Origin of the sequence: Haloplanus rubicundus (assembly GCF_003342675.1) — an archaeon.
GTDB classification, from domain to species: Archaea; Halobacteriota; Halobacteria; order Halobacteriales; family Haloferacaceae; genus Haloplanus; species Haloplanus rubicundus.
This window is the reverse complement of sequence record NZ_CP031148.1, coordinates 442,336-500,006: the sequence shown is the minus strand read 5'-3', so window position 1 is coordinate 500,006 and position 57,671 is coordinate 442,336. Positions and strand designations below refer to the sequence as shown.

The 57,671-nt window shown below is 67.3% G+C and carries 43 protein-coding genes, 2 tRNA genes, 3 rRNA genes and 2 pseudogenes (2 of these 50 only partly in view); 27 read left to right on the top strand and 23 right to left on the bottom strand.

The features are described from left to right. Positions 1-765 (top strand): annotated as a pseudogene (locus tag DU484_RS03345) (succinylglutamate desuccinylase/aspartoacylase family protein) (it extends 302 nt beyond the left edge of the window). A 170-nt stretch (positions 766-935) separates the two neighbouring features. Here DU484_RS03345 and DU484_RS03340 read toward each other — a convergent pair. From DU484_RS03340 to DU484_RS03315, 6 genes are all read right to left on the bottom strand, one after another. Further along, positions 936-1,011 (bottom strand) — tRNA-Cys (locus tag DU484_RS03340). 125 nt (positions 1,012-1,136) lie between these two features. Beyond that, positions 1,137-1,258: ribosomal RNA gene (gene rrf / locus DU484_RS03335) — 5S ribosomal RNA — on the bottom strand. Positions 1,259-1,376: 118 nt separating this feature from the next. Further along, a 23S ribosomal RNA gene (locus DU484_RS03330) occupies positions 1,377-4,290 on the bottom strand. A 207-nt stretch (positions 4,291-4,497) separates the two neighbouring features. After that, positions 4,498-4,569 (bottom strand) — tRNA-Ala (locus DU484_RS03325). Positions 4,570-4,714: 145 nt separating this feature from the next. Beyond that, positions 4,715-6,184 (bottom strand): 16S ribosomal RNA (locus DU484_RS03320). Together the 16S, 23S and 5S rRNA genes with 2 tRNA genes alongside form the textbook arrangement of a ribosomal RNA operon. A gap of 755 nt (positions 6,185-6,939) precedes the next feature. Beyond that, entirely contained in the window at positions 6,940-7,251 is a 312-nt protein-coding gene (locus tag DU484_RS03315; RefSeq protein WP_114605105.1) for a non-histone chromosomal MC1 family protein, read from the bottom strand. A gap of 186 nt (positions 7,252-7,437) precedes the next feature. On the opposite strand from DU484_RS03315, the gene DU484_RS03310 reads away from it, so the two are divergent. Continuing rightward, the gene (locus DU484_RS03310) at positions 7,438-7,635 is read left to right on the top strand and encodes a hypothetical protein (protein WP_114584771.1); all 198 of its coding nucleotides are present in this window, start codon (positions 7,438-7,440) and stop codon (positions 7,633-7,635) included. A 67-nt stretch (positions 7,636-7,702) separates the two neighbouring features. Continuing rightward, positions 7,703-8,758 carry a quinone-dependent dihydroorotate dehydrogenase gene (locus tag DU484_RS03305; protein WP_114605104.1) on the top strand — a complete coding sequence of 352 codons (1,056 nt, stop codon included), beginning with the start codon at positions 7,703-7,705 and terminating at the stop codon, positions 8,756-8,758. Here the strand turns inward: DU484_RS03305 and DU484_RS03300 are convergent, their stop codons facing one another. From DU484_RS03300 to DU484_RS03290, 3 genes are read right to left on the bottom strand one after another with little or no spacing between them, the layout of a single operon-like run. Then, positions 8,759-9,187: a universal stress protein gene (locus DU484_RS03300; RefSeq protein ID WP_114584769.1), complete on the bottom strand. Its 429-nt coding sequence runs from the start codon at positions 9,185-9,187 to the stop codon at positions 8,759-8,761. It lies immediately after the preceding gene. A gap of 2 nt (positions 9,188-9,189) precedes the next feature. Continuing rightward, entirely contained in the window at positions 9,190-9,624 is a 435-nt protein-coding gene (locus DU484_RS03295; protein ID WP_114605103.1) for a universal stress protein, read from the bottom strand. Positions 9,625-9,664: 40 nt separating this feature from the next. Further along, on the bottom strand, positions 9,665-12,277 hold the full coding sequence (locus DU484_RS03290; protein ID WP_114605102.1) for a valine--tRNA ligase: 2,613 nt from the start codon (positions 12,275-12,277) through the stop codon (positions 9,665-9,667). A gap of 138 nt (positions 12,278-12,415) precedes the next feature. Here DU484_RS03290 and DU484_RS03285 point away from each other — a divergent pair, with 138 nt between their 5' ends. Next, positions 12,416-12,652: an antitoxin VapB family protein gene (locus DU484_RS03285; RefSeq protein WP_114584766.1), complete on the top strand. Its 237-nt coding sequence runs from the start codon at positions 12,416-12,418 to the stop codon at positions 12,650-12,652. Further along, positions 12,652-13,041: a type II toxin-antitoxin system VapC family toxin gene (locus tag DU484_RS03280; protein ID WP_114584765.1), complete on the top strand. Its 390-nt coding sequence runs from the start codon at positions 12,652-12,654 to the stop codon at positions 13,039-13,041. Before DU484_RS03285 ends, DU484_RS03280 begins: the two co-directional genes overlap by 1 nt. Before the next feature lie 8 nt (positions 13,042-13,049). On the opposite strand, the gene pheT is transcribed toward DU484_RS03280, so the two are convergent. The 4 genes from pheT to DU484_RS03260 form a co-directional block, all read right to left on the bottom strand. Continuing rightward, a complete protein-coding gene (gene pheT / locus DU484_RS03275; RefSeq protein WP_114584764.1) occupies positions 13,050-14,768 on the bottom strand; it encodes a phenylalanine--tRNA ligase subunit beta in 1,719 nt (572 codons plus the stop codon). Then, positions 14,768-16,273 (bottom strand): phenylalanine--tRNA ligase subunit alpha, encoded by a 1,506-nt coding sequence (gene pheS, locus DU484_RS03270; RefSeq protein ID WP_114605101.1) that lies wholly within the window; start codon positions 16,271-16,273, stop codon positions 14,768-14,770. Before pheS ends, pheT begins: the two co-directional genes overlap by 1 nt. Before the next feature lie 246 nt (positions 16,274-16,519). Beyond that, positions 16,520-18,115 carry a tryptophan--tRNA ligase gene (locus tag DU484_RS03265; protein WP_114605100.1) on the bottom strand — a complete coding sequence of 532 codons (1,596 nt, stop codon included), beginning with the start codon at positions 18,113-18,115 and terminating at the stop codon, positions 16,520-16,522. A gap of 1 nt (position 18,116) precedes the next feature. Next, positions 18,117-19,160: a tRNA-intron lyase gene (locus tag DU484_RS03260; protein WP_114605099.1), complete on the bottom strand. Its 1,044-nt coding sequence runs from the start codon at positions 19,158-19,160 to the stop codon at positions 18,117-18,119. Between the two features lie 379 nt (positions 19,161-19,539). Here DU484_RS03260 and DU484_RS03255 point away from each other — a divergent pair, with 379 nt between their 5' ends. Beyond that, entirely contained in the window at positions 19,540-22,398 is a 2,859-nt protein-coding gene (locus tag DU484_RS03255) for a hypothetical protein (protein ID WP_114584760.1), read from the top strand. A gap of 184 nt (positions 22,399-22,582) precedes the next feature. Here the strand turns inward: DU484_RS03255 and DU484_RS03250 are convergent, their stop codons facing one another. Then, complete coding sequence (locus DU484_RS03250) at positions 22,583-23,299, bottom strand: endonuclease NucS domain-containing protein (RefSeq protein WP_114584759.1); 717 nt, start codon at positions 23,297-23,299, stop codon at positions 22,583-22,585. 75 nt (positions 23,300-23,374) lie between these two features. Between DU484_RS03250 and DU484_RS03245 the strand changes: the two genes are divergently transcribed. Next, positions 23,375-24,013 (top strand): HAD family hydrolase, encoded by a 639-nt coding sequence (locus DU484_RS03245; RefSeq protein ID WP_114584758.1) that lies wholly within the window; start codon positions 23,375-23,377, stop codon positions 24,011-24,013. Between the two features lie 92 nt (positions 24,014-24,105). Continuing rightward, a complete protein-coding gene (locus tag DU484_RS03240; protein ID WP_114605098.1) occupies positions 24,106-27,069 on the top strand; it encodes a PAS domain S-box protein in 2,964 nt (987 codons plus the stop codon). Positions 27,070-27,212: 143 nt separating this feature from the next. Here the strand turns inward: DU484_RS03240 and DU484_RS03235 are convergent, their stop codons facing one another. From DU484_RS03235 to DU484_RS03220, 4 genes and pseudogenes are all read right to left on the bottom strand, one after another. Beyond that, on the bottom strand, positions 27,213-28,640 hold the full coding sequence (locus DU484_RS03235; RefSeq protein ID WP_114605097.1) for a DUF7827 domain-containing protein: 1,428 nt from the start codon (positions 28,638-28,640) through the stop codon (positions 27,213-27,215). A 47-nt stretch (positions 28,641-28,687) separates the two neighbouring features. Further along, positions 28,688-28,771: pseudogene (locus DU484_RS03230) on the bottom strand (IS6 family transposase); the annotation flags it as partial. A 113-nt stretch (positions 28,772-28,884) separates the two neighbouring features. Further along, a complete protein-coding gene (locus DU484_RS03225; RefSeq protein WP_114584755.1) occupies positions 28,885-31,224 on the bottom strand; it encodes a DEAD/DEAH box helicase in 2,340 nt (779 codons plus the stop codon). Between the two features lie 121 nt (positions 31,225-31,345). Continuing rightward, a complete protein-coding gene (locus DU484_RS03220) occupies positions 31,346-32,806 on the bottom strand; it encodes an MATE family efflux transporter (RefSeq protein ID WP_114584754.1) in 1,461 nt (486 codons plus the stop codon). A 171-nt stretch (positions 32,807-32,977) separates the two neighbouring features. Between DU484_RS03220 and DU484_RS03215 the strand changes: the two genes are divergently transcribed. Continuing rightward, positions 32,978-33,979 (top strand): DUF5784 family protein, encoded by a 1,002-nt coding sequence (locus tag DU484_RS03215; protein ID WP_114584753.1) that lies wholly within the window; start codon positions 32,978-32,980, stop codon positions 33,977-33,979. Here the strand turns inward: DU484_RS03215 and DU484_RS03210 are convergent. Next, positions 33,976-34,260 (bottom strand): DUF5789 family protein, encoded by a 285-nt coding sequence (locus DU484_RS03210; protein ID WP_114584752.1) that lies wholly within the window; start codon positions 34,258-34,260, stop codon positions 33,976-33,978. The two genes, DU484_RS03215 and DU484_RS03210, sit on opposite strands and share 4 nt — an antisense overlap. A gap of 137 nt (positions 34,261-34,397) precedes the next feature. On the opposite strand from DU484_RS03210, the gene DU484_RS03205 reads away from it, so the two are divergent. Continuing rightward, the gene (locus tag DU484_RS03205) at positions 34,398-35,189 is read left to right on the top strand and encodes a PHP domain-containing protein (RefSeq protein ID WP_114605096.1); all 792 of its coding nucleotides are present in this window, start codon (positions 34,398-34,400) and stop codon (positions 35,187-35,189) included. 25 nt (positions 35,190-35,214) lie between these two features. Continuing rightward, positions 35,215-35,379, top strand: coding sequence for a DUF6757 family protein (locus DU484_RS19900; RefSeq protein WP_187347755.1), 165 nt, complete (start codon positions 35,215-35,217; stop codon positions 35,377-35,379). A 60-nt stretch (positions 35,380-35,439) separates the two neighbouring features. Here DU484_RS19900 and DU484_RS03200 read toward each other — a convergent pair whose 3' ends face one another. Then, positions 35,440-35,961: a DedA family protein gene (locus DU484_RS03200; protein ID WP_262342838.1), complete on the bottom strand. Its 522-nt coding sequence runs from the start codon at positions 35,959-35,961 to the stop codon at positions 35,440-35,442. A gap of 86 nt (positions 35,962-36,047) precedes the next feature. On the opposite strand from DU484_RS03200, the gene hemB reads away from it, so the two are divergent. The 14 genes from hemB (at position 36,048) to DU484_RS03130 (ending at position 54,342) form a co-directional block, all read left to right on the top strand. After that, positions 36,048-37,025, top strand: coding sequence for a porphobilinogen synthase (gene hemB, locus DU484_RS03195; protein ID WP_114605095.1), 978 nt, complete (start codon positions 36,048-36,050; stop codon positions 37,023-37,025). Between the two features lie 307 nt (positions 37,026-37,332). Next, on the top strand, positions 37,333-38,979 hold the full coding sequence (locus tag DU484_RS03190) for an ammonium transporter (RefSeq protein WP_114605094.1): 1,647 nt from the start codon (positions 37,333-37,335) through the stop codon (positions 38,977-38,979). Positions 38,980-39,069: 90 nt separating this feature from the next. Continuing rightward, positions 39,070-40,404 (top strand): glutamate-1-semialdehyde 2,1-aminomutase, encoded by a 1,335-nt coding sequence (gene hemL / locus DU484_RS03185; RefSeq protein WP_114605093.1) that lies wholly within the window; start codon positions 39,070-39,072, stop codon positions 40,402-40,404. 34 nt (positions 40,405-40,438) lie between these two features. Beyond that, complete coding sequence (gene hemC / locus DU484_RS03180) at positions 40,439-41,524, top strand: hydroxymethylbilane synthase (RefSeq protein ID WP_114605092.1); 1,086 nt, start codon at positions 40,439-40,441, stop codon at positions 41,522-41,524. Then, positions 41,521-42,261: a uroporphyrinogen-III synthase gene (locus DU484_RS03175; protein ID WP_114605091.1), complete on the top strand. Its 741-nt coding sequence runs from the start codon at positions 41,521-41,523 to the stop codon at positions 42,259-42,261. The genes hemC and DU484_RS03175 overlap by 4 nt, the downstream gene beginning before the upstream one ends. 31 nt (positions 42,262-42,292) lie before the next feature. Then, a complete protein-coding gene (locus DU484_RS03170; RefSeq protein ID WP_114606702.1) occupies positions 42,293-43,714 on the top strand; it encodes a single-stranded-DNA-specific exonuclease RecJ in 1,422 nt (473 codons plus the stop codon). 51 nt (positions 43,715-43,765) lie between these two features. Continuing rightward, positions 43,766-44,683 (top strand): cysteine synthase A, encoded by a 918-nt coding sequence (cysK, locus tag DU484_RS03165; RefSeq protein WP_114605090.1) that lies wholly within the window; start codon positions 43,766-43,768, stop codon positions 44,681-44,683. A 37-nt stretch (positions 44,684-44,720) separates the two neighbouring features. Next, positions 44,721-45,056, top strand: coding sequence for a DUF5783 family protein (locus DU484_RS03160; protein ID WP_114584743.1), 336 nt, complete (start codon positions 44,721-44,723; stop codon positions 45,054-45,056). 25 nt (positions 45,057-45,081) lie between these two features. After that, positions 45,082-45,468: a NifU family protein gene (locus DU484_RS03155; RefSeq protein WP_114584742.1), complete on the top strand. Its 387-nt coding sequence runs from the start codon at positions 45,082-45,084 to the stop codon at positions 45,466-45,468. A gap of 116 nt (positions 45,469-45,584) precedes the next feature. After that, positions 45,585-45,983 carry a PPC domain-containing DNA-binding protein gene (locus DU484_RS03150; RefSeq protein ID WP_114584741.1) on the top strand — a complete coding sequence of 133 codons (399 nt, stop codon included), beginning with the start codon at positions 45,585-45,587 and terminating at the stop codon, positions 45,981-45,983. Beyond that, positions 45,980-51,079 carry a DNA polymerase II large subunit gene (gene polC / locus DU484_RS03145; protein WP_114605089.1) on the top strand — a complete coding sequence of 1,700 codons (5,100 nt, stop codon included), beginning with the start codon at positions 45,980-45,982 and terminating at the stop codon, positions 51,077-51,079. The genes DU484_RS03150 and polC overlap by 4 nt, the downstream gene beginning before the upstream one ends. Positions 51,080-51,126: 47 nt before the next feature. Further along, on the top strand, positions 51,127-52,500 hold the full coding sequence (locus tag DU484_RS03140; protein WP_114605088.1) for a PQQ-binding-like beta-propeller repeat protein: 1,374 nt from the start codon (positions 51,127-51,129) through the stop codon (positions 52,498-52,500). A 42-nt stretch (positions 52,501-52,542) separates the two neighbouring features. After that, complete coding sequence (locus tag DU484_RS03135) at positions 52,543-52,827, top strand: DUF7130 family rubredoxin-like protein (protein ID WP_114584738.1); 285 nt, start codon at positions 52,543-52,545, stop codon at positions 52,825-52,827. A 42-nt stretch (positions 52,828-52,869) separates the two neighbouring features. Next, on the top strand, positions 52,870-54,342 hold the full coding sequence (locus DU484_RS03130) for a hypothetical protein (protein ID WP_114605087.1): 1,473 nt from the start codon (positions 52,870-52,872) through the stop codon (positions 54,340-54,342). Between the two features lie 4 nt (positions 54,343-54,346). Here the strand turns inward: DU484_RS03130 and DU484_RS03125 are convergent, their stop codons facing one another. From DU484_RS03125 to DU484_RS19895, 3 genes are all read right to left on the bottom strand, one after another. Then, complete coding sequence (locus tag DU484_RS03125; RefSeq protein ID WP_114584736.1) at positions 54,347-54,580, bottom strand: YgaP family membrane protein; 234 nt, start codon at positions 54,578-54,580, stop codon at positions 54,347-54,349. Between the two features lie 116 nt (positions 54,581-54,696). Further along, complete coding sequence (locus DU484_RS03120) at positions 54,697-56,244, bottom strand: sulfatase (RefSeq protein WP_114605086.1); 1,548 nt, start codon at positions 56,242-56,244, stop codon at positions 54,697-54,699. Positions 56,245-56,355: 111 nt separating this feature from the next. After that, positions 56,356-56,520 carry a DUF7556 family protein gene (locus DU484_RS19895; RefSeq protein WP_187347754.1) on the bottom strand — a complete coding sequence of 55 codons (165 nt, stop codon included), beginning with the start codon at positions 56,518-56,520 and terminating at the stop codon, positions 56,356-56,358. A gap of 110 nt (positions 56,521-56,630) precedes the next feature. On the opposite strand from DU484_RS19895, the gene DU484_RS03115 reads away from it, so the two are divergent. Then, positions 56,631-57,476 carry a CBS domain-containing protein gene (locus tag DU484_RS03115; protein ID WP_114605085.1) on the top strand — a complete coding sequence of 282 codons (846 nt, stop codon included), beginning with the start codon at positions 56,631-56,633 and terminating at the stop codon, positions 57,474-57,476. After that, a protein-coding gene (gene glyS, locus DU484_RS03110; RefSeq protein ID WP_114605084.1) for a glycine--tRNA ligase crosses the window boundary here: on the top strand, positions 57,473-57,671 show its start. Its footprint extends 1,619 nt past the window's final position; the window shows 199 of its 1,818 coding nt (coding positions 1-199); the start codon lies at positions 57,473-57,475; its stop codon lies beyond the right edge, outside the window. The genes DU484_RS03115 and glyS overlap by 4 nt, the downstream gene beginning before the upstream one ends.

Sequence of the window (57,671 nt, the reverse complement as noted above, 5' to 3'; positions counted from 1 at the left end):
CCCATCTACGATCAGGACCTCAACCGCTCGTTCCCGGGCAAAGAGCGGTCGAACACGGCCGAGCGGATGGCCCACGCGGTGTATCAGCGGTTCGTGAGTCAGTGCGATCTCGGCCTCGATTTCCACACGTCGACCCGAAACCGGACGACGATGTATCACGCCCGCGCCGACATCGGCAATCCCGAAACCGAACGCCTCGCCGAGACGTTCGGGACGAACGTCATCCTCTCCGGCGAGGGCGACGCCGGATCGCTCCGCACCGTCGCCTCCCGAAATGGCGTCCCGACCATCACCGTCGAGATGGGGAAGGCCCACCGGTTCCAGCCCGGACTGATCGAGAAGGCACTGGTCGGCGTCGAGAGCGTCCTCGCCGAGTACGGCGTCTACCCCGAGGGGACGGTCACCGAGCCGTCGTGGCGGACGGTGATGGGACCGAACGAGGAGAAACGCTGGCTCCGCGCCGACACCGGTGGCCTCGTCGAGATGCAGTGGGGGCCCAATCCGCTCGTCCACGAGGGGGAAGCGATCTGTACGATCACGGACCACTTCAAAGACGAGGCACACACCGTCGACGCACCGTTCACCGGTCTCATCGTCGGCGTCCTCGAGAACCCCGTTGCCCTCCCCGGACATCCGATCTGTCATCTCGTCAGGATCAGCAGCGAGACGCGCGAAGAGATCGAGCGGGAGATCTCTCGGGGCGAGTTCGACGGCTATCGCTCCTACGGGCAGCGGTGGATGGCGGACGAGGAGGACGCGGAGTGAAGTCGCGAGCGTGGTCCGGGCAGTCGTCGCATTTCGGGACGAAGATGGAGATATCTCTCGGCTCGAATCGTCTTGACGAAACGATGGCCGGATTTGAACGACGGTCGCTTCGCTCCCTAGTTCAAATCACGGCCGTCCGGCTCTTCGTCCTCGCTTCGCTCGGACAGAAGAGCCAAGGGCCGGATTTGAACCGGCGATGGGCGGCTCTGCAGGCCGCTGCGTTAGGCCGGACTCTGCCACCTTGGCGCACCGAATAGTATCGGCGTCCCGCGCTTAAGCCTAGCGGTCGGCGCTGACGCCGCCGCTCGCGGCGATAAAATCCCGACGAGCGGGGATGGCCGTCGCTCGCGGGTGTGAATGAAGTATGAATGGTGAGGCGGCGAATCGGGTCTCCCAGAGGCTCGCGCACTCCAGTACTGGCCGATACGCAGGCGGGCTTAACGTCCGTGTTCGGGATGGGTACGGGTGTGTCCCCGCCGCTCTGGCCGCCTTCATGCCGACCGATGGAATCGAACCATCGTAACGCCAGCGTCGGTGGGTCGATACCGTATGTACGTGCGATCCAGTTTGCGCCTGGACCCGACAGTCGATCGGGTCACAGTGCGAATCAATGAATGTGGCTTGGACTGTTAGTGCTCGCGGGCTGAACGTCTCGTTGCCTCGACGCGTACACCCCGAGTCTATCGAACTCGTCTTCTACGAGTGTCCTCGGTGGTACTTCTTTTCCAGGTGGGTTTCGAGCTTAGATGCGTTCAGCTCTTACCCCGTGGTGCGTGGCTGCCCAGCAACTGCCTTCTCAGACAACTGGTACACCAGTGGCACCCAAGCGGAGTTCCTCTCGTACTATACGCTTGTTCCCGTCAAGTACCGTAACACCCCCAATAGATAGCAGCCGACCTGTCTCACGACGGTCTAAACCCAGCTCACGACCTCCTTTAATAGGCGAACAACCTCACCCTTGCCCGCTTCTGCACGGGCAGGATGGAGGGAACCGACATCGAGGTAGCAAGCCACTCGGTCGATATGTGCTCTTGCGAGTGACGACTCTGTTATCCCTAAGGTAGCTTTTCTGTCATTTACGGCCCGCAACAAGCAGGCTCGTAAGTTCGCTAGACCACGCTTTCGCGTCAGCGATCCTCGTTGGGAAGATCACTGTCAGGCTTCCTTGTGCTCTTGCGCTCTCTTCCGGGTTCCCGACCCGGATGAGGAAACCATCGGGCGCGCTCGATATCTTTTCGAGCGCGTACCGCCCCAGTCAAACTGCCCGGCTACCGGTGTCCTCCGCCAGGAGTGAGAGTCGCAGTCACTACCGGGTAGTATTTCAATGATGCCTCGGTGGCCCGCTAGCGCGGGTACCTGTGTAATGGCTCCTACCTATGCTGCACAGTAGCGACCACGTCTCAGCGACAGCCTGCAGTAAAGCTCTATAGGGTCTTCGCTTCCCCTTGGGGGTCTCCAGACTCCGCACTGGAACGTACAGTTCACCGGGCCCAGCGTTGGGACAGTGGCGCTCTCGTTGATCCATTCATGCAAGCCGCTACTGAAGCGGCAAGGTACTACGCTACCTTAAGAGGGTCATAGTTACCCCCGCCGTTGACAGGTCCTTCGTCCTCTTGTACGAGGTGTTCAGATACCTGCACTGGGCAGGATTCAGTGACCGTACGAGTCCTTGCGGATTTGCGGTCACCTATGTTGTTACTAGACAGTCGGAGCGCCCGAGTCACTGCGACCTGCTCCTCTCCGGAGCAGGCATCCCTTATTGCGAACGTACGGGACTAACTTGCCGAATTCCCTAACGCCGGTTGCTCCCGACGGGCCTTGCCTTTCGCCGGCAGAGCACCTGTGTCGGATCTCGGTACGATCACTACTCTCGTCTTTTCACGGGCTCTAGGTACGACCGACTTGCGCTATCTCGGAATTTGACCGCTTCCTGCCATTACGGCTTCCACGGTGGTATCCGATTCGACCGGGCGAGGGCCCGGTTCGGTTGTCCCCAAAGCGTCGACTTTCAGTGAGTAGTGGTGCTGGAATATTAACCAGCTTCCCTGTTGTCTCGGTCGAATTACGGCGAGACTTAGGATCGACTAACCCTCGGCTGATTGACAGTGCCGAGGAACCCTTGCTCGTAAGGCCGTCGGGGGTCACACCCGACTCTCGCTGCTACTATGACCAGGATTTTCGTTACTACTCGGTCCACGCGAACTCTCGCCCGCGCTTCCGTCCGAGCAGAATGCCAGCCTACGCGATTGTCCTGTGACGGACACGGGTAGGTCTCGGTGGTGGATTTGAGCCCCGATCATTTTGGGCGCCCCGAACCTCGGCCGGTAAGCTGTTACGCTTTTCTTAGAGGGTAGCTGCTTCTAAGCTCACCTCCCGGCTGTCTAGGGCTCGGGACCACCTTCGATCGCACTTAATCCACACTTGGGGACCTTAACCTACCGCTGGGTTGTCTCCCTTACGGTGCACAGGCTTACCCCGCACACCGGACTCCCTGCGTCTGTGGCGTCCGCAAGTTCGGAGTTCGACAGGATGGCCGACTCCTCTCGGAGGCGGGTCATCCAATCGGTCGCTCTACCTCGCGGACTACCTCAGCAGAGGTCATGCTTCGACATGTTTCGGCTGGAACCAGCTGTTGCCAGGTTCGATGGGCCTTTCACCCCTACGCATAGGTCACGGGAGGGTATTGTAGGACACCACCCCTAACGGGCCTCCACGTGCCTTTCGGCACGCTTCACCCTGCCCACGCGTAGATCACCTGGTTTCGGGTCGCACCCGCTTGACTCCCCGCGCTTGAACACGGTGGCCCTGGTCGTAAGACTGCGGCCGTATCGGTTTCCCTGTGCCTTCCCCGATTGTCGGGTTAGACTCGCCAAGCAAGTGCACTCCCTGGTTCGTTTTTCAAAACGCACGACGGAACATCGGCTTCCCTCGAGTCCTACTAGTAGATCGCTCTACGGTCGTTCGTCGAAGGACCTTGTATGCCCCGTCGCTCGATCGCCAACTGAGTTCAGGCTCTATTTCAGTTCCCTTCTCGGGATACTTTTCAGCGTTCGCTCACGCTACTTGTTCGCTATCGGTCTCGAGGAGTGTTTAGCCTTCCCGGTTGATGCCCGGGACGTTCACGAGGAATATCCAATCCCCGCTACTCGTGGACTGACTCACGTCGTACTGCATCCCGATACGGGGCTGTCACCCTGTATCGCGCTCCGTTTCAGGAGACTTCTCGGGACGGGTCGGACGCTGATGGTCAGCCGACACCACATGTCCTTGCGGATTCGGTTTGGGCTGACCCGCGTTCACTCGCGGTTACTAACGGGATCGCGGTTTGCGTTCTCTTCCTGCTCCTACTGAGATGTTTCAATTCGGAGCGTTCCCCATTGCGCGAGGCAATTGCGAGGGGATTCCCATTCGGAGATCCTCAGTTCTTTCCTTCCATGCAGGTCCCTGAGGCTTATCGCAGCTTGGCACGTCCGTCTTCGGCTCTCGAGCCGAGCCATTCACCAGCTGGCACAGTAGCCAGTTTGATGGATGTCACACTAGTGACCCGGATAACTGTCGGGTCCAGTGGACGCCTGGATCGCACGTACATACGGTGTCATTACGCTCTCGTGGATGCGACAGCGTTCGACCCTTCCCATCCGCGCTTACGCGGGATGGTGCATCGGTCTTGCGTAACCCAACCGAGCGCCGTCTTGCACTTAAGGCGTGCGGTTCGGCGTCGGTGGGCTGGCATGGACCCGCTGGGATTCGAACCCAGGGCATCCTCCTTGCAAAGGAGGTGCTCTACCGCTGAGCTACGGGCCCGGTCCCTTGGTGGGACGTGGGGCGAGTGTGTGTGAGTGTGAGCCTCGGTGGATCGTAGGTGCCCGGTCGCGCGGGCGGTTGAACCGATACCTTGGAGTCGTGGTCGCTACGTGGTGGGCCTCCCGTGTGGGAGGTCCCGGTCAGTAGGAGGTGATCCAGCCGCAGATTCCCCTACGGCTACCTTGTTACGACTTAAGCCCCCTTGCGGAGCCCAGATTCGACTTGGGAACCAAGCCTCATCCGGACCCCACTCGGGTGCTTTGACGGGCGGTGTGTGCAAGGAGCAGGGACGTATTCACCGCGCGCTGCTGACACGCGATTACTACCGAATCCAGCTTCATGAGGGCGGGTTTCAGCCCTCAATCCGAACTACGACCAAGTTTAGGAGATTACCGCCCTCTCTCGAGGTGGGAACCCATTGTCTTGGCCATTGTAGCCCGCGTGTAGCCCAGCACATTCGGGGCATACTGACCTACCGTTGCCCGTTCCTTCCTCCGTGTTAGCCACGGCAGTCCTCCTAATGTACCCACCCGGCCGAAGCCGGTGCTGGCAATTAGGAGTGCGGGTCTCGCTCGTTGCCTGACTTAACAGGACGCCTCACGGTACGAGCTGACGGCGGCCATGCACCTCCTCTCAACAGCTCTGACAAGGTCATCAACCTGATCGTCATTGCTGTTGTCGATGCTGGTGAGATGTCCGGCGTTGAGTCCAATTAAACCGCAGGCTCCTCCGGTTGTAGTGCTCCCCCGCCAATTCCTTTAAGTTTCATCCTTGCGGACGTACTTCCCAGGCGGTCTGCTTAGCGGCTTCCCTACGGCACAGCACCCACTCGTAGTGGGAGCCACACCTAGCAGACATCGTTTACGGCCAGGACTACCCGGGTATCTAATCCGGTTCGAGACCCTGGCTTTCGTCCCTCACCGTCGGATTCGTCTTCCCAACGTGCTTTCGCTATCGGTGGTCCGTCCAGGATTACAGGATTTCACTCCTACCCAAGACGTACCCGTTGGGTCTTCCGATCCCAAGCCACACAGTTTCCACCGGACGCCCGCCAGTTAGGCTGGCGGATTTCCCGATGGACTTGTGTGGCCGGCTACGGACGCTTTAGGCCCAATAAGATCGGCCATCACTCGAGCTGCCGGTATTACCGCGGCGGCTGGCACCGGTCTTGCCCAGCTCTTATTCCACCACCACCTTACGGTGGTGAAAAGCGAGGACTGTATGCCCTCGCACTCGGGGTCCCCTTATCGCACTTGCGTGCAGTGTAAAGGTTTCGCGCCTGCTGCGCCCCGTAGGGCCCGGAATCTTGTCTCAGATTCCGTCTCCGGGTTCTTGCTCTCACAACCCGTACCGATTATCGGCACGGTGGGCCGTTACCCCACCGTCTACCTAATCGGCCGCAGCCACGTCCTACAGCGTCGGAACGTTTGCACGTCCCTGTATTCCAACATGGGACGGGTATGAACTATTAGCCTCAGTTTCCCGAGGTTATCGTTCTCTGTAGGGTAGTTTGGCCACGTGTTACGGAGCTATTTGCTACGAGTGTGAACTCGTACAACTAGCATGGCTAAATCGGACCCCGATAGCAATGGCCTCCGGCAGGATCAACCGGAATGGGCTCACTCCATGTGGAGTGAGGGGTGGCGGGAAACGTAATGTTTCCGCGTCGTAAAGACCACTGAGGTCCAAGGTGGTGGTTCGGGCCGCCCGATCGACCGGGTGTCACCGAACCACCGAGGCTCACATCAGATTCCGTCTTACGGCGGACCGCAGGGGGGGAATCCTCATCTCTCGTCCGGACCTGAACCGACGCGGGCGACCCATATAAGCCCGTTGATCGGGCGTGGGTCGCGCCGGGTCGGCGTTCCAGTCCGGGGGTCGAGGGCATCGTCGCCCTCGCCGCCTTCGCATTACCACCGAACGCCCTTAATTACTTAAGGGCGTCGGAAGCGTCCCGCCGCCGGCCGTCGATTATGTGACCACCGAAACAGGTCCGGCGGACGAATCGACGCCGACGACGCGTGTACTACGACAGAGACCGGTGTCATAAATAAGGCCGTCGAAGTAGCCGTCCCCACGTCAATAGATTCCATGGGAGAGAGGGACCAACACGCCGTTGAGCGTCTACACACGGGTGTGCACACTGCGAGTACGGAGAGAACGGTATCGCGCGGCTGGAGGCCGGTCGGTCATCCCTCGCTCGTACGGTCGGTCCCGCCGGGGAGCGGCCACGCGGACGGACGTGGTAGACGGACGGACAAAGCCCTGTCGGCACTCGCGGTCGCGGGGTCGACCGCGGATGCGCGGTCACCCGGGCTCGCGGACGAGCGCACCGTCGCTATCCGCGCCGCGACCCGACGCGCGTGAGGCTCACTCCTCGATGTGTTCGATACCTTTCTTCGAGACGTTCCCTTTCGTGATTCGGTCGCCCATCCAGTCCGGTTTGTCGTCCGGGGCGTTCTCCTCCCACGCCCACGCGTCGAAGATGTGAACCTTGTCGGTCCCCTTCTCCCGGAGGCGGATTTCCGTCGGGTTGGCCTCGGCGTCGCTCTCCGAACTCGCCGGATCCAGCCGGCGGGCCGCCTTGAGCGCAGCCTGACGGGGCATGTTCCCCGAGAACACGCTGTCCTCCTGTCCGTCCTCGCGCATCACGAAGTTCCGCTTACCGTCCTCGCGTACCATGATTTTGCACCTCTATGAGGGTCGAACACATGGCACAACATAAATATATCGGCAAAGTGAGGCCTCCGGCGGCCGGTCGTATATAAACGCGGGGCGGCACCGGGACCGAGCGCCGTCCTCGACGGGGCGTGCGACAGTAGACAGCCTTATGTGTATCCTCGGGCGAAACAGGGCTAGACACCCCCGATGGTCCGGAAAAAGAAGCTCAGTCCAAGCGGCGCGAAGGACGAAAACGGCGAGTACCACAACGTCCACGTCAACCTGCACGAGGACGAACTCGCCGTGGCTGGTATGGAGATTGGCGACGAGGTGTTCGTCCGGGTACGCGACGGCAAGATCATCATCCAGAAGGCCGACCCGGACGACGTGGAACACGACTTCTGAGTTCGATGACCACCCGCGATTCCGACGGGAGCGACCGGGCGCGTCATCGGCCGCGGTGGAGCGACCGATGAAGGCCTACGACCTGGTGAAACCGGCGCTGTTCGCGCTCCCCGCCGAGACGGCCCATCGGGCCACCCATCGACTCCTCCGGAGCGTCCAGCACACCCCCATCGAGGACGTACTGCGCGCTCGCTACACCGTCGACGACGACCGACTCCGAACCGAGGCGTTCGGCCTCGAGTTCGACAGCCCCGTCGGCGTCGCCGCCGGCTTCGACAAGAACGCCGAACTGCCGAGCGTCCTCACCGCCCTCGGCTTCTCGCACGTCGAAGTCGGCGGCGTCACCGCCGAACGACAGCCCGGCAATCCCCGTCCCCGGCTCTTTCGCCTCCCCGAGGACGGCGCGCTCATCAACCGGATGGGATTCAACAACGAGGGCGCCGACCGGATCGGCGCCCGTCTCGACGACGCCGACCTGCCCGACGCCCCCGTCGGCATCAACATCGGCAAGTCGAAGTCGACGCCACTCGACGAGGCCGTCGACGACTACCGCTACACCTACGACAGGGTCGCCGACGCCGGCGACTACTTCGTCGTCAACGTCTCCAGCCCGAACACGCCCGGCCTGCGCGAACTCCAGAACCGCGAATCGCTCGAACGCATCCTCGGCGGCCTCGTCGACGCCGGTGCCGACCCCCTCCTGGTCAAGCTCTCGCCCGACCTCGCGGCCCCGGCCATCGAGGAGGCACTCGCGGTCGTCGACGAGCTGGATCTCGCGGGCGTCGTCGCGACCAACACGACGATCGAGCGACCGCCCGGCCTGCGGAACCCGAACAAGGCCGAGCGGGGTGGTCTCTCCGGGAAGCCCATCGAGGAGCGCGCCACGGGCACGATCGAGTTCATCGCCGAGCGCACCGACGTCCCCGTCGTCGGCGTCGGGGGCATCACGGACGCGGCAGGCGCCTACCGCAAGATTCGGGCGGGCGCGAGCGTCGTCCAGTTGTACACGGGGCTGGTGTACGAGGGACCGAGCCTCGCGCGCGACATCAACCGCGGCCTCCGCGACCTGTTGGAACGGGACGGCTTCGACTCGGTCGAAGAGGCGGTCGGTGCCGACCTGTAGTCAGACGACGACGACCGGAACCGGCGCGGTGTTGGCGATCCGAGTCACGTCGTCGGCGACGACGTAGGAACTGAACGCGTCGCGGTCGGCAGTGCCGACGATGACGGTAGTGATCGAGTGCTGAGTGCAGTACTGCCGGATAACGTCGGTCAGCTTCCCGAACGCGGCGACGGTCTCCAGCGTAACCCCGTACTTGTCAGCGACCGCCTGGGCGTCGTCGAAGTGACGGCGGGCCTCCTCGCGGTGACCGTCGATCCAATCCGTCGCCGGCGTCGCGGAGTCGTCCCAGCGAATCGACCGAGGCCCATCGTCCGCCGTGTCGACGTAGAGCCCGACGATGGTGTCGTCGGGGAACGTCTCGCAGGTGTAGTCGAGCGCGCTGTGCAGGTTGTGGCCGTCGTTGACGACGACGAGATGTGTGCGTGGCATGATTATTTGACGAGGGCGACGGGGAGGTCGGAGGAGCGAATGACGCGGTCGGAGAACTCGCCGGCGAGATACGCGGAGAGTCGCGAACGGGGATGAAAACCCATCACGACCAGGTCCACATCGTGGTCGGCGGCGTAGTCGACGATGGCGTCGCGGACACGTCCGATGGCGACGACGGTGTCGAGTGTGACGCCGTGCTCGTCGGCGATGGCCTCCGCGTGGTGGAGAAGTTCGTCCGCGAACTCGCGACGGGACGCGACCCATCGCTCGTACTGGTCGGTCGTGTTCCCCCACCCGGCTGCCGCCGTCTCGTCGGAACGAGCGTCGATGACGTACATGACCGTGATGCGGTCCTCGGGAAAGGCCGAACAGGCGAACGTCAGCGCTCGGTCGGAGAGCTCGGAGTCGTCGAACGAAACGAGGAGGTGTCGTGTCACGAGACACCTACGCTCGCTGAAATGATAACCCTATCTCCGCTCAGTTCCGCACGATCACGACCGTATCGCCGGCTTCTACCATCTCACCCGCACCCGCGTACTGCCGTTCCTCCTCGATGTCGAACATCTCGGCGTCGAGTTCGACGCCCGCGACGTGGAGGCGGCCGTCCGTGACCTCGTAGTCACCCTGCGCGATGGCGGACTCGATGTCCGACACCTGATTGCCGAACTCGGGACCGACGAGGGAGTAATCGAGGTCGATGCCCGTCACGACGGATTCGACCGGCGGTTCCTCGTCGACCGACTCCAGTTCGGCGACGTGCATCACGCGCCGGATGTCGTCGGCGAAGGCGGAGACGTCGCCGTACACCCGCACGGCGTCGACATCGGCGTTCATCGACAGCTGGTTGTCGGTCTTGTACTTCCGGAGCGCGGCGACGACGGCCATCGCCCGCTCCCCGGCGGGCAGGTCCGCCTCGACGCCCAGCGGTTCGGGCCAGTCGGCCGTGTGGACGCTCCCGTCGCCGTACATGTCCCGCCAGAGCTCCTCGGTGACGTGGGCGAGAATCGGGGCGAACAGCGTACAGAACCGCCGGTGGGCGGTCTGGAGCGTGTACGCCGCAGACGGGTCCTCGCCGTCGCGGAGGCGCTGTTTCGCGATTTCGAGGTAGTCGTCACAGAACGTATGCCAGAAGAAGGATCGAAGCTCGTCGCGGGCCTTCGAGAACTCGCGGCGCTCGAAGTGGTCGGTGACGGTTTCGATCCGGTCGTCGAGTTCGGCGAGCAGCCAGCGGTCGATTTCGCGGAGGTCGGGGCGCGAGAGCCGCTCCGCGGGCGTGAGGTCGTCGACGAGTTTCGACGCGTTCCAGAGCTTCCGCATCAGGCGCTCGCCCGCCCGGAGCCCCTTCTCCTTGTACGGCAGGTCGTCGCCGACGGCGCTGCCGGCGGCCCAGTAGCGCGCGGCGTCGACGGGGTACTGCTCCAGCACCTCGTCCGGCGAGACGATGTTGCCGAGCGACTTCGACATCTTCACCCGGTTCTCGTCGAGGACCATCCCGTTGATCATCACGCTGTCGAAGGGCACCTCGCCCGTGTGCTCGTAGCACTTGACGACGGTGTGGAACAGCCAGAAGGAGATGATGTCGTGGCCCTGCGGGCGCATGTTCATCGGGTAGAGTTCGGGGCGCTCGATCACCATCTCCGCACGCTCGTCGTCCCAGTCCCAGCCGGCGTTGATCAGCGGCGTCAACGAGGAGGTGGCCCAGGTGTCGAAGACGTCGTCCTCGGGGACGAACTCGTCGTGGCCGCAGGCCGGGCAGGCGTCGACCGGCGGGGCGTCCGAGAGCGGGTCGACGGGCAGCTGGTCGCGCTCGGCGACGACTTCCGCGTCGCACTCCGCGCAGTACCAGACCGGGAAGGGGATGCCCGAGGATCGCTGACGGGAGATGGCCCAGTCCCACTGGAGCCCCTCGATCCAGTTTTTGTACCGCGTGAACATCTTCTCCGGGTACCAGTCCATCTGGCGGCCCGCTTCGAGGTACTCCTCGGTCTTGTCGAGGAGTTTGACGTACCACTGCTCGGTGACGAGGAACTCGATGCTCGTCCCACAGCGCTCGTGGACGTTGACGGTGTGGGTGATGGCCCGCCGGTCGAGGAGGGCGCCGGCGTCGTCGAGGTCGGCGACGATGGCCTCGCTGGCCTCGTCGCGGTCGAGTCCCGCGTACTCGCCCGCAACGTCGGTCAGCGTCCCCGACTCGTCGATGGCGATGCGCAAGTCGAGGTCGTGGGCCTGGTACCACTCGATGTCCGTCTGGTCGCCGAAGGTACAGCACATCACGACGCCCGACCCCGTCTCCATGTCGACGCGTTCGTCCTCGATGATGGGCACCTCCTGGCCGAACAGGGGGATCCGCGCGTGGTTGCCGACGAGGTCCTCGTTGGCCTCGTCGTCGGGGTGGACGAACACCGAGACGCAGGCGGGGAGCAGTTCGGGCCGGGTCGTCGAGATGGTGAACGTCTCCGGAAGGTCCTCGTCCTCTTCGACCACCTCGAAGGAGATGTCGTGGAAGTGGCTGTCCTGTTCGTCGTCCTCGGTTTCGACCTGCGAGATGGCCGTCTCACACTCCGGACACCAGATGGCGGGCGCGCGCTGGCGGTACTCCCGGCCCTGTTCGTAGAGGTCGACGAAGGAGAGCTGGGAGGTCCGCTGCACCTCGGGCGAGATGGTCTGGTACGTCTCCGACCAGTCGATGGAGATGCCGAGGTTCTGCATCTTCTCGGTGAACTCCGCCTCGTACTGGGCACAGACCTCGCGACATTTCTCCTGGAACTCCCGGCGGCCGAAGTCCTGATGCCGGATCCCGAGTTCGTCCTCGGTGAGCCGTTCGGAGGCGATGCCGTTGTCGTCGTAACCGAACGGGAAGAACACGTCCTTGCCCTGCATCCGGTTGTAGCGGGCGACGAAGTCCTGCAGGGTGAAGCCGTAGACGTGGCCCCAGTGGAGGCTCCCCGAGACGGTCGGCGGCGGCGAGTCGATGGAGAAGACGGTGTCGGGGTTTACCGCGCCGTCACCGTAGACGTACAGATCCTCCTCGACCCACCGCTCCTGCCACTGTCGTTCGACCGTCTCCGGGTCGTATTCTCCGCTCGGCATTGCTCGCGTGACGCTACCGGAGGATTGGTGTTAAACGACTCGGTTAGGCGGCCTCCGCGGGAGCGACTCCCCGGCGTCGGCGAACACGCCGGCGCTCCGGCGAAAGCGTTTTTCACCGCTGCATACAACCGTATGCACATGTCGAAGAGCATCCGCCTCTCCGAGGAGGCCTACGAACGCCTCGCCGCGCACAAACGCGACGACGAGACGTTCTCCGACGTGGTCCTCCGACTCGCCGGCGAGCGTTCCCTGCTCGACATCGCGGGCATCCTCGACGACGACGAAGCGGAGGCGCTCCGGGACGCGGTCGAGGAGCGACGGGAACGACGGGGAGGGGAGTTGGAGACGGTCGCAGACGACATGCGAGGCGCGTAGTGCTCCTCGACACGTCGTTTCTGATCGACCTGATGAACGGTGAGGAGGGTGCCGTGGCGACGGCACGCGAGTTGGAAGCGAACCTCGTACAACAGCGCCTCTCGGCGATGACGCTCTTCGAACTACAGTACGGCGTCGCGCGCTCGACCCAGTCGGCGGCCGAGCGCGACCGGGTGGAGAACGTTCTCGCGTCGAAACCCATCCATCCGGCCGATACGGCGGTCATGCGGAAGGCGGGACGCCTCGCCGGACAGCTGGCGAACGAGGGCAACGCCGTCGCCGACGGCGACGTGATCATCGGCGCGACCGCCGAAATCGTCGACGAACCGGTGCTCACGCGAAACGTCACGGATTTCGAGCGGCTCGGCGTCGATATCGAAACGTACTGACCGGGCGCTTACGCCAGCGCGTCCAGCCGGAACTCGAACGCCGCCACCGGCAGTTCGAGGTCGTGTTCCACCAGCACCTGCGGGTGGACCTCGCCGATGACGCCGACGGTGTCGCCGTCGATCACCACCTCGGCCGCCCGGCCGTCGATGAAGGTCGGATGCTCGGTCGCCGGGGTTTCGAGGTCGACGTCGAAGTCGCCACACAGCGACGCCAGCCGCGACTTGGCGTCCTCGTAGGTGGCGTCGTGGCGGGCGAGAACGGCCGCGACGGTGCGGTGTTCCGCGACGCCCGTGTTCTCGTCGTCGTCCGCGCCCGCGGCCAACCCGATTTCGGCGAGGTCCTGGGGATACGCCCGGTGGGTGTTGTTCTCCAGCACCATCAGCAGGGAGGGCAGCGCCCACGTCCGGAGCATGGTGTAGTCCTCGCTGTAGGGTTCGGTGATCGTCACCGGGTCCGCGCCGCCGACGACGGGCGTGCCGGGGGCGACGCCCATCCGCTCGTAGTTCTCTCTCTCGGAGATCATGTGGAAGTTGAGCAGGTCCTCGAAGCCGAGGCCGACGAGCGACGTGCGCGCGGCGGCCTCCAGTTTCGAGCGGTCGTGTCGCCCGCCGACGGTCGCCACGTCCGGGTACCGCGGGTCGAGTTCGTTGAAGCCGTACGCCCGCCCCACGTCGTCGATCAGGTCGAGAGGGTGGAGGACGTCGGTCCGATAGGGGGGGATCGACACCTCGTAGGCGGTCGGACCGTCGCCGTCCTCGATGTCGGCGTCCAGTCCCGACCGCTCGAACAGGTCGACCGTCTCCTCGACCTCCAGGTCGACGCCGAGCATCCCCTCGATGCGCTCGTGGGCGACGGTTTTCGTCTCCACCTCGAAGTCGGGACGCGGAAGCGTCCCGTCGGGGTAGGCCACCTCGACCGCCTCTATCGTCGCGCCGCGGGCGTCGAGGGCGTAGCAGATGACGTTGCACATCCGGTCGATGGTCCACTGGTCGGTCCCCGTCAACTCGACGAACAGGTCGCGCGAGTCGGTCGACACCTCGGTCCGGCGGCCGTTGATGACCGGCGGGAACGAGAACAGACCGATCTCGTCGTAGATGGCCGGGTAGCGCTCGTACTCCTCGACGATGGGGGCGTACGTCTCGCCGGTCGGGTGGTCCGTGAGCACCTGTGCGGGCGTCATCTCCGCGTCCGAGTCGAGAGGGACGAACCGGTCGCCCTCGGGGTCGACGCCGCGGTAGGTGATGGTGTGACCGTCCCGCCCGTCGTCGCTCAGCACTTCCCCTTTCAGCATCGTGAGGTCGTGGATGCCGATGGCGCCTTTCGCCCGCTTGCGCCCCATCGTCGCGTGGAGTTTCTCCTGCAGTTGGATCAGGGAGTCGAGGGCGGCGTCGTCCAGGTCGACCCCGCGGATCACCGCGCCGGTGACGTACGGCCGCTCGTCGGGCACCGACTCGTCGACCTCGATGGTCCAGTCGGGATCGTTCGTGTTGGGGACGTAGACGCCGCGGTCGTCGCCGTACTGGTAGCGAAGGGAGCGGGCGACGCCCTCGACCGAGAGGCGGTCCAGCCGGTCGGGGCCGAACTCCAGTTGGAGTTCGCCCTCCTCGGTCTCGCCCTCGTACTCCAGGCCGAGCGCGAACAGGTCGTCGATCAACTCGTCGTCGCTCTTCTCCTCGTGGCCCGTCAGCCGCCGTAGTTCGTCGGCGTCGACGTCGACGACGGGCATCAGTGAAGCACCTCCGTTTCCCGCAGGAGGTCCAGATCACAGAGCGTCCCGTGCACGTCGCGGATGTCGTCGAAGCCGTACATGAGCATCAGAAGTCGTTCGAGCGCCAGCCCCCACGCCATCACGTCACACTCGACGCCGAGGGGGCGGAGGACTTCCTCGCGAAACATACCGCTGTTGCCGATTTCGATCAACTCGCCCGTCTCGGGATGGGTGCCGAACAGCTCGAAGCTCGGTTCGGTGTAGGGGTTGTAGTGGGGCTTGAACTGCAGGTCGGTGATGCCGAACTGCTCGTAGAACTCCTCGAAGGTGCCCATCAGGTCACGCACCGAGAGGTCCTCGGCCATCACCCAGCCCTCGATCTGGAAGAATTCGAGGAGATGCGTCGGGTCGAGCGTGTCGTTTCGGTACACCTTCTCGACGCTGAAGAAGCGTTCCGGGGGTTCGAGGTCGCCGATTTCGTGCCCCGAGAGGTAGCGCATCGAGAGCGAGGTGGTGTGGCCCCGGAGGTCGATTTCGCGGGCAACCTCCTCGGTCCACGGGGAGTGGTAGCCGTCGCCGTCATCGCCGACCCCGTCCAGATGGGCCGAGCGGACGCGTTCCAGCAGATCCTCGGGGATGTCCGCCATCGGCGCCACGTCGAGGGCGAACTGGTCCCAGTGGGTGCGCGCCGGGTGGTCTTGGGGCATGAACAGGCAGTCGTTGATCCAGAACTCCGAGTCGGCGTGGGGGCCGTCCATCTCCCGGAAGCCCATGCCGACGAGCGTGTCTTTCACGCGCTCGGCGGTCTGTCGGAGGATGTGGACCTTGCCGCCCTGCCGCTCCGGGGCGTCCGCCTCGACGTTGTACGGCGTGAACTCCACGTCCCGCCACTCGCCGGAGGTCAGCATCTCGGGAGTGAGGCGGTCGACCGTCTCCGCCGCCTCGACGCCCTCCATCAGCGCCGTCACGCCCTCGTCGGTGAGGGTGACCGAGCGGACGGTCCGCTCGTTCCGGTCGGCGAGACCACGGCGAACGAGCTGATCGAGTGCGTCGTCGTCGGCAACGGCCTCGTCGGCCACGAGCGCGGCGAGCGCCGCCACCTCGCTATCGGCCTCGGGGTCGGCTTCGGGGTCGGCCCGAATCTCCCCCGACGCCACCTCGCCGTACCCCTTGCGGGCGTAGTTGGCGAGGGCGATGTCCACCTTGGGACCGTCGAGAGCCGCCGCGCCGATGACCTCACCCATCGGGACGGGGTCGGCGTCGGCGCCGGCGTCGACGGCGGCCCGATAGAGGCGCACCTCGGGCAACCCCGCGTCGGCGTACGTCTCGCCTTCGGCCGTGAGGGCGTGAGACACCGCCTCCGCGGTGGCGACCGTCACCAGCCCCGCGTCTTCGAGGTCGAAGGCGGCGCCGGTCACCGTCTCCGGTTTCAGCCCCGTCGCCTCGCTCAACTGTTCGATGGTCCGTTCGTCCGTCGCGCTCGCGGCTTCCAACACCGCGACCTGTGATTCCGGGAGTCGCATGTTCTCTTGTCCACGTTCACCCAAGCCGGTCAGTTAGCAGTTCCGAAGGCCACACGGCCGCCGCGTGGCCGGCCGAACGGGTCGATTTCGTCCGCCCACCGCGGGCGGAGTCCGCCGACCGCGATCAGACCGCGAAAAAGAACCCGAACCCGACGGCGGTCGCTTCGCGAGCGAACGACTCGGTCGTGGCGGGATCGGGCGCCATACTTCGACGATGCGGAGCGCGAGGCAAAAGCGTTCCCCACCCTAATGTCCGTCGCCGGGGACGCCCCGCCGATCCGAATCCAGATCGATGTCCAGATCGTCGAGGACGGCCTCCATCTCCGCGCGCTTCTCCTGGTGGTCTTCCAGAAAGTCGCGCATGAGTTCGGCCGCCTGTTCCTTACAGCCGCCACAGAGCCGTTCGCCGCCGACACACTCCTCGTACACCTCGGTCGCGAACTCGTCGTCGTCGCCGGCGAGGAGGTAGGCGTAGAGTTCGTAGACTGGACACTCGTCGGCCTTTCCCCCCAACTCCCGCTGTTTCTCGGCCGTCTCGCGCCCGCCCGTCGTCGCCGACTTCACCTTGTCGTAGCCGTCCTCGGGGTCGTCGAGCAGGGAGATGTGAGAGGCCGGAATCGACGACGACATCTTCCCGCCCGTCAGCCCGGTCATGAACCGGTGGTAGATGGAAGAGGGCGGGAGGAAGCCGTAGCCGCCGTGGTCGACTTCTACCTCGCGGGCCAACTCCTCCGCAGCCTCGCGGTCCATCTCGAAGGCGTCGATGTGCTCGTCGTAGCGACGCTTCTCGCCCGGCACGGCGTCGATCAGGGCGTCGAAGGCCTCGTCGGTGGCGTTGCGGTCGAGGAACCGAACGCGGGGGCGGAGCGGCTCCTTCCCCGCGGCGCGGAGCTTCTCGATGGCGGCGTCGCGGACGGCGTCGGGCGCCATCTCGGCGTCGAGCCAGTCGGCGGCGTCCTCGCAACGCACGGTGTCCGAATCGTCCTCCAGCGCCGCGTAGGCGGCCGCGAGGTGGTCGCGCTCCGCGGCGTCGGCCTCGAAGCTCGCGTACGCCTCGGTGACCTTGAAGTAGCGCATCCGTGCGGCCACGTCGCGCGCGAGACGCATGTGCGGGTCCTGATCCGGCCCGACGGGGATGACCGTCGGCTTCGGTTCCTCCAGCTGGGGGTAGAGGATGTCCGCCATCTGGGTGACGACGGACTGCATGTGGGAGACGGAGGTTTCGCCGTCGAAGCCGTAGATGCCCTCGAACTCCGCGAAGCGAGCGTTCGATCCCAGCTCGAACGCGAGGTCCTGTACCTCGCGGTTGGTCGACTGCCGGTAGAGTTCGCCCTCCTCGGGGTCGAATCCCAGCGCGAGCAGGGAGAGCAGGTAGTCGCGGGCGTGTTCGTCGATTTCGTCCCACGAGAGGCCGCGGGCGCTGTGGGCCTCCAGATCGGCGATCAACCCGTAGGCGTCGGCGCCCTCCTGCTGGTGCCAGATGATCTCGTCGAAGACGAGTTTGTGGCCGATGTGGGGGTCGCCGGTGGGCATGAATCCGGAGAGGACGGCGGCGTCCTCGCCCTCGCGGAGCGCCCGGGCCACGGGACGGTAGTCGCGGTGGCCGAAGATGACGCCCCGGCGCATCAGGTAGTGTGGGTTCGGCACTTCGTCGAGCGCCTCGTCGAAGGCCTCGATGCCGAACTCGTCGAACAGCTTGCGGTAGTCGGAGACGGTCGAGGAGCCCCACGGATCGAGCGCCACGTCGTCGGCGCCGGCGGCGGTGTCGGCGTCGCTTCCGCCGTCGGCGACGGGGTGGTCGTCCTGCGTGTCCTCGGCGTCCTCGGGAGTGTCTCGTGTCATGTTAGGGCGTGAGTCGGGCGACCGAGAGCCAGTCTATCCCCTCGTTCACGTCGGTCAGCGCAAAAACCATTCGTTTCCGGACCCCGCCCGCCAGCCGCACGTCGAGCGAGAGGTCGCGGGGGAGGAACGTATGCGCGGGCGAGACGACGCGGATCAGGCGGGTGGAGTGGTCCATCTCCGAGACCGTCGTGAAGCCGTCGTAGGTGCGGAAGTCGGCGCCGAATTTGAACCCGCTCTTGGGGACGCTCCCCGCCGCCCGGAGCGCCGCGTAGGCGCGCAGCCGGCGGTCGAAGCGCTCCCCCTCCACCTGCCGGCCGCGCTCGACCACGCGGGGTTCGGGCAGGCCGAGCGCGCCGCGGCGAGCGAGATACGCCGCCTCCACGAGCGAGAGCTGGAGCGGCCCGGACTCGGCGTTTCGGCCGTGGAGGCGCTGACCGTAGAACCCGCGGTCGTGGAGGTCGGCCGGGGGGTCCCACACGACCGCCCGGTCGGCGAGGAGAGCGGCGTCGAGGTCGGTGGGGGGATCGTACCGGTCGATCTCGGCGTCGGCGTCGCCCGCCGCCCCGATCCGTTCCGTCTCGAAGTACGTGAGTTCCCCCTCCTCGTCGACGACGGCGAGGACCACGTCCCCGAGGTCGGCGGCGGGAATCTCCTCGCGTTCGCCGGCGACGCGGACCCGATGGGCCACCTCGTCGTCGGCCGGCCCCTTCCCGCGGGGGTAGACCACGAGGTCCGCGCCCGCGGGGTCGTCGACCCATCCCTCGCGGGTGGGCGAGAGGTAGAAGCCCCGGTCGCGGAGGTCCTTGTAGACGACGAAGGTGAGGACGGCGTCGGCGGCGGTGAGGAAGGCCCGGAAGGCCATCGTCTCGCCGTCGGGACCGACGACGCCGTCGAGGTCACCCCGAAAGAGGAGGTGGGCGGCCTCGACGGGCGCGAGTTCGATCCGGTTGCCGTCGAGTGGCCGGCCGTACCCCCGCGCGTCGTAGAAGCGCTGGCGGGCGTCGCCGCCGACCCGAACGGTGCCGCCCTCGAACGTCCCTTGCATACCCGAGTGGGGGCGGGGCGGCGGTAAAGGGTCTGCGGTGGCTTCGTCGAAACCCGCAAGTAGTGATAGGTTTCGACGGTGCTACCGAACTGTGCCACGACGGGATGGCCCGTCCCCACGTCCACGATGAATTCGTCGGGAGACGGTCCGTGTGCGTGACTCTCGTCCGCCGATCAGAGGACGTTCGAGTGAGACGAGCGCTCGTACGAGAGCGGCCGTTTCGTACGGTCGTGCGTGGTCTTTTACCGGCGATCTCGCCTCCGGTGGCCTCGTGACACCCGGTGCTTCGAACCCGGCCGCTTGGCGTTCGGCAGTCTGGCCTGCACTCCCCCGTGATTATATGTGAATTGAATGATAATAGCTAGCGAAGAATAAGAAGATGACTTTCGAGATCACCCCCGATGTGGAAGTACGGCGGGATCAGGAGGGAATCGCGCGTAGTCTGCGGCACTTACAGCAACCGTACACCGAGACCGACGCGGGATTGACGGCACCGACACCCCGATCGCTCGCCGGGCAGTACGTTCGAGACGTTGCCGAGATCTACGACATCGACCCCGGCTGGCTGGTCGACCTCGATCAGCCACTCCCGCGGAATTCATCGACGGAGCCCACCGACGAGGGAACGCGCCTCAGGTTCGCCGAAGAGCGAGGCGTCATGGAGACGACCACCGTCACGTACCAACAGACCCACCTAGGGCTCCCGGTGTGGGAGGCGGAGCTCAGCGTCCGGATGCACGACGACGACCTCCGGACCACCAGTTCCCAGAGCACGGTACACTACGACATCCGAGTCGTCACACCTGACGAGGAGAAACCGGAGGTCATCGGCGCGTTCGAGCGGGCGGACTACACCGCCGACGCAATTGACGCGGACGACCTCGAGGACCTCCTTGGCCCGTCCGAGGAGGGAGCATTCAAGACCAAGCGCGGGCCCGAAATCACCCGCAGGCGCTCGCTCGTCTACCGGTACGACTCCGAACTTCGGTTCGACCCGGAGAGCGAGCGCGGACAGCGCGAGGGCAACTCCGACCACGAGGGACCGCCCACCCTCCCGCTCCCGCCGGTTCCCGACGAAATCGAGGACGGAACCCACTACGTCGTCACCGAGGTGCTGTTCACGCTCGCCCGCCCCGATCTCGGACCGATCAACTGGCGGGCGTTCGTCGAACCGGTCACCGGCGCGGTGCTCTACCTGCGTGCGTTCGTCGAGACTGCACACGGGAACGTCTTTCCCGCCGACTTCCTGACCGACACGCCCCAGCCAGACATCGACTGCTGTGATCCGGCCGGCACGCTCGACCCCCTCACGGAGGACGTGACGCTCGCCGGCCTCACGGCCCCCGACCCAGGCGACGACCAATCGCTCTCGGGGGAGTATATCGACCTCCAGGACACGAACTCGCCGACGGTTGCGCCGCCGACGGCGCCGCTTCCGGAGGGCGACTTCTCGTCCTCGGCGCCGACCGACGACTTCGCGGCCGTGAGCGCGTACTACTATCTGGACTCGCTCTACCGGATGATCGACGACCTGGGGTTCGACGTGTCGGGGTTCTTCAGCGGCACCTCCTTCCCGATTCCTACCGACCACCGGGGTGTCGGGGGTGGCGTGAACGCGTTCCACTTCGGCAGTTCGTCGGGGACGACGAAGTTCACGTTCGGGCTCTGTCGGAGCGGCTGTGACGTGGGCATCGCTGCGGACGTTCGAATCGTCGTCCACGAGTTCGCCCACTCGGTCCTCCGGAACAGCATCGGTTCGGGGACGTTCGGATTCGCACACGGCATCGGTGACAGTCTCGCAGTCGTGCTCAACGACCCGGGCACGCCCGTGGCCGACCGCTTCCGGACGTTCCCCTGGAGCACGCTGATCACGCGCCGACACGACCGAGACGTCACTGCGGGCTGGGCGTGGGGCGGAACGAACGACAGCGGGGGCTACCCGAGCACGCAGATACTCGCCACGACCCTGTTTCGAGTCTACCGCTCGACCGGGGGCGACGACGACCGGCTGAACGTCCAGCGGTTCGCCGCGCGTTACCTCGCGTACCTTCTCGTCCGGGCCGTCGGGTCGATGACGTCGAACACGAGCGATCCGGCGGTGTTCGCGACGGCGGTCATGGACGCCGACCAGGGGACGACCGACTTCGAGGGCCACCCCGGCGGCGCGTTCCACAAGGTCGTCCGCTGGGGGTTCGAACAGCAGGGGCTGTACCAGCCGCCGGGCGCGCCGACCCCCGTGAGTACCGAGGGAGCGCCGCCGGAGACGGACGTCTACGTCGACGACGGGCGCGACGGCGAGTACGAGTACCAGCGGAACTTCTGGAACACGACCGACATGTGGAACCGGACGAGTCCGGACGGGGGGACGGACCACCAGACCCCCGTCGTCGGCACGTCTAACTACATGTACGTCCGCGTGAAAAACCGGGGAACCGGGACGGCCGAGAACACGGCCGTCAGTGCGTACCACTGCAAGCCGGCGACCGGACTCGTCTGGCCGGACGACTGGCAGACGATGACGACGGCCGAACTCTCCGCTGGCTCTCTTTCGTCGGGGGGCGAAACGGTCGTCGGCCCGTTCGAGTGGACGCCGGAGACGGTGGGACACGAGTGTCTCCTCGTGAGCGTCTCCGCCGACGGCGACCCGAGCAACGCCGACACGGTAAACGGCTCTATCCCCCACTGGCGGCTCGTCCCGTTCGACAACAATATCGCCCAGCGGAACGTCGCGCCGGTGGCCGGCGGTGGCGGCGCCACGAACCTCGCATCGTCGTTCGCCGACCGACGGTTCTGGGTCAACAACCCCTTCGACCGGTCCGTCGACGTCGAACTCGAACGGGAACTACCGGCGTTCCTCCGACAGCGTGGGTGGCACCTACGGTTCCGGAACCCGGGTGGAGCGTCGTTCTCGCTCGGTCCCCGGGGCAGCCGCGAGGTCGTTCTCGAACTCGAAGAGGGGAACGACTTCACGCCGGAGGACGTCCGGAAGGCGGGAGAGGAGACGGCGATCGACGTCCTCACGTTCGTGGACGACCTGCCGGTCGGGGGGATGAGATACGACGTGGACCCGACGCTCAAGACCCCGCCGAGGGAGCACCCGAAACCCGACGATGACGAGTGTAACGACACCACCGAGCGCTTACTCGACTGTCTCGACATCCCGGCTGAGAACGTGAAGTCGACCAAGGTCAAGCGGATCACTCTCGATATCGAACTCGACGACGACTGCGACTGCTGACCAGCTCTCCGTCTCGCCTTCCGCCTCCGGCGACCCACTTGCCCCCGAGTCCCCGCCGGGAGCCGCCGTTGCGATATTCTCTCGAACCGTACTGAGCAGGTTAAAAGAGAACGAGTGTCCGTGTAGGTATTCAGCACGACAGTATCGGCAGATACCGAGAGTTTCGGCGGAACCGCTGCGGTGGCTACCGGTCACAGGTCCCGTCCAGACACCGCCGCCCCGTCGCCGTCTCGAAGACCGGCAGTCCACATGGACAGTCGTCGACGACGACGCCAGCGGGGACGGTGAAGGCCGTCTCGCAGTCGGGGTAGGCGTCACACCCCGCGAGCAGGCGACCGTTTCGGCGGATGATCCGCAGATCGCTCCCGCAGTCGGGACAGGTCCACGCGCGGTCGAACCGCTCCCGCACCACATCGTCGAGGGGGTCGCAGGCGCGGTCGATGCACACCTCGAACGTCGCGCCGCGGTCGACGCGCATGGTCGGGAGTCCGCAGTCCGGACAGCGGGCGTCGAGCACCGTCGCGCCGGCGACGAGCGGGTAGCGCGTCCCGGCATCGAGGTCGACCACGGCGCCGCCGGTCCGGACCAGCGGCCCGCCCGTCTCGGGGTGGGTGCCGACCGGCACGCCCGCCTCGGTGACCGGGTAGACGGATCGGCGGATGCGGTCGCCGGTCACCCGGAGCCGACGGTCGTCGAGGTGAGCCGTGAGGCCGAACCCGTCGTCCGTCTCGACGGTCACGCTGTCGGCACGGGTGAGCCACGCGACTGGCTGGTAGCCGTCGGCGTCGTGGACGAGGACGGTCCGGTCGGGTTTGACGAGGACGAGCACCCGGCCGCGGTGGGTGCGGTCGTCGGTCTCGACGGTGCAGTCGCCGGCGAAGGCGCGGATGGCGTCTGCCATGGCACGGGGTGGTCCCGTCCCCGGGTGAAAAGCCTCGGACGAAGGTCTTTCGGCGATGGCTCGCGGTCGGCCCGTATGGACGCGGTCCTCTTCGACATGGACGGGGTGATCGTCGACACCGAGGAGTTCTGGCGTGCCCGCGAGCGAGACGTGATCCTGCCCGCGGCGGTGGCCGGAGAGCCGCCCGCACAGGACGAGATTCGCGGCATCAACTACCGCGAGACCTACGACTACCTCGCCGACAACTACGAGACAGCGCTGGGTCGGGACGAATTTCTGGATCTGTACGAGTCCGCCGCCGCAGACCTCTACGACAGCGCCGACCTGCTGCCGGGGTTCGATGATCTGCTCGCCGATCTGCGGGAACAGGGAGTTCGGATCGCCATCGTCTCCTCCAGCCCGCACGCGTGGATCGACCGCGTCGTCGAGCGGTTCGACCTCGACGTGGACGCCGTCGTGAGCACCGAAGACGTCGACGGCCCGGGCAAGCCGGCGCCGGACGTGTACGCCGTCGCCGCCGAGCGCGTGGGGGCCGACCCAGCGGACTGTGTCGCCGTCGAGGACTCGCCGAACGGCGTCCGGGCGGCGACGCGGGCCGGAATTCTCACGATAGCGTACGGCGGCGACCCCGAGGCAACCGAGCTGGCCGACCACGCCGCGACCGATCCGGAGGCGTTGCGGGCCGTCTTGGCGGAACTGGGGGCTCCGATGTAGGGACGGGAACGCGACGCGGGGACCGATGGAGCAGAAATGTGCGTCGATGACAACCCCGTGTTATATTCGGCCGAATCTCGTAGCCTACACCGATGACAGAGGAGGGGGAATCCGAACGGTACCGCGAGTTCGTCGAGGAGTCGGCCGATATCGTCGCCGTCGTCGATGCCGACGGGACGGTGACGTACGTGAACCGGGCGGTGGAACGGGTACTCGGATACGATCCAGGGGTGGTGATCGGAGACGACTGGACCGAATACACGCATCCGGACGACCGGGAAACAGTTACGGACGTGCTGGAGGCGGTGCGAACCGATCCCGACGAACCACGGACGGTCGAACTCCGCCTCCGGCGGGCCGACGGGTCGTGGTGTTGGATCGAAGCGACCGCGCAGACTCGGCTCGACGACGGCTCGATCGGGAGCATTCTCGTGAACAGCCGCGACATCAGCGAGCACAAGGAGCGCGAAGCGGAACTGGTCACGACGAAACAGCGGATGAAACTGGCGCTGGAGGGGGCGAACCTCGGCATCTGGGACTGGGATATGCGGACTGGCGAAGTCTCACGTGACAAGCTGCTGACCGAGATGCTCGGCTACACGCAAGCCGAGATGGGCGACCGGATGCGTGGCTGGGAGCACGTGGTCCATCCGGAGGACAGGGACCGACACGACGAGGCGTTGGCCGAACACGTCGCGGGGCGGACGCCCTACTACCGGTGCGATCATCGACTGAAAACGAAGTCCGGTGAGTGGAAGTGGGTGCGAACGATGGGGATGGTCGTCGAGCGCGACGAGGACGGGGAGCCGGTGCGGGCGGTGGGCATCCACCAGGACATCGACGACCGGAAGCGCGCCGAACTGGCGCTGAAGGAGGAGCGGGACATGTTCAAGCAGGGGCCGGCGGTCGTCTTCAAGTGGGAAGACACCGACGGCTGGCCGATCGACTACGTCTCGGAGAACGTCGAGGAGGTGCTCGGATACAGATCCGACGAACTCCGGTCGGGAGCGATAGAGTACGCCGACCTCATCCACGAGGAAGACCGGGAACGGGTCGGCGAGGAAGCGAGCGAACTCGACGCCGAAGGGGTCGAAAGCATCACCTTGGACCCGTATCGAGTGAAGACGGCGTCGGGCGACGTTCGGTGGGTGAAAGAGTACACCAGAGTGATCGAAAGCGGGGGCGAGACAGACCATCTCCTCGGCTATCTCGTCGATATCACGGAACGCAAGCGCCGGGAAACCGAGTTACAACAGTTCAAGGCGGCCGTCGAGCGGAGTGCCCACGCCATCTACATCACCGACGCCGAGGGAACGATCGAATACGTCAATCCGGCCTTCGAGGAGATCACCGGGTACAGCGAGGGGGTGGCGGTCGGAAAGACGCCGCGCATCCTCCAGTCGGGGGAGTACGACGACGAGTTCTATGCGGAGTTCTGGGGGACGATCCGTTCCGGAGCGCAGTGGGAAGCGGAGATGATCGATGAACGGGCGGACGGCCAGCAGATCGTACTGAGTCAGACGGTCGCGCCGGTTATCGACGAGGACGGCGACGTCGGAAAGTTCGTCGCCGTCGCTCGGGACATCACCGATCGCAAGGAGCGTGAGCAGAAGCTCAGGGAACGGGAGCAGAAATACCGGAGCCTCTTCGAGGGCACGCGCGACGCGCTCATGGTGTTCGACCGCGACGGCTACCTCGACTGTAACGAACGGGCGCTCGAACTGTTCGGAATCGACACCGTCGAAGAGTTCCGGGAGCGCACGCCCTGGGATCTCTCTCCCCCACGACAACCGAACGGGACGGACTCGAAGGTGGCGGCGCTGGAGCGCATCGAGACGGCCTTCGAGGAGGGGGGAGCGTTCTTCGAGTGGACACACCAGCGCAACGACGGGGAGGAGTTCCCGTCAGAAGTGAAGCTCAGCCGATTCGAATACGACGGTCAGCCGGCGATACACGCGCTCGTCCGCGATATTTCTGAGCGGAAGAAACGAAAGCGCGAACTCGAGGAACGCGAGGAGAAATACCGTAGCCTGTTCGAGAACACCCGCGACGCGCTCATGCTCCTCGACCGTGACGGCTTCGTCGACTGCAACGAGCGAACGCTCGAGTTGTTCGGCATCGATTCCGGGGACGACTTCGTCGGTCGTGCACCGTGGGAACTCTCTCCCCCACAGCAGCCGGACGGAGCGGACTCGAAGGCGGCGGCCATGGCACACGTCGAAACGGCCTTCGAGGAAGGGGAAGCGTTCTTCGAGTGGACACATCGGCGCACCGACGGGACGACGTTCCCCGCCGAGGTGAAGCTCAGCCGGTTCGAGTACGAGGGCAAGCCGGTCCTGCACGCGCTGGTTCGGGACGTGACCGCCCGGAAGGAGTACGAGCGTCGGTTAGAGGAGCAACGCGATAACCTCGGCATCCTCAACCGGGTCCTCCGTCACGACATTCGCAACGACCTCCAGGTGATAACCGGCTACGTGGAGCGACTCGCCGACGAGTGTGACGACGCGTCGACGGGCGACCACTTCGAGACGGTGCGCGAAACCGTCGATCACGCGGTCGGACTCACGAAGGTAGCCCGGGAGATGGCCGACGTGATGCTCTCGACCGACGAGGCGTCACGACCCGTCGACCTTCGACCCGTTCTCCAGAGCGAGCTCGACGAGGTGCGGTCGACGTACTCGCGGGCGGTCGTCAGCACCGAGACGAGCATTCCACGGACCACGGTCGAGGCGAACGACATGCTGAGCTCCGTCTTCAGGAACCTCCTGAAGAACGCGATCCAGCACAACGACGCGGCGACGCCGCAGGTGAACCTCTCGGTGACGGAAGACGACGACACCGTCGTCGTTCGGGTCGCGGACAACGGACCGGGCGTCCCCGAGGCCCAGCGGGAGACGATCTTCGGCAAGGGGGAGAAGGGTCTCGACAGCCAAGGAACCGGGATCGGCCTGTATCTGGTGGACACGCTCGTCGAGAGCTACGGAGGCGAGGTCGGCGTCGAGGACAGCGACGCCGGCGGCGCGGCGTTCGTCGTCGAGCTGCCGAAAGCCGAATGACCCCGTAGGCCACCCGTACCGTCCGCTCGTCCACGGACGACCGACCCGGCAACGCCGGAAGCGTCACCTCCAACCCGGGGAAATCGAGTTCCTCGGCGGCCCAGCGTCGGTGGAGAACCGGTCGGCACGACTACCCCGTACCGTCACACGAGGCCGAACAGATCGCCGATCCGAACGCCGAGTTTCAGCACCTCGACGAGAATCGTGTCGATCGGACCGACCCCACGGATTGCGATGTCGCCGTCGTCGTACGCCGTGCCGACGGCGTCGCGCTTGTTTTCGGCATCGGCTATCGTCCGGACCGTGGCGCAGTCGGTTTCGACTTCGACGGTGGCGTTGTCCGGGGAACCGGCGCGGAACGCGGACACCGATCGATCGGAATCGGTGATAATCGTGTAATCGCGCTGACCGGCGTCGGTCACGATGCCGTGGATCGTCGTCTCGGTGACGGTACCAGCCAGGAACCCCGGAACGGCGTCCGCGTTGTCGTCGTACGCATCGACCAGTGAGCCGGCGTTCCGGTTGCAGATGCTGGTGACGCCGGTCGCGGGACGCAACGACAAGGTCCCGACGTCAGTCTCCCTGCCGCCCGTCGCGACGGAGAGCGGATACGGATTCGCGGCGATGCGGCGGTCGGGGTCGGTGAACTGAGTACCGTGTGTCACGGTAACGTTCGAGGCGGTGTCGGCGCCGGTCGCGGTGAACACCGTCCCCGGCTGGCGGGCGTTGGCCGTATCGACCCGGATGGCGACCGAACCGTCGCCGTCGGCGTCCCTGACGGTCAGGGCGACCCGCCAGTTGAGCGCCGCCGAGCCGACCGTCAGCCGTGCGGTGTCCGTGCCCTGGAAGCGGAGGGTCACCGTCGCGACGTCGCCGACCTCGGTCTGGACGATTCGCGGCACGAGTGTGATCTGACCGGGGCCAGAGTCGTCGACGGAGACGGTGATGTGCTCGCTCGCGTCGGCGTCGGCGACGGCGAAGACGAAGCGGTACCTTCCCGGCTCGACGCCGGTGAGGTTCATCGACAGGGACTGTCGGGCGCCACCCGACAGCAGGAGCGTGTCACCGTCGGAAGCGACGGTTCCGGCGCCGCCGAAAAACGTTCGGAGCGTCGATCCATCGAAGTCCGGTGATCGGACGGCATGGGTGTAGTTCCCCCGGTTCGACCGCACCGCGATGTCGAGGGTCGCGTCGGCGGTGGAAACGGTACTGCGGTTCGGATCGACCGAGTACGTCTGGCGAACGAGGTCGAACGAGATGGTCGGTCCCGACGGGCTGGTGAGTTCGTACCCACCGGAGGAGAATCGCCCCGTATCGAGCGTCACCGTCCCGTCGTCGGCGACGCGAACGGCCGTCACGAGGCTCCCATTGGTGCGTTCGAGGTCGACGCTATCGCCCGAATCGTACCGATCCGTGGACAGGGTCTGCCCGACGAAGTAGGTGCCACCGTCGCTGACGGTCGCGGCACCGCTCTCGCCACGAACGACCGTGACGCCGGCCCCGCTCACCTGCCCGATCACGAGGACGAACAGGGCGACGTAGACGACGAATCGCGAGCCATCGCCTCTCATGGAGTCCCCGAAGCGTGGAGTACGGAGGGGAGGGGAGCCAGTGTGTTAATTGTTTGCACGGTCCGCTCTCGCTCCACAAAATCCAAATCAATCCAGTCCCTATTCCCGCTGAGGCGTGTGATTTCTGGCATAGAGCACCAAGAAATTCACTCGCCTCACTCTTCATCGTTAACTAAACACGAAGGCCTAGTCTCGTGACCGACGACACAGGCACGGACGACCGGACGCGTCGCCGGCCGACCACTCACACCACCCGGACCGTCCGCTCCGCCACGAACGGCCGAATCGGCAGTTCCACGAAGGCCACCTCGACCCGGAAGTCGAGTTCATCGGCGTCCGCCCCGAACACCCCGACCGGCACCGTCGTCACGTCCGAGAGGTAGGTCTCCTTCGCGTGCATCTCGACGCCGTTGACGGTGACGCGGACGCCGACGCGGGCGCCGCCGCCGGCGTTCCGCACCCGGACCTCGCACATCTCGCTGTCGCCGGCGGCCACCGAGTCGGGCACGTCACCCCAGTCGACCGAGATGGCGGGGAAGTCGGCGGCCGCGTTCACGACGCGTTCGGCGACGCCCGCGGCGAGACCGGCGCGTTCGAGTTCGTCGGCGCCTGCGTCGACGATGTCGGCGGGACGCGAGAGGCCGCCGGCGGCGAGGTTGCGGGCGCGGCCGGCGCCGACCCCGTCGACGGCGGTCAGGGAGACGGCGTCGCGGCTGACGCCGTGTTCGACCCGGGCCTCCAGCCGCCTGGCGAGGTTGGCGGCCCGGGGGCCGGCAAAGCGGGCGAGGAACTCCCGAAGCGCGGCGAGGAGGCGGAGGGCGTTCCGGCGGATGATCCACGCGTCGCTCCGCAGGTCGGCGGGCACGGAGTCGCTGGTCGAGGCGCGGAGGATGGCGAGGACTTTGCGGCCGCCGTCGTCGAGATGGTCAGCCTCGCTACCTAACACGGCGTCGACGGCGTCCGCCTCCGACTGCCGCGCGGAGACGGAGTCGAACTCCGCCGCCGCGGCGACGGTTTCGAGGATGGCGTCGGCGTCGATGCGGTCACGGTCCGCGAGGGCGTGAAACGCCTCGGCGGTCGAGAGCCGGAGGTAGTACTTCGAGGCGAGGCGGCCGAGCGCCGTCGACTCGATGGCGAGGTCCGACCCCATCTCGACGAAGCCCCGCGAGACCAGCGAGTCGAGCGTGTCGCGCACCCGGTCGCGGAGGCCGTCGAAGTCGTAGGCCGCGGGTTCGGAGGCCGCGCGGACGTAGTAGTAGGTCGTCTCGAGCCACGAGAGCACGTCGTCGAGGTCGTCGATGGTCCCCATCGCGATTTCGGCGTTGAGGTGGGCGTCCAGATCGGCCGCGAGGTGGGACTCTATCTCCGTGCCCTCACGCAGGAGGCGACGGTAGCGGTCGGCGTCGGAGCGGTCACAGACGACCCAGCCGTAGCCCACGTCGTCGTACCCCGGCCGCCCGGCGCGGCCGAGCATCTGCAGGAGGTCGAGGGGGCTGATGTCCACTTCACCTTCCAACGGGTCGTGGTACTTTGTGTCGCGGACGATCACACAGCGGGCGGGGAGGTTGACCCCCCACGCGAGCGTCGACGTCGAGAAGAGGATGGATATCTTCCCCTCCTTGAACCACTGCTCGATCCGGTCGCGGTCCGCTTTCGAGAGACCGGCGTGGTGGAAGGCGACGCCGTCGAGGACGGCCTTGTGGAGGCGGTCGTCGCTCAGCTCCTTCGCGTCGGTGTGGAAGTCGTAGTCGCCGCGGGCGCCGACGGGTACGTCGCGTTCGGCGAGTTCGTCCCGGGTCTTGGCAGCGGCGCTGACGGCGTCCTGCCGGGAGGCGACGAAGACGAGCGCCTGCCCGTCCTCGCGGACGTGGGGTTCGGCGAGGTCGAGCGCGCGGTAGAGCCGGCGGTACTTGTCGGCGAAGGAGTTCTCGCCGTGAGTGTAGGTCTTGACGCCCGTCTGGAGGTCGACCGGGCGGTACTCGTCGTCGAAGGCGAAGGTGGCCTCGGGCGGGGCGTCGAGCCACGCCGCCACGTCCTCGACGTTCGGCATGGTCGCCGAGAGCGCGACGAATCGGGGGTCACAGAGGCGGCGGAGGCGGGAGACGGTGACTTCGAGGACGCCGCCGCGGCGCTCGGAGTCGAGGAGGTGGACCTCGTCGATCACCACGCAGTCCACGTCGGTCACGAAGTCGTAGCGCCGGGAGTCGTGTTTGCGGGTGGCCGAGTCCACCTTCTCGGGCGTCATGACGAGTACGTCGGCGTGGCGGGCGCGCCGCGGGTTCAGGTCGCGCTCGCCGGTGACGACGTAGACGGAGTAGCCGAGGTCCTCGAAGCGCTCCCACTCGCTCTCCTTCTCGTTGGTGAGGGCGCGCATGGGCGCGATAAAGAGCGCGGTCCCCCCGTCGCGAAGCGTCTTGCAGATGGCGAGTTCGGCGAGGGCGGTCTTGCCGCTCGCCGTCGGCGCCGACGCGACGACGTTGTGATCCGTCTCGACGAGGACCGGGAGGGCTTCCCGTTGCATCGCGTTGAACTCGTCGAAGTCGAAGGCGTCGGCGAACTCCGGGACGGCGTCGGCGACCTTCACGCGGTCAGCACCTCCGAAGGTGGGGAGCGCGCACGAACGCGACCGTGGGCGCCGGACAGAAGCATAGGTGAGTCCGGGGACCGGGGCGTCAAAGGCGTTTCCGTCGGGAGCGACACGGCCGTCAGTCGGTGGGTTCGGCGGCCGCCTCGCTCTCGTCCGCCGCCGTCGCCACGTCCGCCGCCGCGTCGACGAACAGGCCACCACGAACCGCGTACGCGTAGTACGCCCCCACGCCGACCGCGGCGACGACGTTCGACCCCGTGACCGCCCAGAAGACGGCGGGCATCCCCAGGTCGAGGCCCGGGGCGACGGTCACGCCGAGCAGGGACACCGACGCCGTCGCGGGGAGCGCGAGGGCGGCGACGGGGAGGCGCACCGTCCAGTATTTCAGCAGGTCGGCGACGAAGCTCGTCCGGGTGCGGCTCGCGCCGTTGAAGCCCGCGAGCAGGGCGTCGACGACGCCGATGGCGGGGTAGCCGTAGGCGAGGATGGTGAGGTACTGGACGGTGAGCGCGAGGCCGTCGCCGGCGAGGGAGGGGACGAAGACGCGGGCGACGGGGACGGGCACGAGCCACTGGACGGCGCCGAGGACGGCGAGGGCGCCGGCGGCGACGGCGACGCCGACGCGGGTGGTCCGCCGGGCGCGATCCGGCCGGTCGGCGCCGACGTTCTGTCCGACCATGCTCTGGGCCGCCTGCCCGAGGCCGCGCGAGGGGAGGACGGCGACGCTGGCGACGCGGGCGCCGATGGTGTAGGCGGCGAGGCCGGCCGCGCCGCCGGCGAGGGCGACGACGCCGACGAGGAGGACGCGGACGCTCTGACTGACGACCTGTCGGCCCGTGATCGGGGCGCCGACCGAGAGCAGGTCGCGGAAGTCGGCGGCGGTGAGCGTGAGATGCCGGCGCGCGAGGTTCATACGCGGGCCGAGCGCGAGCGCGAGCGCGAGGCAGAGCCCGGCGGCGTAGCCGCCGACCGTCGCGAGCGCCGCGCCGCGGACGCCCAGCCGGGGGAAGACCCACCAGCCGAAGATGAGGAAGGGGTCGAGGACGACGTTGACGGCGACGGTGGCGACGTTGATCCAGAGGGAGGCCCGGGAGTCGCCGCGGCCGACGAAGCCGGCTTCGACGGCATCGCTCGCGCCGGCGAGCGGGAGGCCGAGGGCGACGACGGCGAGATAGAGGGCGGCGAGCGGGGCCACGTCGGGGCCGGCACCGACGAGGCGGACGACGGGGCCGGCGCCGAGGAAGACGGCGCCGCCGACGAGGGCGCCGACGAGGAGGGCGAGGACGAAGCCGTGGACGACCATCCGGTGGGCGCCGGCGTCGTCGTCGGCGCCGACGCGCTGGGAGACGAGAATCTGCGTGCCCACGAAGGGCGTGACGAGGAGGGCGAAACAGACGCCGAGGACGGGGATGGTGAGGCCGACGGCGGCGACGGCCGTCTCGCCGAGGCGGCCGAGCCAGAAGGTGTCGATCACCTGCTGGGCGACGCGGACGACGTTCTGGGCGACGAGCGGGAGGGCGAGACCCACGAGCGTCCGCGGAATCGATCCCTCGACGATGGCCTCTCGCCGGTCGCTCATCCGTTCGGCGCGTTCACCAACCACTGGCATAGACGTGTCGGTCGCGGAGACTGCTCGGGGAGTTCACAGGCAGGGCCGGCGGCGCGACCCGACGGGCATCGGCGGCGGAGTGGAGTGTGACCGCCGACGCCGACACGGAAGGCGTAAATCGGCCGGGCGTCTACAGCCGACGTGGCACGACCGCTCCGTTTTCGACACGCCCCCGGGCGCTGGACCGAGGGCCGCGTCCGCGCCGAGGTGTTCGACCCGCTCGACGCCAACCTCGGCGCGACGTGGAATCGCCCGTGGTTCAAACCGCCCGAGGGGTACGACGCCCGGCGGTTCGACGTCGACAACGGCGACACCGCGCTCTTCTGCTGGACCGACGACGAAGCGTACTGGCTGGGCAACACCGAGACGCCGTCGAGCCTCTGGCGCACCGACAAGTACGGCTTCGAGGAGGTGCCCACTCCCGTCGCGGAGTGGGCCGAGCGCGAACTCCGCGCCGAACTCCACGAGCAGTCGCCGTGGTTGGCGGACTATCCGTACCTGTCGTGGTTCTTCCTCCCCGTCTTCCTCTCGAAGGACGGCCGGTGGACGACCCGCGACTTCTTCGACGACCACGCGGGCGGGTTCCCGGACGCGAGCCGCGACGACGCGCTCGAATTCTACGAGTCCTTCCTCTCGACGGGTGTCCTCGACGACTACCGGGAGACGATGGCGGGGAAACTCGGCACCTCGGAACAGCTTGATCTGACGCGGATGGCGGCGACGATGGGCGAGTTCCACACCGCGAAGCTCCTCGTCGACGCCGGCTACGACGTGGAACCCGAAATCGAGGTGACGACGGGCCACTCCATCGACTTCCAGGCGCAGGCGCCGGACGGCCAACAGCCGTTGGTGGAGGTGACGCGTCCGCTGCCGCCGAATCGCCGGTCGGCGGGAACCCCCGTCGCCGCCGTGCGCGACACGGCGAAGACGAAGACGGACGGCCAGCTCGCCGCCCACGCGGGCGGGGTCGTGCTGTTCGTCGACTGTTCGTCGTTCCCGGACGACGACTGGTACGCGGTCAGGGACGCCCGCCCGGAGGTGGGCCACCGGCCGGCGGTCGTCTACCGGATGCGGCCGGACGGCCGCGTCGCTGGCTACACGAAGGGTTCGGTGCCGCTAGAACTAGATTCGGTGCTGGATTAGAGCGACAGGGGCGTCGGGCCGCTCTCGCCGAGGGCCGTCGGGTCGCGGTCGCTGTAGAAGCGCCGGCCGATGGCCTTGTGACCGACCGCGGAGCGAACGGAGAGCCGCACGTCCTCGGGACCTTCGAACTCCTCGGTGCCGAGGCGTTCGAGGACCTCGCCGACTCGCTCGGTCCCACGCTGCAGTTCGAGTTCGTGCTCGCCGTGGTCGGCGATGATCTCGTCGGTGGTGATCGGGAATTCCAGGGCGTCGATCATCTCGCCAGTGCCGTTGAACTTCATCAACAGGTCCAACACGGTCGATAACTATAATGGTTTTCCATGTACAACCTAAAACAGCAGGTAGTCTTTAATTATCCTTAATTGAGGATCGTTCACACGGGCACAAGGCATATCGGCGGGGGTGGCGACGGTGGCGTATGGACGTGGTCGCCGACCTGCACGTACACACGACGGCTTCCGACGGTCGGCTGACCGTTCCCGAACTCCCGGCGGCGGCGCGACGCGCCGGGGTCGACGTCGTCGCCGTGACCGATCACGACCGCCTCCATCCCGACCTCGACGCGCCGGTGACGACACGCGACGACGTGACGGTGATCCACGGGATCGAGCTACAGGTGGAGACGGCGACGGGGCGGATCGATCTGTTGGGCTACGGCGTCAGGGAGACGCCGGCGCTCCGGGCGGAGCTGGATCGCCTCCAGACCGACCGGATCGAGCGCGCCCGGCGCATGGCCGAGCGGGTCGAGGACCGACTCGACGTGTCGCTCGACGTGACGTTCGAAGCCGGCGTCGGGCGGCCCCACGTCGCCCGCGCCGTCGACGCCAGCGACGCCGACTGCGACTACGCGGGCGCGTTCGAGCGGTTCATCGGCGACGACGGCCCCTGTTACGTCTCGCGGTCGGTGCCGAGCGTCGAACGAGGCCTCGACCTCCTCGCCGACGCGGCGGCGGTCGTCTCGCTCGCGCACCCGTTCCGGTACGCCGACTCCGAGGCGGCGCTCGACCTCGCACCCCATCTCGACGGGATCGAACGGTACTACCCGTACGGGCGCCCGGTCGACGAGGCGCAACTCGACGCGGTGATCGAGCGTCACGACCTGCTGGCGACCGGGGGGAGCGACGCCCACGACGGCCGGCTCGGGCTCGCCGGTCTCGACGCGGACGAATACGCGCGTATGGCGTCACGCCTGCCGGATGCGCAGGGTTAAACCGGAGGGAGCACCAAGAGGTCGTATGAAGTGTCACTACTGTGATCGCGAGGCCGCCTACGCCGCGGAGAAGGAAGGCATTCGCGTCGGCCTCTGCGAGAGCCACTTCCGCGAGCGGCTGGAGGAGCTCGCGGAATCCGACGATCTCGCCGCCCTGCGCGAGAAGATCGATATCGACCGCACCGAGTAGTTCTCTTTCGGTCCCCGCTCACCCCGTCCACGTCCCCGGATCGTAGCCTATTCCTGCGGATCACAGCACGGTTCCGAACCAGAGAAACAGCGCCGCGAGAATCGACTCGAACGAGAGCGTGCCGAGCGCCGACAGGAGCACGAACCGGCGGTCGTCCATCCCCGCGAGGCCGGCGGGCACCGTCACCATCCCGCGGGTGAACAGGAGCGTGTTGCTCACGGGGACGACGACCGGTCCCCAGCGGTCGAACCAGCCCTCGAACCGGTCGAGGGCGTCGTCGCTGATCCGGAACCACCGCGACCGGAGCAGCCGCTCCCGGCCGGCGCGTTTGGCGACCGTGAACAGCGCGAACTGGCCGACCGTCGCGCCGGCGACGGCGACGGCGACGACGAGGATGGCCGTCTCGACGGACCCCCCGAGGAGGGCCAGCGCGCCCGGCACCACGAGTTCGCTCGGGACGACGTACAGCAACATCGCCCCTTCGAGGACGAACACGCCGAACAGGACGAGGAGGCCGTAGTCCGCGGCCAGCAGGTCTCGGAGGGTGTCGGGCAACTGCGAGACCTGGAGCGGGGAGAGCACGGTTCGCGGTGGGCCACGGAGGATTATAGCGGTTACTCATCGGCCGGAACGACGGGGTTTTGGGCGTCCCCGACGAGGCGTGCGGTATGAACACCGACCGCCCGCGCCGGCTCCGCCGCGACGGCGTGCGTTCGCTGGTCAGCGAAACCGAACTCCGGGCGACGGATCTGATCGCCCCCGTCTTCGTCGACGCGACGACCGACGAACGGGTGCCCATCGAATCGATGCCCGGGCACGAACGCGTCCCCGTCGCCGAGGCGGTCGCCCGCGTCGAGGAGGTGCTGGCGACGGGCGTCGAGGCCGTCATGCTCTTCGGAATCCCGGAGTCGAAAGACGCCGAGGGGTCGCGGGCGTGGGCCGAGGACGGCGTCGTCCAGCGGGCGACCCGCGCGGTCACCGCCGAGACGGACGCGACGGTCATCACCGACGTCTGTCTCTGTGAGTACACCGACCACGGCCACTGCGGCGCCCTGGAACCGAACGCCCGCGAGGATCCGACGCTGACCGTCGACAACGACGCGACCCTCGACCTCCTCGCGCAGACCGCGGTCTCGCAGGCCGAGGCGGGCGCAGACATGGTCGCCCCCTCGAGCATGACCGACGGGATGGTCGGACGGATTCGGACGGCCCTCGACGACGCCGGCTTCGCGGACGTGGCGATCATGTCCTACGCCGCCAAGTACGAGAGCGCGTTTTACGGCCCGTTCCGTGACGCCGCCGACGGCGCGCCCGCTTTCGGCGACCGACGCCACTACCAGATGGACCCCGCGAACGGCCGGGAGGCGCTTCGGGAGGTTCGCCTCGACGTCGAGCAGGGCGCGGACGTGCTGATGATCAAACCCGGCCTCCCCTACCTCGACGTGGTGAGCGCCGTCCGCCGGGAGTTCGACCGTCCCGTCGCGGCCTACAACGTCAGCGGCGAGTACGCGATGCTCCACGCCGCGGCGGAGAAGGGGTGGCTCGACCTGGACGCGGTGGCGCGGGAGTCCTTGCTCGCGCTCAAACGCGCCGGGGCCGACGTGATCGTGACGTACTTCGCGGAACGGATCGCGCCCGACCGCTGATCCCCGCGGGATGGCGCGGCACACCGAGAGAAATATAATTTTTCTATCACTACATTCGACCAATTCTTCGGCAAAGAAGTCCGAGAGACTGGCTAACTTACGACCTTATACAACTCTTATCTACTATTAAATCGGACGAACATCCACGGTAGCGGCGTTATTCAGACATTTGTAAACGCTAATCCTTATACTATGTCGTAACAGTACGTTCTATCGCAACACGGAGAACGAACATGCAGCAAGCGATACAAAACACAAACGTCTGTCCAAGCACCAACCCCGAATCGTCCCGTCCAGAGGTGAGCGTATGCTGACGCCGCTCCAGATCGATCCGGCGGCGCTCGCCTCCGGTGTGAACAACGTCTGGGTGCTCACGGTCACCTTCCTGATCTTCTTCATGCACGCCGGCTTCGCCATGCTGGAGGCGGGGCAGGTACGCTCGAAGAACGTGGCGAACCAGTTGACCAAGAACATGCTGACCTGGAGCGTCGGCGTCATCATCTACTTCCTGGTGGGCGCGGGCGTCTCGAGCATCGTCGGCGGGGGCGCGAACCCGTTCGGCTACATCGCCGGCGGCTCCGACGCGTGGATCGGCTGGCTCTTCGGCGCGGTGTTCGCCATGACGGCGGCGACCATCGTCAGCGGGGCCGTGGCCGGTCGCGCGAAACTCCGCGCGTACGTCACGTACACCATCCTGCTGGCCGCGGTCATCTACCCGGTCGTCACCGGTCTCACCTGGGCCGGCGGCTTCCTGAACGACATCGGCCCCGGCTTCCAGGACTTCGCGGGCGGCATGATCGTCCACGGCATGGGCGGCATCGCCGGCCTCACGGCCGCGTGGGTCCTCGGTCCCCGGATGGACCGCTACAACGAGGACGGCTCGGTCAACATCATCCCCGGCCACTCGCTCACCTTCGCGGTGCTGGGGACGCTCATCCTCTGTTTCGGCTGGTACGGCTTCAACGTCGGCACGGCGGCCTCGGTGTTCGTCGTCGAGGAGGGCTCGGTCGCCCTCGGCGCCTTCGGCGACACGGTCGGTCGCGTCGCGCTGACGACCACCCTCGGCATGGCGGCGGGCGCCATCGGCGCCGCGACGGCCGCCCTCGCCAAGACCGGCAAGGTCGACACGCTGTACGTCGCGAACGGGATGCTCGCCGGTCTCGTCGGCATCACGAGCAACACCAACGCAATCACGTGGGTCGGTGCCCTCGTGATCGGCGGTCTCGCCGGCGCGCAGCTGCCCGTCGTCTTCGAATTCATCGAGAAGCGGCTCAAGATCGACGACGTCTGTGCGGTGTTCCCGGTTCACGGCTCCGCGGGCGTCCTCGGTGCCTTGCTCTTCCCGCTGTTCGCGATTCCCGGCTACTCGGTGAGCTTCGTCGGCCAGATTGCCGGCGTCGCGGTCATCGGCGGCTGGACCATCGTCGCGACGGCGCTGGTGTTCGGCGCCCTCAAGCTGATCGGGCAGGCCCGCGTCTCCCCCGAACACGAACGTGAAGGCCTCGACGTGGCCGAACACGGCGTCAACACCTACCCCGAGTTCGGCGACCCCGGCGCCGACGTGATGGCGGACGGCGGCAACGAGATCATCCGGACCGACGGCGGTGACCGCGAGATCAAGATGGTCGTCGCGATGCTCCGCCCGGAGAAACTGGGCGACGTGAAACAGGCCATCGCCGAAGTGGGTGCCCCCTCGATCACTGTGACGAACGTCTCCGGTCGCGGGTCCCAGCCCGCGAAGAAGGGCCAGTGGCGTGGCGAGGAGTACACCGTCGATCTGCACCAGAAAGTGAAAATCGAGTGCGTCGTCGCGGACGTTCCCGCCATGGACGTGGCCGAGGCGATTCGCGACAGCGCCAACACGGGCGAACCCGGCGACGGCAAAATCTTCATCATGCCCGTCGACGAGGCGGTGCAGGTCCGCACCGGCAAGACGGGTCCCGACGCGGTCTGAGCGGATCGGTTCGGCACGCGAGCACCACGCGGCACGGTCTTTTCGACGAAACCCCGTACATTCTTTCCCCAGCGGTCCCCAGCGGTAGGTATGAACCACGACGAATCGCGGGACCTGTACGACCGGGCGCTGTCGGTGCTTCCCGGCGGCGTCAACTCCTCGGTGCGGGCGTCGATGCCTTACCCCTTCTTCGTCGAGCGCGGCGACGGCGCGCACGTGATCGACGCCGACGGCAACCGGTATCTCGACTACGTGATGGGCTACGGTCCCCTGCTGTACGGCCACGACCTGCCCGACCCCGTCCAGGCGGCGATCCAGTCCCACGTCAGTTCCGGCCCGATGTACGGCGCGCCGACGGAGGTAGAGGTCGATCTCGCGGAGTTCGTCGCCCGCCACGTCCCCTCCATCGAGATGATCCGCTTCGTCAACTCGGGGACCGAAGCCACCGTCTCGGCGGTCCGCCTCGCGCGGGCGTACACCGGGCGCGACAAGATCGTCGTCATGCAGGGCGGCTACCACGGCGCCCAGGAGTCGACGCTCGTCGAGGGCGGGCCGGAGGGTGCCCACCCCTCCTCGCCAGGCATTCCCGACTCCTTCGCCGAGCACACCATCCCCGTCCCGTTCAACGACTCCGACACCGTCACCGACGTGTTCGAGGCCCACGGCGACGACATCGCGGCCGTCCTCACCGAACCGATCCTCGGTAACATGGGCGTCGTGATGCCCGTCGACGGCTTCCACGAGACGCTGCGCGAACTCTGTGACGAACACGGCTCCCTCCTGATCTTCGACGAGGTGATCACCGGCTTCCGCGTCGGCGGCCTCGGCTGTGCCCAGAGCGAGTTCGGCGTCACGCCCGATCTGACGACCCTAGGAAAGATCGTCGGCGGTGGCTTCCCCGTCGGGGCCGTCGGCGGCCGGGCCGAAATCGTCGAACACCTCACCCCCGGCGGCGACGTGTTCCAGTCGGGCACCTTCTCCGGCCACCCGGTGACGATGGCCGCCGGGCTCGAAACCCTGCGCTACGCCGCCGAGAACGACGTGTACGACCACGTGAACGCGCTGGGCGAGCAACTGCGTGCGGGCATCACCGACATCGTAGAGGAGCGCGCCCCGGAGTACACCGTCGTCGGCACGGGCAGCATCTTCAAGACGATCTTCACCCGGGACGGCGCGGGCGGCGCCGACCGCTGTGCGGCCGGCTGTCGCCAGCGCACGGACTGCCCGAACTACGACGCCTGTCCCAAGACGGGGGCGGACGTGGCGGCCGCCGAGACCAACCGCTGGGAGCGGGTGTTCTGGCAGGAGATGAAGGATCGGCGGGTGTTCCTCACCGCCAACCAGTTCGAGGCGCAGTTCGTCAGCTACGCCCACACCGAAGAGGACATCCAGCGGACCATCGACGCGTATCAGGAAGCGCTATAGCGGGGCTTTTCACCTTCGGGGGCGTCGCCCCGGTATGAACACGCGCGGGACCATACGGCTAGCGACGCGCGGGTCCGACCTCGCCAAGCGCCAGACGGCGAGCGTGGCCGACCGCCTCTCGGCCCGACGCCTCGCCGTCGAGACGGTCGAGGTGTCGACCCGCGGCGACGAGATTCGGGACGAACTCATCCATCGCCTGGGGAAGACGGGCGCGTTCGTCCGCGCGCTCGACGAGCGGGTCCTCGACGGCGACGTCGACGCCGCGGTCCACTCGATGAAGGACATGCCGACCGAGTCGCCGCCCGAGCTAGTCGTCGCCGGGGTGCCCGAACGCGCCCCCGCGGGCGACGTACTCGTGACCCCCGACGGCGCGACCCTGGAGGACCTGCCGGAGGGCGCCGTCGTCGGCACCTCCTCGCTCCGGCGCGGTGCGCAGTTGCGCCGCGAGCGCCCGGACCTGCAGGTCGAATCGCTCCGGGGCAACGTCGACACCCGGCTGGAGAAGTTGCTGGCGCCCGGTCTCCAGCGCGAACACCAGCGGCGACTGGACGCCGAGGACGAGGACGAGGGCGAACATCCCGACAACTTCGACCGGTCGGTCGAGGAGTGGTTCGACGGGCTCGCCGAACTGGAGCGGCGGGCGATGGAGCGGGCGGTGGAGACGGAGTACGACGCCGTCGTCCTCGCGGAGGCAGGGCTAGAGCGAAGCGGCCTGCTCGACGCCGTGGCGACGACCCGCCTCCCCCGGGAGTCGTTCGTCCCCGCACCGGGGCAGGGCGCCATCGCGGTGACGGCCCGGAGCGACGCGGACGCGACGGAGACGATCCGTAACCTCGTCGACGACCCGGTGACGCGCGTCGAGACGACCGTCGAGCGGACGGTGCTCGCCGAACTCGGCGGGGGCTGTATCGCGCCCATCGGCGTCTACGCCGTCGTTCAGGGCCAGTACGTCCACGTCACGGTTCAGGTACTCTCCCTCGACGGGACGGAGGCGGTCGAGCGCACCGCCGACCTCCCGATCACGGACCACGCCGACGCGGCGGTCGACCTCGCGGCCGAACTGCGGGAGGCGGGGGCGGCCGAGTTGATCGACCGGGCGCGCGAGGAGGCCGACGTGTGAGCGACACCGACCGCCCCCGCGTCGCCGTCTTCCGCCCCGACGACGAGCGACTCGACGCGGCCCGGACGCTCCTCGCCGACCTCGGGGTCGAGCCGGTGGCCGACCCCATGCTCGCCGTCGAGCCGACGGGCGCGACGCCACAGGACGGGGAGTACGTCGTCTTCACGAGCAAGACGGGCGCGGAACTCGTCGCGTCGGCGGGGTGGGACTCCGGCGACGCGACGGTGGTGGCTATCGGTCCGAAGACGACCGAGGCACTGGAGGCGGCGGGCTACGCGGTCGATCTGGTCCCCGACGACTACTCCTCGACCGGGCTCGTCGACCTGCTGGCCGACCGAACCGACGGAGCCGGCGTCGAGGTGGCCCGGAGCGACCACGGCAGCCCCGTCCTGCTGGAAGGGCTCCGCGACGCCGGCGCGGCCGTCCACGAGACGGTGCTCTACCGCCTCGTCCGCCCCGATGGGGCGGGCGAATCGGCCGAACTCGCCGCGGCGGGTGACCTCGACGCCGCCTGCTTCACCTCCTCGCTGACCGTCGAACACTTCCTCGACGCCGCGGACGCGCGGGGCCTCCGCGCCGCCGCCATCGTGGGGCTGAACGCGGCCGTCGTCGGCGTCATCGGCGACCCGACGCGGGAGACGGCCGAATCGCTCGGGATCGACGTGGACGTGGTGCCCGCGGAGGCGACGTTCGAGGCGCTGGCCCGGGAGACGGTCGCGGCGTTGCGGGAGCGGTAGTTTATCAGTGATGGCGACCGACGCCGAACCCATGGACGGGCCGGTTCCCGAACTCGCCGACCGGGCGGCGGCGTGTGCCGACCGCCTCCGGGCGGCCGACTCGGTGCTCCTCGCCTCCCACATCGACGCCGACGGCCTGACGAGCGCCGCCGTGGCCGCGACGGCGCTCGAACGCGCCGGAATCCCCTTCGATACGGTCTTCGAGAAACAGCTCGACGAGGCGGCCATCCGCTCCATCGCCGCGACGGAGCACGGGACGGTCCTCTTTACGGACTTCGGGAGCGGGCAACTCGACGTCGTCGTCGAGTACGCCGACGCCTTCACGCCCGTGGTCGCGGACCACCACCAGCCGGCGGACGCGGACGTCGAGTTCCACTGTAACCCCCTGCTGGAGGGGCTGAACGGCGCGAGCGAACTGTCCGGCGCGGGGGCGGCCTACTGCGTGGCGCGGGCGCTCGGCGGGGAGGCCAACCGTGACCTCGCGGCCCTCGCCGTCGTCGGCGCCGTCGGCGACATGCAGGCCGGCGTCGACGGCCTCACTGGCGCCAACGAGGCCATCGTCGCCGAGGGCGTCGAGGCGGGCGTCCTACGCGAGGGAACCGATCTGTCGATGTACGGCCGGCAGACCCGGCCGCTCCCCAAGCTACTGGAGTACGCCAGCGACGTGCGGATTCCGGGGATCAGCGGCGACGAGTCCGGCGCCGTGCGCTTTCTCGCCGATCTCGATCTCGACCTCCGGGCCGATGGGGAGTGGAAACGGTGGGTCGATCTGACCGACGACGAGCGGCGGACGGTGGCGAGCGCCCTGCTCAAGCGGGCGGTGGCGAGCGGCGTGCCGGCGGATCGGGTGAACGACCTGATCGGGACGACCTACACCCTCACCGCGGAGGCCGAAGGGACGGAACTCCGCGACGTGAGCGAGTTCTCGACGCTCCTGAACGCGACGGCGCGCTACGAGCGCGCGGACGTGGGGCTGGCAGTGTGTCTGGGGGACCGAGGCGAGGCACTCGACCGCGCCCGGACGCTCCTGCGCAACCACCGCAAGAACCTCTCGGAGGGGCTGGAACTCGTGAAATCGGAGGGGGTGACCGTCGAAGACCACGTCCAGTGGTTCGACGCGGGGACGCGAATCCGGGAGACCATCGTCGGCATCGTCGCCGGGATGGCGCTGGGGGCGGACGGCGTCCGACGGGACCGGCCCATCGTCGCGTTCGCGAGCGTGGACGCCGGCGAGTCGGATGGCGGCGACGACGAGGTGAAAGTCTCCGCGCGGGGGTCTCACACCCTCGTTCGGCAGGGACTGGATCTCTCGACGGTCATGCGGGAGGCAGCGCGGTCGGTCGGCGGCGACGGCGGCGGCCACGACGTGGCTGCGGGGGCGACGATTCCCGCCGGCACTCAAGCGGCGTTCGTCGCGGCGGCCGACGATCTGATCGCCGACCAGTTGGGGTAGTCGAACCCGTTCGGGACGGGGCTTACCCGTCGCTTCGGAGTAACGCGACCGATGAGCGAGACGGCCCACCGGAACGTCGTGGAATCGGTCGAGGGGCTGATCGGCGACACCCCGCTCCTTCGGCTGGACGGGGTCGCCGAGAACCTCCTCGGGAAGGTGGAGGCGGTGAACGCCTACTCGGTCAAGGATCGCATCGCCCGCGAGATGATCGACGCGGCCGAGGGGTCCGGTGACCTGCCGCCGGGCGGGACGGTCGTCGAGGCCACGAGCGGCAACACCGGCATCGGTCTGGCGACGGTGGCGGTGGCCCGCGGTTACGACTGCGCGTTGACGATGCCCGAGTCGATGTCCGAAGAGCGCCGGACGATGCTCGCCGCCCTCGGCGCCGACCTGGAGTTGACGCCGGCCGAGGAGGGGATGGGTGGGGCGAACCGCCGCGCGGAGGAACTGGCCGCGGCCGACGACGCGGTCCTCGTCGGGCAGTTCGAGAACGAGGCGAACCCGCGCGCCCACCGGACGACGACCGGGCCGGAGATACGGCGGGCGACGGGCGGCGACGTGGACGCCGTCGTCGCCGGCGTCGGCACCGGCGGGACGATCACGGGGCTCGGGGAGTACTTCGTCGAACGCGGCGACGACGTGACGACCGTCGCCGTCGAACCCGCGTCGTCGCCGACGATCACCGAGGCGTGCAGCGATGGCCACGACATCCAGGGCATCGGCCCGGGCTTTCTCCCCGACGTGGTGCGGACGGACCTGATCGACGAGGTGCGTGGGGTGACGGCCGACGAAGCGCGCACGGCCGCGCGCCGACTGGGCCGCGAGGCCGGCCTCCTCGTCGGCATCTCCTCGGGCGCAGCGCTGGCGGCGGCGACGGCGTACGCGACCGAGCATCCGACGGAGACGACGGTCGTGATCCTGCCGGATACGGGCGAGCGCTACCTCTCGACGGATCTGTTCGACGCCTAACCGTCCGACTTTTGCCCGGCGGGGAGCAAAGACCGCCATGGCCGACTTCGACCCGGAGAAGTTCGAGGACAAGTACGCCAACTACTTCACCGAGCTCCAGCGGGCGTACAAGAACGCCTTCGAGACGATGAACGACCGTTTCGACTCCGAACTCGTCCACGCCATCGACCAGCAGGTGCTCAACGAGTCGGAGCCGTTCTACGAGGACGGTGCGTTCCGGATCGAACTCCCCGAGAACCCGACCGAGCGGGTGACGGCGGTGGTCGTCGACGAGGAGAAGTTGGAGACGACGCTCGACCGGTACGTCGAGGAAATCGAGGCGGAACTGCGGACCGTCTTCGGCCTCGACGAACGTGATGAACCAAAGGCCTAAGCCCGTCGGTATCCTTGTCTCGTCCATGAGTACCGACGCTCAGGACGCCGACGGCGAGGACGAACTCCGCGAGCGCGTCACGAACTTCCTGCGGCGCAACTTCCCGCAGATTCAGATGCACGGCGGGAGCGCAGCCATCCAGCACATCGACACCGAGACGGGCGAGGTGAGCATCCAGCTCGGCGGCGCCTGTTCCGGCTGTGGCATCTCCCCCATGACGATTCAGGCGATCAAGAGCCGGATGGTCAAAGAGATTCCCGAGATCACGAAGGTCCACGCCGACACCGGCATGGAAGGCATGGGCGGCGAGGGCGGCGAGGGCGGCCACGGCGGCGGCATGGAACCCTCCTTCCCCGGCGAGACGAGCGACGACGACGAGGGCCGCGACGAAGGCCCGCAGGCCCCGTTCTAACCGGTTCGCCCCCGTCCGACCGCGGTGTTTTCCGACCCACCCAGCGACTGCCACGCCGTCGGCCGGCGACGGCCGCGCTGAGGAAGGTTTAATCCGAGGCCGTCCGTGTCGCGTCTATGGACGCTCGTGAACTCGCCGTGAGCGCGGAGTACCGCGTCGCCGTCGAGGAGGGCGACGACTGGCGGGAGGCCATCGAGCACGCCGCCGACGCCGAGGGGGTCACGTCGGGGTGGTTCACCGGGACGGGGACGGTCGCGGACGCCGACGTGTGGCACTACGATCCGAGGGCCGGGGAGCACCGCGCCGTCGGGTTCGACGAACCGCTGACGGTCGCCGTCTGCGTCGGTGGGGTCGGGGCGGACGCGGACGGGGCGTTCGCCCGCCCCCACGCCGTCCTCACTCGCCCGAGCGGGCAGGCCGTCGGCGGCTACCTCAACGCCGCGACGGCCGTCGAGGGGACGGTGCACCTCCGGGCCTTCGAGGAACAGGTCGTCGACCGCGCCGACGCCCCATGACGCCCGACGACGAACGCTACTTCGAGCGGATGGAAGCGCGGTTGGACGAGGCGTTCGACCGCGCGGAGCGGGCGCGGAGCCGCGGTGCCGACCCGACCACCGAGGTGGAGATTCCGGTCGCCCGCGACATGGCCGACCGGGTGGAGAACATCCTCGGCATCGACGGCGTGGCCGAACGCGTGCGCGAACTCGACGGGCAGATGAGCCGCGAGGAGGCGGCGCTGGCGCTCGTCACCGACTTCGTCGAGGGGACCGTCGGCGACTACGACACGAACGCCGGGAAGATCGAGGGGGCGGTCCGGACCGCCGTGGCCCTCCTGACCGAGGGGGTCGTCGCCGCGCCCATCGAGGGCATCGACCGCGTCGAGGTGCTTGCAAACGACGACGGCACCGAGTTCGTCAACGTCTACTACGCCGGTCCCATCCGCTCGGCGGGCGGGACGGCACAGGCGCTCTCGGTGCTCGTCGCCGACTACGCCCGCTCCCTGCTCGGCATCGACGAGTTCAAACCACGCGACGACGAGGTGGAGCGCTACGCCGAGGAGGTGGGGCTCTACGACTCGGAGACGGGGCTCCAGTACACGCCGAAGGACAAGGAGACGAAGTTCATCGCCGAACACATGCCGATCATGCTGGACGGCGAGGCGACGGGCGACGAGGAGGTGTCGGGGTTCCGTGACCTCGAACGCGTCGACACCAACTCGGCCCGCGGCGGGATGTGTCTCGTCCTCGCCGAGGGCATCGCGCTGAAGGCGCCGAAGATCCAGCGCTACACCCGCGACTTAGCGGAGGTGGAGTGGCCGTGGCTCCAGGACCTCATCGACGGCACCATCGGGAAAGACGACGGGGAGGAGACGGACGAGACGGCCGCGGACGAGGGGGACGACGCGGACGACGACGCGGCCGCGGACGACGACGCCGAGCCGTCCGGACCACCCCGCGTCGACCCCTCGACGAAGTTCCTGCGCGACCTGATCGCCGGGCGGCCGGTGTTCGGCCATCCCTCCGAGGCCGGGGGCTTTCGCCTCCGTTACGGCCGCGCCCGCAACCACGGTTTCGCCACCGCGGGCGTCCACCCCGCGACGATGCATCTCGTCGACGACTTCCTCGCGACGGGCACGCAGATCAAGACCGAACGCCCCGGGAAGGCCGCGGGCGTCGTCCCCGTCGACACCATCGAGGGGCCGACGGTCCGACTGGCCAACGGCGAGGTCCGCCGCATCGACGATCCGGCGGAGGCGCTGGCGGTCCGCAACGGCGTCGAGGAGATTCTGGACCTCGGCGAGTACCTCGTCAACTACGGCGAGTTCGTCGAGAACAACCACCCCCTCGCGCCCGCCTCCTACACGGTCGAGTGGTGGGTGAAGGAGTTCGAGGAGAGCGACGCGGACGTGCAGGCGCTCCGCGACGACCCGCGGGTCGACCTCGAGGACCCGAGCGCCGACGAGGCGCTCCGCTGGGCGACCGAGTTCGACTGCCCGCTCCACCCGGCGTACACCTACCTCTGGCACGACGTGAGCGTCGCGGCGATGGACGAACTCGCGGCCGCCGTCGCGGGCGGGGAGACGGTCGCCGTCGAGGGTGATGGCGGGGTCGGACGGGTCGCGTCCGATGGCGACGAGTCGACGGCCGATACGCTCCTCGTCGAGGCGACGCCGGCGGTGCGGCGGACGCTCGAAACGCTCCTCGTCGAACACGTCGCCACCGACGGGGTGGTGAGAATCGCCGACTGGCGACCGTTCGCCCGGTCGCTCGGCGTGACGGCCGATCTGGACCGCGAGTGGACGCTCGACGACCTCTCGACGGCCGCCCGCGAGTACGACGACGGCGACAACGCCGTCCGCGCGGTCGACGAGGTGGCGCCGTTCACGGTTCGGGAACGCGCCCCGACCCGCATCGGCAACCGGATGGGGCGACCGGAGAAGTCGGAGGGGCGCGACCTCTCGCCCGCGGTCCACACCCTCTATCCCATCGGCGAGGCGGGTGGCAGTCAACGCGACGTGGGTGGCGCGGCCCGCGCCCGCACCGACGATGGCCGGGGCGTCGTGAACGTGCAGGTAGGCCGGCGGGCGTGTCCCGACTGCGGCGCGACCACGCACCGCACGCAGTGCCGGAACTGCGGCGCCCACACGGAGCCGGTGTACGAGTGCGAGTCCTGCGAGCAGGTGATCGAACCCGACGAATCCGGGCGCGTCCACTGTGACCGCTGTGATCGGGACGTGACCAGCGTCGAGTGGCGCCGACTCGACCTCGGCGAGCGGTATCAGGAAGCCCTCGATACCGTGGGCGAGCGCGAGGCGGCGTTCGAGATTCTGAAGGGCGTGAAAGGGCTCACGTCGGCGAACAAGACGCCGGAGCCGATGGAGAAAGGCGTCCTCCGCGCGAAACACGGCGTCAGCTCGTTCAAGGACGGCACCGTCCGCTACGACATGACGGACCTGCCGGTGACGGCGGTCCGCCCCGAAGAGCTGGACGTGACCGCCGAGGACTTCCGCGAACTCGGCTACGAGACCGACGTCGACGGCGACCCGCTCCGCTTCGACGATCAACTGGTCGAGTTGAAAGTACAGGACATCGTGCTCTCGGACGGGGCGGCGGAACACCTCCTCAAAACGGCCGACTTCGTCGACGACCTGCTGACCGAGTTCTACGACCTGCCGCCGTTCTACGAGGTGGCGGAGCGCCAGGACCTAGTGGGCGAACTCGTCTTCGGGATGGCGCCGCACACCTCGGCGGCCGTGGTCGGTCGGGTGGTCGGGTTCACGTCGGCGGCGGTCGGGTACGCGCATCCGTACTTCCACGCGGCGAAGCGGCGGAACTGCTTCCACCCGGAGACCAAGGTGTGGTATCGGGACGAGGACGGCGCGTGGCACCACGAGCGGATCGAGCGGCTGGTGGAAGAGCGGCTCGAGGACCCCGAAACGGACGACTTCGGCACGCTCGTGCAGGAACTCGACGGCGACGTGCACGTGCCGAGCATCGACGACGACGGCGAGCAGGTGCTGAAGCCGGTCGAAGCGGTGTCGAAACACCGGGCGCCGGATCATCTGGTCGAAATCGAGACGCGGAGTGGGCGGGCGGTTACAGTGACGCCGGATCACGAGGTGCAGGTGTTCGATGGGGGAGAGGTCGAATCGAAACGAGCGTCAAAGGTAGCGGACGACGACCAGCTAATCAAACCCTCACATCTCGATACGGTGTCACCAGCAGACGAGCCACAGCGTATCGATTTGCTCGCGGAGTTGCTACGGAGAGATATTATCAATGGCGACCGCCTGACTATCAGAGGAATAGCGAAGAGCGAACTCTACGATCTATTTACCGAATCGCTGCGTCATAGATGGGAGGGGACGTTCTATCCACTGAAAAGCACCGCCGAGTACCTCGGACTATCGAAAAAAGCCCTAAGTAACTACGTCTATCGAGAGAGCATTCCTGTCCAACTGCTGGACCGACTGTTCGAGTCTACCGACGCGCTCTTATCGGCCGTCCCGGACGACGTGAAACTCGGTGTCAAACGAGACCGAGCTCAGATGGATCGATTCGTCGAACTGAACGGACGAGTTGCGACGCTCCTAGGATACTACGCTGCGGAAGGATTCGCTCGCGCACAGGAGACACCCAAAGGAACGATCCACCAGACGACGGTTTGTGGAACCGAATCCGAGGCCCGAGAGTTCTTCATGGAGACGTTTCGATCCGAATTCGGTGTCGAGCCGTACCGTGAAAACGAGGCGAAGGTTACTGTTTCGGGACGACTACCCCGTGCGTTCTTCGATACAATCCTGAATGCGGGTGTGTATGCGGAAAGCAAGCGTGTCCCTCAACACATATTCGATTCGTCGAACCGAATTGCTGCAGCGTATCTACGCGGATACTTTAGCGGCGACGGGTCGGTTGACTCAACGGGAACAACCGTTTCGGCGTCGACGGTCAGCAACGAACTCAAAGAAGATATCGTCGCACTCCTGACCAGATTCGGTATCGAAGCACGGATCAGGCATGTCGAGCCGGTATTACTCCAAGACCAGTTTCCGGAGCACTACAGGGATAACGACATGTCCATGTCGAAACCGGCGTACGTCGTTCACCTTGCTGGAGAACGTAGCGTCCGATTCTCGGAGCAGATCGGATTCCACCTCTCACGGAAAGACGAAGTGCTTCGTCAAAATGTCGCCGAGCGTAGTAGTAAGGAGAAATACGCGCGCTGTTTCGACGGTGGAAACGACGAATATTTGATCGATACTGTCGAATCAACGAGTATCAGTACGTCTAACGTCGATTCAGTATACTGTCTTACCGTTGCAGATACCCATACACTGATTACGAACGATCTGTCAAATTGTCAATGTGACGGTGACGAAGATTGCGTCATGCTCCTCATGGACGGTCTGCTCAACTTCAGCCAGGAGTTCCTCCCGGATCAAAGGGGGGGCAGAATGGACGCCCCCCTCGTCATGTCCTCCCGGATCGACCCCACCGAAATCGACGACGAGGCCCACAACATGGACGTGGTGCGGGAGTACCCCCTCGAGTTCTACGAGGCGACCCGCGAGATGGCCGACCCCGAAGCGGTAGACGTCGAAATCGCGGAGGACTCGCTCGATACGGAGGCGGAGTACCACGGCTTCGACCACACCCACGACACCTCGAACATCGCCCTGGGGCCGGACCTCTCGGCGTACAAGACGCTGGGGTCGATGATGGACAAGATGGACGCCCAGTTGAACCTGGCCCGCAAACTCCGGGCGGTCGACGAGACGGACGTGGCCGAGCGGGTCATCGAGTACCACTTCCTCCCGGACCTGATCGGCAACCTGCGGGCGTTCTCGCGCCAGGAGACGCGGTGTCTGGACTGCGGCGAGTCCTACCGGCGGATGCCGCTCTCGGGCGATTGCCGGGAGTGTGGCGGGCGCGTGAACCTGACCGTCCACGAGGGATCGGTGAACAAGTACATGGACACCGCCATCCAGGTGGCCGAGGAGTTCGGCTGCCGGCCGTACACGAAACAGCGCCTCGAAGTGCTCGAAAAGAGCTTGGAGAGCGTCTTCCAGAACGACCACAACAAGCCGTCGCGACTGGACGACTTCATGTAGCGCGGCGAGCGAAGGGCACATACCGGCGGCAACTGTTACGTCGAACGATGCCCTCCAGACGAGCGGTTCTCGCCGCACTGACGGCGCTAGCTGGCTGTACCGACGGGTCGCAGTCACCCGAATCGACGGGGTCGTCGACACGGACGCCCACTGGAACGGATGCCAGCGACGCGACCGAGGCGCCGACCCGGACGCCGACGAGCGACTCGGTGCCCGTCCGCTGGCGACACGAGACGCCACACAGCGCCCTCGACGTCGTGTCGCTCGCGCCCGGCGCCGACGGGCCGGCGGTGTACGTCGGGAGCGACGGCGGCGGCGAGGGGGCGGACGGCCACGCGCTCCACGCCGTCGGGCTGACCGACGGCACCGAACAGTGGCGCGTGTCGCTCCCGACCCCGGTCGTGACCGAACCGCTGTACGCCGAGGGGGAGTCGGGGCCGCGCGTCTACGTCGCCACCCGTCGGTCGAGCGACGCGGCCGAACTGTACGCGCTCGACCCCTCGCGGGGGACGCGTGTCTGGGGGTTCGACGCGCCCGAGCGACGGCGGGTCTACCCGCTGGGCGCGACGGGCGAGACGGTGTTCGTCGGGACGCGGGACGACGACGTGGCGCGGAACGGCGAGACGGTCCACGCGCTGGCCGCCGGGGACGGGCACGAGCGGTGGCGAGTCGAGAGCGGCGACGCGTTGCCGACGGGTCACGCGGTCCGGCGCGACACGCTCCTCGTGCGGACGCCGGCCCGCGTCCGGGCGCTGGACGTCGAGACGGGCGCGGAGCGCTGGCGGGTCGACAGTCCGACCGTGATGTACGGTCCGGCCCTCGACTCCCGGGGTGAGCGGCTGTTCGTCGGCTACGACGGCGTGGTGCGAGCGCTGGACCTCGCGGACGGGAGCGAACGCTGGCGACGCGAGGTCGACTTCTCGATATCGGCGGTGACCACCCCGCGTGCGGCCGCGAGCACGACGGTGTTCGTGGCCGACCGCGCGGGCCGACTGCTGGCCCTGAGCCCGCTGGACGGCGGGACGCGCTGGACACTCTCGGTCGGGGGCGACGACTTTCGCCCGCACGTCGTCCGGACGAGCGAGCACCTGTTCGTCGGCGGGCCGGGCGTCTACGCCCTCGATCCGGTCTCCGGCGAGCGGGCGTGGTCGTTCACGCCCCAGTCGGTCGACGTGCGCGTCCACGCCTCGACGACCGCGTTCGCCGCCGTCGACCGCGACCGGCTCCACGCCTTCGACCCGGCGGACGGGACGGAGCGGTGGCGGTTCGCACCCGACTCGATGCTCGCCGGGGTGGCGACCGCCGGCGACCTCGCGTTCGTCGGCGCCGGGGGGACGGTGTACGCGCTCGACGGAAGTGCCGTGAGCGAAGCAAACGGCACGTCGGCGAGGGAACGAGACGAACGAAGTGACCCGTCCTGACTCCTCACTTACACTTAACCGCCGCGAACGCGAAGGGGGAGCATGGCCGAGACGCATCTGACCGTCGGGCAGACGGTGTACGACGACGAGGGGAGGAAACTGGGGACCATCCGCGGCTTCGACGAGGACGGCTTCTTCGTCACGACCCGAGAGGGCATCGAGGCGCTATCGATCGAACACGAGCGCGCGGGCCACGAGTTCGGCGGGGCGGAACTGGTGTGGCGGTGTTCGCAGTGTGGGGCGGTCGGTGAGCTGGGCGACCTGCCCGCGGAGTGTCCGGACTGTGCGGCGCCACGCGAGGATCTCTACTACTGGACCGAGGATTGAGCCGTCCGTTCGAAGCGTCCACGAACCCCGCCCCGTAGCTCGATGACGCCGACACGCCGGCGACGGCGACTCGCCGTCCTGTCTATCACGGCGGTCCTCGCGGCCGTGCTCGCTCCGACGGCCACGGGGCTGGTGACGCTCGACGTGACCGTCGACGGCACCCCGATCCGGGACGGCGGGTCGATCACCGTCACCGAGGACCCGGAGCTCGGCGTCGACGTCGGGGGCGACGAGTCCATCGAATCGGTGACGATTCGCGTCGACGGCGAGACGCGCGCGTCGTTCGAGCCGAACACGACGGCGCTCTCGGAACGGCTCACGCTCGACCTCACCGACGGGAACCACACGGTGTCCGTCGCGGTAGCGCCGGGGAACCGCACCCTGACGGCGACGGTCCGGAAGGATTCGACCGGGCCGATAGTGACGGTCACATCGCCGTTCGAGTCGGCGGTGGCGGCACCGACCGGGCAGGTCGCCATCGACCACGGGGCGGCGACGCTCGCGGCCGACCTCGACGACCCGAGCGGCGTCCGCGAGGTGCGGATCGAACGGGTCTACGAGTGGCGGTTCGGGGGGCAGTCGCGGCGGAGCGTCGAGACCTACCGCATCGAGAACCCCGGCGACAACGTCTCGCAACCCATCCTGTTCGGCCACCATCGAAACGAACTCCGGATCGAGGCCGTCGACGTCCACGGCCAGCGGCGCACGTACGACGTGGTGGTCTGGGTGATCGACGAGGATCGCCCGCGGATCGCGCTGGATCGGGTCGAGCGGAGCGGCGGCCGCCTCCGCGTCGCGGGCACCGTCAGCGACGGCACGAAGGTGGACAGCCTGTCGTATCGGGTCGGGCGGTCGGCACAGCGGACGTACGTGTTGAACCCCACGTCGCCCGAGCCCACCCGGTCGCGGGTCGACGCCGACTTCGAGTTCACGGCCCGCGTCGGCGACGACGCGGCGGCGGTCACGGTCGTGGCGACGGACGTGGTCGGCAACACGCTGCTCTGGGCGGTGCCACTCGACTACCGGGGATCGGCTGCGCCGACGATGACGGTCGACGAGTCGGCGACGCGCGCCCGCGAGGGGGGAGTCGAGGTGGTCGGCTCCGTCGTCGGCGGGTGGGTGACGACGGTGGTGGTCGAATCCGTCGACGCCGAGGGGGCGGTGGTCGACGCGGTCACCGTCTACGACGGGGCGGCCACCGACGACGTGCAGGTCAGGGACCGCGTCGGGGCCGCGAGGGGGGCAACGACCGTCGTGATCCGCGCCGTCGACGTCTCCGGGGAGTCACACCGGGCGTCGGTGACGCTCGGGGCGTCGACGCCGACGGAGACGCCGGTCGCCTCCTCGCCCACCGGGACGCCGACCCGCACGCCGACCGTGGAGGCGACGCCGGTCACGACGATGCCCGACGACGGGGGACCGACGACGCGCGGACGCGGGTCGCTGCCGACGGCGCTCGCGGCGGTCGGCATACTCGGCGGCCTCCTGCTGGGCGGCCTGACGCGTCGGCGGTGACCGATCACTCGCGGCCGTGGCAGGTGTTCCGCCCGAGGAGGGCGTTGATCGGGCACCGCCGTATCCCGACCGTGACGAACATGACGGCGGCGAAGACGAGGGTCGCGCCCGCGACGACCGTCTGGAGGTCGCCGGTCAGCCCGCCGCCGTAGACGACGACGGCCATCGACGAGAGAAGGGCGAGGACGCCGAGAACCACCCGGACGGTGCGGTCGGTGCCGCCGACGTTCGGTTCCATGCGATCTGATACGCACCCAACACGAAAAAGCCGTGCGCCGGCTCAGACGGGGTACTGTGAGTCAGTGCCGGTGGGTCGCCGAGACGGGCCGGCGACCCACGGGTAACCAGTCACGATCACTCCAGATAGCCGAGGTCACGGAGGCGCTCCTGTGCCTCGTCGTCCATGTCGGCGACGGCGTCGTCGGTCACGTCGGCGTCGGCGGCGCCGGTCCACGCGCCGCCGACGCGGGACTCGAAGTCGGCGAGGACGCGTTCGACGTCGTTGACGGCGCCGTCGTCGCCGCCGGCGAGGTCGGTCGTCTCCCCGGGGTCCCGGTCGAGGCGGTAGGCCTCGTCGTCGACCCGGTCGATCCGGACGTACTTCGCGTCGGGGCGGCGCGCGGCGCGCATCCGCGAGTAGAACCGGGAGTCCTCGGGGAGGTCGATGCCCGCGGCCGACGCCTTCTCCTCCAACTGCTTGAGTTCGACTACGGGCCGGGAGTACTCGACGAAGCCGTAGTCGCCGCCCGGGGCGGCAACCTGCCCGGCGTCGGGATCGGTCGCGGCGTCGAAGGCACGGTAGTCGGCCGAGAGAAGGGAGCGGGTGGGGTCGCGGGCGACCGCGGTGTCGCCCGGCGTGGCGGGGTCGCCGCCCGGCACGTCGAGGGCGTCGAGGACGGTGTGGTACAGGTCGACGAGTTCGACGGTGTCGGTCCGGCGCTCGGCGTCGAGTTCGGGGTGTTTGACCACGAGCGGCACGTTCACCAGCGGGTCGTAGAGGCAGAACTCGTGGCCGTACAGGTCGTGTTCGCCGTGAAGTTCGCCGTGGTCCGCACAGACGATCACCGTGGTGTCGTCCCACTCGCCCTCGTCTTTGAGCCAGTCGAACAGGCGGGTGAGCTGGGCGTCGATGTGGGCGATTTCGGCGTCGTAGAGGTTCCGGATATCGGCCCATTCCCCCTCGCTGATGTCGCGGGCGCCCGAGTTGTACTCCTTGGAGTTCTGGCAGACGGCCGTCGAGTCGACGCCGGGGGCGAACTCCTCGGCGAACTCCGCGGGCGGGTGGTAGGGGAGGTGGGCGTCCATCAGGTTGATGAAGGCGAACCAGTCATCGGCGTCGTCGACGAACTCCTGTGTGCGGTCGACGACGGCGGGCGTCTTGGAGTCGGCGCCCTCGCCGCCGGCGAGATACTCGTGGGCGACGTTGCCGAGGGAGACGAGTTTGTCCGCGAGGGTTCGAAGCCGGTCGTTGTCGTTCATCGTCTTCCACGCGCGGGCGAGGGGGCCGGAGAGCAGGTCACCGGGCATCACCTCGAAGAAGTTGTCCTGGTGGTCGAAGCCGTCGGTGAGGTGGGTGTAGGGTGTGATCCAGGCGTTCGAGGAGTAACACGCGGTGTCGTAACCGGCGGCCGAGAGCGTCTCGGCGAGGGTGGTGGCGCCCTCGAGATAGGGGTTCTCCTGATCGGCACCGTGTTGGCTGGGGTAGAGGCCGGTAAAGAGGGAGGCGTGGACGGGGAGGGTCCACGGGGCGGGGGCGACGGCCTCCTCGAAGACGGTCGCTTCGGCGGCGAAGTCGGCGAGACCGGGAGTGGTCGGCCGGTCGTAGCCGTAGGGAGAGAGGTGGTCCGCCCGAACCGTGTCCATGACGACGAAGAGGACCTTCCCGGGGGCGTCGCTCGACATACGGGTCAGTGCGGGGGTGACGCGAATAAAGCCCGCGGATCGTCCGTGGGGAAGTCGACGGCCGGCGCCGCTGGGGAGCCACGCCGAGCGGCGACTGGGTCGTGACCGGCGTCAGCGCCAGTCGTCCAGGCCGGGAGCGTCCCGAAGCTGGATCGAGACCCAGGCGTCGTCACGGGATACGTCCGCGATGACGAACTCGGTCGTTCCGGTCCCCTCGTCGACGGAAGCCATGACATCGGAACTCTGCCCCCCCACAGTCGTCACGTCGGACGCCATGTATGTTAGATAGTAACAACCTCATATAAATACGTCGATACGAGAACACGAGCACGTCGGACCGCCCGCCCTTCGCAGAGTATTAGAGGGTGGGCGGCGGAACGGGGAGCATGCACGTAGCCGACGCGATGACGCCCCGCGCGGACGTCGTCACCGTCGATCTCCCGGGAACCCGGGACGACGCTCTCGAATATTTACAGGAGCGGGGCTTCTCGTCGATCCCCGTCGTCAAGCCGACGGAGAACGGCGAGGCGTACCGCGGCCTCGTCTCGCGGGACGACCTCATCGAGAACCCGGACGAGGACCAGCTCGCGCTCCTGATGCGGGAGGTGCCGACGACGACGGCCGACACCGACATCGTCGACGTGGCGGCGATGATGCTCGAAGAGCACGCCCGCCGGGTGCCGGTCGTCGACGACGAACTGGTCGGGATCATCACCGTGACCGACGTGGTACGGGCCATCGCCCGGGGCGACGTGGACGGCGAGACGCCGGTCGCGTCGCTGGCGACGAACGCGGTGAACACCACCTACCACGAGACGCCGCTGACGGTCGCCGAGCGCGAGATTCACTACGCGAACGTCCCGTACGCCGTCGTCCTCGACGACGAGGGCGAGATGGCGGGAATGTTGACCGAGGTGGACATCATCGAGGTGGCCCGCGTCGTCGAGGGTGAGGACGACACTGGCGAGAGCATCGCCAATCAGGACGACGAGTGGATGTGGGAGGGAATCAAGGCGGTCGGCAACCGCTACTTCCCGACCCGGAACGTCGAGATTCCGCGCGAACCCGTCTCGACGTTCATGAGCGACGACATGGTGACGGTGTCCGGCCGGAAGACGGCGAAGGAAGTCGCCAAGCTCCTCCTCTCGAACGACATCGAACAGGTGCCGTTGATCGACGGCGGCGCGCTCGCGGGCATCGTCCGCGACGTGGACCTCCTGAAGGGTATATGAGCGACGGCACCGCCATCACCGAACTCGCGAAGCGCCGGGGCTTCTTCTTCGGCGCGAACGAGGCCTACGGCGGCGTCGCCGGCTTCTACACCTTCGGTCCCGAGGGCGCGGCCCTGAAGCGGAACGTCGAGGCGGCGTGGCGCGACCGCTTCACCGTCCGCGAGGGCAACGACGAAATCGAGGCGCCGACCATCG

Bases quoted from the DNA above. Each gene is read 5' to 3' on its own strand.
- DU484_RS03205 (WP_114605096.1), top strand. From the start codon at position 34,398: ATGGACGTGGTCGCCGACCTGCACGTACACACGACGGCTTCCGACGGT.
- DU484_RS03245 (WP_114584758.1), top strand. From the start codon at position 23,375: ATGGACGCGGTCCTCTTCGACATGGACGGGGTGATCGTCGACACCGAG.
- pheS (WP_114605101.1), bottom strand. From the start codon at position 16,273: ATGCGACTCCCGGAATCACAGGTCGCGGTGTTGGAAGCCGCGAGCGCG.
- hemL (WP_114605093.1), top strand. From the start codon at position 39,070: ATGAACCACGACGAATCGCGGGACCTGTACGACCGGGCGCTGTCGGTG.
- DU484_RS03210 (WP_114584752.1), bottom strand. From the start codon at position 34,260: ATGAAGTTCAACGGCACTGGCGAGATGATCGACGCCCTGGAATTCCCG.
- DU484_RS03120 (WP_114605086.1), bottom strand. From the start codon at position 56,244: ATGTCGAGCGACGCCCCCGGGAAGGTCCTCTTCGTCGTCATGGACACG.
- DU484_RS03240 (WP_114605098.1), top strand. From the start codon at position 24,106: ATGACAGAGGAGGGGGAATCCGAACGGTACCGCGAGTTCGTCGAGGAG.
- DU484_RS03125 (WP_114584736.1), bottom strand. From the start codon at position 54,580: ATGGAACCGAACGTCGGCGGCACCGACCGCACCGTCCGGGTGGTTCTC.
- DU484_RS03290 (WP_114605102.1), bottom strand. From the start codon at position 12,277: ATGCCGAGCGGAGAATACGACCCGGAGACGGTCGAACGACAGTGGCAG.
- DU484_RS03300 (WP_114584769.1), bottom strand. From the start codon at position 9,187: ATGCCACGCACACATCTCGTCGTCGTCAACGACGGCCACAACCTGCAC.
- DU484_RS03255 (WP_114584760.1), top strand. From the start codon at position 19,540: ATGACTTTCGAGATCACCCCCGATGTGGAAGTACGGCGGGATCAGGAG.
- DU484_RS03190 (WP_114605094.1), top strand. From the start codon at position 37,333: ATGCTGACGCCGCTCCAGATCGATCCGGCGGCGCTCGCCTCCGGTGTG.
- DU484_RS19895 (WP_187347754.1), bottom strand. From the start codon at position 56,520: ATGGCGTCCGACGTGACGACTGTGGGGGGGCAGAGTTCCGATGTCATG.
- DU484_RS03260 (WP_114605099.1), bottom strand. From the start codon at position 19,160: ATGCAAGGGACGTTCGAGGGCGGCACCGTTCGGGTCGGCGGCGACGCC.
- hemC (WP_114605092.1), top strand. From the start codon at position 40,439: ATGAACACGCGCGGGACCATACGGCTAGCGACGCGCGGGTCCGACCTC.
- DU484_RS03315 (WP_114605105.1), bottom strand. From the start codon at position 7,251: ATGGTACGCGAGGACGGTAAGCGGAACTTCGTGATGCGCGAGGACGGA.
- DU484_RS03140 (WP_114605088.1), top strand. From the start codon at position 51,127: ATGCCCTCCAGACGAGCGGTTCTCGCCGCACTGACGGCGCTAGCTGGC.
- hemB (WP_114605095.1), top strand. From the start codon at position 36,048: ATGAACACCGACCGCCCGCGCCGGCTCCGCCGCGACGGCGTGCGTTCG.
- DU484_RS03305 (WP_114605104.1), top strand. From the start codon at position 7,703: ATGAAGGCCTACGACCTGGTGAAACCGGCGCTGTTCGCGCTCCCCGCC.
- cysK (WP_114605090.1), top strand. From the start codon at position 43,766: ATGAGCGAGACGGCCCACCGGAACGTCGTGGAATCGGTCGAGGGGCTG.
- DU484_RS03310 (WP_114584771.1), top strand. From the start codon at position 7,438: ATGGTCCGGAAAAAGAAGCTCAGTCCAAGCGGCGCGAAGGACGAAAAC.
- DU484_RS03285 (WP_114584766.1), top strand. From the start codon at position 12,416: ATGTCGAAGAGCATCCGCCTCTCCGAGGAGGCCTACGAACGCCTCGCC.
- DU484_RS03170 (WP_114606702.1), top strand. From the start codon at position 42,293: ATGGACGGGCCGGTTCCCGAACTCGCCGACCGGGCGGCGGCGTGTGCC.
- DU484_RS03265 (WP_114605100.1), bottom strand. From the start codon at position 18,115: ATGACACGAGACACTCCCGAGGACGCCGAGGACACGCAGGACGACCAC.
- DU484_RS03115 (WP_114605085.1), top strand. From the start codon at position 56,631: ATGCACGTAGCCGACGCGATGACGCCCCGCGCGGACGTCGTCACCGTC.
- DU484_RS03220 (WP_114584754.1), bottom strand. From the start codon at position 32,806: ATGAGCGACCGGCGAGAGGCCATCGTCGAGGGATCGATTCCGCGGACG.
- DU484_RS03160 (WP_114584743.1), top strand. From the start codon at position 44,721: ATGGCCGACTTCGACCCGGAGAAGTTCGAGGACAAGTACGCCAACTAC.
- DU484_RS03250 (WP_114584759.1), bottom strand. From the start codon at position 23,299: ATGGCAGACGCCATCCGCGCCTTCGCCGGCGACTGCACCGTCGAGACC.
- DU484_RS03150 (WP_114584741.1), top strand. From the start codon at position 45,585: ATGGACGCTCGTGAACTCGCCGTGAGCGCGGAGTACCGCGTCGCCGTC.
- DU484_RS03135 (WP_114584738.1), top strand. From the start codon at position 52,543: ATGGCCGAGACGCATCTGACCGTCGGGCAGACGGTGTACGACGACGAG.
- DU484_RS03235 (WP_114605097.1), bottom strand. From the start codon at position 28,640: ATGAGAGGCGATGGCTCGCGATTCGTCGTCTACGTCGCCCTGTTCGTC.
- DU484_RS03130 (WP_114605087.1), top strand. From the start codon at position 52,870: ATGACGCCGACACGCCGGCGACGGCGACTCGCCGTCCTGTCTATCACG.
- polC (WP_114605089.1), top strand. From the start codon at position 45,980: ATGACGCCCGACGACGAACGCTACTTCGAGCGGATGGAAGCGCGGTTG.
- DU484_RS19900 (WP_187347755.1), top strand. From the start codon at position 35,215: ATGAAGTGTCACTACTGTGATCGCGAGGCCGCCTACGCCGCGGAGAAG.
- DU484_RS03155 (WP_114584742.1), top strand. From the start codon at position 45,082: ATGAGTACCGACGCTCAGGACGCCGACGGCGAGGACGAACTCCGCGAG.
- pheT (WP_114584764.1), bottom strand. From the start codon at position 14,768: ATGCCCGTCGTCGACGTCGACGCCGACGAACTACGGCGGCTGACGGGC.